The sequence below is a fragment of the Pseudomonas sp. FW305-E2 genome, from assembly GCF_058782925.1.
Genome location: NZ_JBYSYE010000001.1, coordinates 1 through 57,671, shown reverse-complemented (window position 1 = coordinate 57,671; position 57,671 = coordinate 1). Strand labels below are relative to the sequence as shown.

At 63.1% G+C, this 57,671-nt stretch carries 46 protein-coding genes (1 of these 46 running past the window's edge); 35 read left to right on the top strand and 11 right to left on the bottom strand.

The genetic code is table 11. The annotated features are described in order from the left end of the window. On the bottom strand, positions 1 to 431 hold the start of the coding sequence (locus AC3WLP_RS00230; protein ID WP_088512336.1) for a PDR/VanB family oxidoreductase. 520 nt of this gene lie to the left of the window's left edge; only the first 431 of its 951 coding nucleotides appear in the window; it begins with the start codon at positions 429 to 431; the stop codon falls past the left edge of the window. Positions 432 to 443: 12 nt separating this feature from the next. After that, complete coding sequence (locus AC3WLP_RS00225; RefSeq protein WP_012051966.1) at positions 444 to 1,511, bottom strand: Rieske 2Fe-2S domain-containing protein; 1,068 nt, start codon at positions 1,509 to 1,511, stop codon at positions 444 to 446. Positions 1,512 to 1,792: 281 nt separating this feature from the next. On the opposite strand from AC3WLP_RS00225, the gene AC3WLP_RS00220 reads away from it, so the two are divergent. The 3 genes from AC3WLP_RS00220 to AC3WLP_RS00210 are packed head-to-tail and all read left to right on the top strand — an operon-like array spanning position 1,793 to position 5,962. Beyond that, entirely contained in the window at positions 1,793 to 2,458 is a 666-nt protein-coding gene (locus tag AC3WLP_RS00220) for an ABC transporter ATP-binding protein (RefSeq protein WP_012051967.1), read from the top strand. Next, a complete protein-coding gene (locus tag AC3WLP_RS00215) occupies positions 2,458 to 4,917 on the top strand; it encodes an ABC transporter permease (protein WP_088512335.1) in 2,460 nt (819 codons plus the stop codon). The genes AC3WLP_RS00220 and AC3WLP_RS00215 overlap by 1 nt, the downstream gene beginning before the upstream one ends. Beyond that, positions 4,907 to 5,962 (top strand): lipocalin-like domain-containing protein, encoded by a 1,056-nt coding sequence (locus AC3WLP_RS00210; RefSeq protein WP_088512334.1) that lies wholly within the window; start codon positions 4,907 to 4,909, stop codon positions 5,960 to 5,962. Before AC3WLP_RS00215 ends, AC3WLP_RS00210 begins: the two co-directional genes overlap by 11 nt. 53 nt (positions 5,963 to 6,015) lie before the next feature. Here the strand turns inward: AC3WLP_RS00210 and AC3WLP_RS00205 are convergent, their stop codons facing one another. Beyond that, a complete protein-coding gene (locus AC3WLP_RS00205; RefSeq protein ID WP_003256141.1) occupies positions 6,016 to 6,762 on the bottom strand; it encodes an enoyl-CoA hydratase-related protein in 747 nt (248 codons plus the stop codon). A gap of 116 nt (positions 6,763 to 6,878) precedes the next feature. Between AC3WLP_RS00205 and AC3WLP_RS00200 the strand changes: the two genes are divergently transcribed. From AC3WLP_RS00200 to AC3WLP_RS00125, 16 genes are all read left to right on the top strand, one after another. Further along, positions 6,879 to 7,523 (top strand): TetR family transcriptional regulator C-terminal domain-containing protein, encoded by a 645-nt coding sequence (locus tag AC3WLP_RS00200; RefSeq protein ID WP_088512333.1) that lies wholly within the window; start codon positions 6,879 to 6,881, stop codon positions 7,521 to 7,523. A 74-nt stretch (positions 7,524 to 7,597) separates the two neighbouring features. Beyond that, positions 7,598 to 8,314: a response regulator gene (locus AC3WLP_RS00195; protein ID WP_003256139.1), complete on the top strand. Its 717-nt coding sequence runs from the start codon at positions 7,598 to 7,600 to the stop codon at positions 8,312 to 8,314. Then, complete coding sequence (locus AC3WLP_RS00190) at positions 8,311 to 9,093, top strand: substrate-binding periplasmic protein (RefSeq protein WP_088512332.1); 783 nt, start codon at positions 8,311 to 8,313, stop codon at positions 9,091 to 9,093. Before AC3WLP_RS00195 ends, AC3WLP_RS00190 begins: the two co-directional genes overlap by 4 nt. Further along, positions 9,090 to 11,342: an ATP-binding protein gene (locus tag AC3WLP_RS00185; protein ID WP_088512331.1), complete on the top strand. Its 2,253-nt coding sequence runs from the start codon at positions 9,090 to 9,092 to the stop codon at positions 11,340 to 11,342. Before AC3WLP_RS00190 ends, AC3WLP_RS00185 begins: the two co-directional genes overlap by 4 nt. A 196-nt stretch (positions 11,343 to 11,538) precedes the next feature. Then, complete coding sequence (locus AC3WLP_RS00180) at positions 11,539 to 12,945, top strand: amino acid permease (RefSeq protein WP_003256132.1); 1,407 nt, start codon at positions 11,539 to 11,541, stop codon at positions 12,943 to 12,945. 238 nt (positions 12,946 to 13,183) lie between these two features. Beyond that, complete coding sequence (locus AC3WLP_RS00175) at positions 13,184 to 13,978, top strand: enoyl-CoA hydratase/isomerase family protein (protein ID WP_004576437.1); 795 nt, start codon at positions 13,184 to 13,186, stop codon at positions 13,976 to 13,978. 33 nt (positions 13,979 to 14,011) lie between these two features. Continuing rightward, positions 14,012 to 15,172 (top strand): acyl-CoA dehydrogenase family protein, encoded by a 1,161-nt coding sequence (locus tag AC3WLP_RS00170; RefSeq protein ID WP_003256129.1) that lies wholly within the window; start codon positions 14,012 to 14,014, stop codon positions 15,170 to 15,172. 17 nt (positions 15,173 to 15,189) lie between these two features. Then, positions 15,190 to 17,307, top strand: coding sequence for an acetate--CoA ligase family protein (locus tag AC3WLP_RS00165; RefSeq protein WP_088512330.1), 2,118 nt, complete (start codon positions 15,190 to 15,192; stop codon positions 17,305 to 17,307). After that, a complete protein-coding gene (locus tag AC3WLP_RS00160; protein ID WP_012051975.1) occupies positions 17,300 to 18,907 on the top strand; it encodes a 5-guanidino-2-oxopentanoate decarboxylase in 1,608 nt (535 codons plus the stop codon). The genes AC3WLP_RS00165 and AC3WLP_RS00160 overlap by 8 nt, the downstream gene beginning before the upstream one ends. A gap of 34 nt (positions 18,908 to 18,941) precedes the next feature. Then, positions 18,942 to 20,171 carry an alanine racemase gene (alr, locus tag AC3WLP_RS00155; RefSeq protein ID WP_088512329.1) on the top strand — a complete coding sequence of 410 codons (1,230 nt, stop codon included), beginning with the start codon at positions 18,942 to 18,944 and terminating at the stop codon, positions 20,169 to 20,171. Between the two features lie 24 nt (positions 20,172 to 20,195). Further along, on the top strand, positions 20,196 to 21,386 hold the full coding sequence (locus tag AC3WLP_RS00150; RefSeq protein ID WP_014756241.1) for a pyridoxal phosphate-dependent aminotransferase: 1,191 nt from the start codon (positions 20,196 to 20,198) through the stop codon (positions 21,384 to 21,386). Next, positions 21,379 to 22,791, top strand: a complete 1,413-nt coding sequence (locus AC3WLP_RS00145; protein WP_088512328.1) for an aldehyde dehydrogenase family protein — start codon at positions 21,379 to 21,381, stop codon at positions 22,789 to 22,791. Before AC3WLP_RS00150 ends, AC3WLP_RS00145 begins: the two co-directional genes overlap by 8 nt. Before the next feature lie 43 nt (positions 22,792 to 22,834). Beyond that, entirely contained in the window at positions 22,835 to 23,536 is a 702-nt protein-coding gene (locus AC3WLP_RS00140; RefSeq protein WP_017148265.1) for an NAD(P)H-dependent oxidoreductase, read from the top strand. A 416-nt stretch (positions 23,537 to 23,952) separates the two neighbouring features. Further along, positions 23,953 to 25,056 carry a polyamine ABC transporter substrate-binding protein gene (locus AC3WLP_RS00135; RefSeq protein ID WP_088512327.1) on the top strand — a complete coding sequence of 368 codons (1,104 nt, stop codon included), beginning with the start codon at positions 23,953 to 23,955 and terminating at the stop codon, positions 25,054 to 25,056. A 34-nt stretch (positions 25,057 to 25,090) separates the two neighbouring features. Next, a complete protein-coding gene (locus AC3WLP_RS00130) occupies positions 25,091 to 26,503 on the top strand; it encodes an aminotransferase (protein ID WP_012051980.1) in 1,413 nt (470 codons plus the stop codon). 53 nt (positions 26,504 to 26,556) lie between these two features. After that, a complete protein-coding gene (locus tag AC3WLP_RS00125) occupies positions 26,557 to 27,399 on the top strand; it encodes a helix-turn-helix domain-containing protein (RefSeq protein WP_003256114.1) in 843 nt (280 codons plus the stop codon). A gap of 132 nt (positions 27,400 to 27,531) precedes the next feature. Here AC3WLP_RS00125 and catR read toward each other — a convergent pair whose 3' ends face one another. Next, positions 27,532 to 28,404, bottom strand: coding sequence for an HTH-type transcriptional regulator CatR (gene catR / locus AC3WLP_RS00120; protein WP_003256113.1), 873 nt, complete (start codon positions 28,402 to 28,404; stop codon positions 27,532 to 27,534). Between the two features lie 135 nt (positions 28,405 to 28,539). Between catR and AC3WLP_RS00115 the strand changes: the two genes are divergently transcribed. From AC3WLP_RS00115 to AC3WLP_RS00095, 5 genes are all read left to right on the top strand, one after another. Then, entirely contained in the window at positions 28,540 to 29,661 is a 1,122-nt protein-coding gene (locus AC3WLP_RS00115; protein ID WP_003256112.1) for a muconate cycloisomerase family protein, read from the top strand. 17 nt (positions 29,662 to 29,678) lie between these two features. Next, positions 29,679 to 29,969 (top strand): muconolactone Delta-isomerase, encoded by a 291-nt coding sequence (gene catC / locus AC3WLP_RS00110; RefSeq protein ID WP_088512326.1) that lies wholly within the window; start codon positions 29,679 to 29,681, stop codon positions 29,967 to 29,969. Positions 29,970 to 30,012: 43 nt separating this feature from the next. Then, positions 30,013 to 30,948, top strand: coding sequence for a catechol 1,2-dioxygenase (catA, locus tag AC3WLP_RS00105; protein ID WP_014756247.1), 936 nt, complete (start codon positions 30,013 to 30,015; stop codon positions 30,946 to 30,948). A 117-nt stretch (positions 30,949 to 31,065) separates the two neighbouring features. Further along, the gene (locus AC3WLP_RS00100; RefSeq protein ID WP_014756248.1) at positions 31,066 to 31,560 is read left to right on the top strand and encodes a GNAT family N-acetyltransferase; all 495 of its coding nucleotides are present in this window, start codon (positions 31,066 to 31,068) and stop codon (positions 31,558 to 31,560) included. A gap of 160 nt (positions 31,561 to 31,720) precedes the next feature. Continuing rightward, entirely contained in the window at positions 31,721 to 33,820 is a 2,100-nt protein-coding gene (locus tag AC3WLP_RS00095) for a putative bifunctional diguanylate cyclase/phosphodiesterase (RefSeq protein WP_088512325.1), read from the top strand. 14 nt (positions 33,821 to 33,834) lie between these two features. Here AC3WLP_RS00095 and AC3WLP_RS00090 read toward each other — a convergent pair whose 3' ends face one another. Then, entirely contained in the window at positions 33,835 to 34,659 is an 825-nt protein-coding gene (locus tag AC3WLP_RS00090) for an aldo/keto reductase (protein ID WP_088512324.1), read from the bottom strand. Positions 34,660 to 34,904: 245 nt separating this feature from the next. Here AC3WLP_RS00090 and AC3WLP_RS00085 point away from each other — a divergent pair, with 245 nt between their 5' ends. After that, positions 34,905 to 35,783, top strand: coding sequence for a DMT family transporter (locus tag AC3WLP_RS00085; protein ID WP_003256106.1), 879 nt, complete (start codon positions 34,905 to 34,907; stop codon positions 35,781 to 35,783). Between the two features lie 59 nt (positions 35,784 to 35,842). Here the strand turns inward: AC3WLP_RS00085 and AC3WLP_RS00080 are convergent, their stop codons facing one another. After that, positions 35,843 to 36,748, bottom strand: coding sequence for a LysR family transcriptional regulator (locus tag AC3WLP_RS00080; protein ID WP_012051988.1), 906 nt, complete (start codon positions 36,746 to 36,748; stop codon positions 35,843 to 35,845). 386 nt (positions 36,749 to 37,134) lie between these two features. Between AC3WLP_RS00080 and katG the strand changes: the two genes are divergently transcribed. The 3 genes from katG (at position 37,135) to AC3WLP_RS00065 (ending at position 42,258) form a co-directional block, all read left to right on the top strand. Next, positions 37,135 to 39,390: a catalase/peroxidase HPI gene (gene katG, locus AC3WLP_RS00075; RefSeq protein ID WP_014756253.1), complete on the top strand. Its 2,256-nt coding sequence runs from the start codon at positions 37,135 to 37,137 to the stop codon at positions 39,388 to 39,390. A 159-nt stretch (positions 39,391 to 39,549) separates the two neighbouring features. Continuing rightward, positions 39,550 to 40,761 (top strand): creatinase, encoded by a 1,212-nt coding sequence (creA, locus tag AC3WLP_RS00070; RefSeq protein WP_014756254.1) that lies wholly within the window; start codon positions 39,550 to 39,552, stop codon positions 40,759 to 40,761. Positions 40,762 to 40,923: 162 nt separating this feature from the next. After that, complete coding sequence (locus AC3WLP_RS00065; RefSeq protein ID WP_012051991.1) at positions 40,924 to 42,258, top strand: MFS transporter; 1,335 nt, start codon at positions 40,924 to 40,926, stop codon at positions 42,256 to 42,258. 124 nt (positions 42,259 to 42,382) lie between these two features. Here AC3WLP_RS00065 and cahR read toward each other — a convergent pair whose 3' ends face one another. Then, positions 42,383 to 43,390, bottom strand: coding sequence for a transcriptional regulator CahA (cahR, locus tag AC3WLP_RS00060; protein WP_012051992.1), 1,008 nt, complete (start codon positions 43,388 to 43,390; stop codon positions 42,383 to 42,385). 181 nt (positions 43,391 to 43,571) lie between these two features. Between cahR and pssA the strand changes: the two genes are divergently transcribed. Continuing rightward, positions 43,572 to 44,900, top strand: a complete 1,329-nt coding sequence (pssA, locus tag AC3WLP_RS00055; RefSeq protein WP_014756256.1) for a CDP-diacylglycerol--serine O-phosphatidyltransferase — start codon at positions 43,572 to 43,574, stop codon at positions 44,898 to 44,900. A 233-nt stretch (positions 44,901 to 45,133) separates the two neighbouring features. Further along, a complete protein-coding gene (locus tag AC3WLP_RS00050; RefSeq protein ID WP_003256096.1) occupies positions 45,134 to 46,279 on the top strand; it encodes a GGDEF domain-containing protein in 1,146 nt (381 codons plus the stop codon). 121 nt (positions 46,280 to 46,400) lie between these two features. Here the strand turns inward: AC3WLP_RS00050 and ppnN are convergent, their stop codons facing one another. Together ppnN and AC3WLP_RS00040 are read right to left on the bottom strand one after the other, a co-directional pair. Continuing rightward, entirely contained in the window at positions 46,401 to 47,774 is a 1,374-nt protein-coding gene (gene ppnN / locus AC3WLP_RS00045) for a nucleotide 5'-monophosphate nucleosidase PpnN (RefSeq protein WP_003256095.1), read from the bottom strand. Positions 47,775 to 47,987: 213 nt separating this feature from the next. Beyond that, complete coding sequence (locus AC3WLP_RS00040) at positions 47,988 to 49,049, bottom strand: YeiH family protein (RefSeq protein ID WP_003256093.1); 1,062 nt, start codon at positions 49,047 to 49,049, stop codon at positions 47,988 to 47,990. A 112-nt stretch (positions 49,050 to 49,161) separates the two neighbouring features. On the opposite strand from AC3WLP_RS00040, the gene AC3WLP_RS00035 reads away from it, so the two are divergent. Next, on the top strand, positions 49,162 to 50,049 hold the full coding sequence (locus tag AC3WLP_RS00035; protein WP_003256092.1) for a LysR family transcriptional regulator: 888 nt from the start codon (positions 49,162 to 49,164) through the stop codon (positions 50,047 to 50,049). Between the two features lie 217 nt (positions 50,050 to 50,266). On the opposite strand, the gene AC3WLP_RS00030 is transcribed toward AC3WLP_RS00035, so the two are convergent. Continuing rightward, positions 50,267 to 50,722: a MaoC family dehydratase gene (locus AC3WLP_RS00030; RefSeq protein ID WP_004577493.1), complete on the bottom strand. Its 456-nt coding sequence runs from the start codon at positions 50,720 to 50,722 to the stop codon at positions 50,267 to 50,269. Positions 50,723 to 50,953: 231 nt separating this feature from the next. Here AC3WLP_RS00030 and AC3WLP_RS00025 point away from each other — a divergent pair, with 231 nt between their 5' ends. The 4 genes from AC3WLP_RS00025 (at position 50,954) to AC3WLP_RS00010 (ending at position 55,783) form a co-directional block, all read left to right on the top strand. Continuing rightward, positions 50,954 to 51,979: an AraC family transcriptional regulator gene (locus tag AC3WLP_RS00025; protein ID WP_004577492.1), complete on the top strand. Its 1,026-nt coding sequence runs from the start codon at positions 50,954 to 50,956 to the stop codon at positions 51,977 to 51,979. A 270-nt stretch (positions 51,980 to 52,249) separates the two neighbouring features. Next, positions 52,250 to 53,602 (top strand): MFS transporter, encoded by a 1,353-nt coding sequence (locus AC3WLP_RS00020; protein ID WP_014756263.1) that lies wholly within the window; start codon positions 52,250 to 52,252, stop codon positions 53,600 to 53,602. 28 nt (positions 53,603 to 53,630) lie between these two features. Then, entirely contained in the window at positions 53,631 to 54,359 is a 729-nt protein-coding gene (locus tag AC3WLP_RS00015) for a nitroreductase (protein WP_012051997.1), read from the top strand. A 104-nt stretch (positions 54,360 to 54,463) separates the two neighbouring features. Further along, complete coding sequence (locus AC3WLP_RS00010; RefSeq protein WP_003256081.1) at positions 54,464 to 55,783, top strand: OprD family porin; 1,320 nt, start codon at positions 54,464 to 54,466, stop codon at positions 55,781 to 55,783. A 150-nt stretch (positions 55,784 to 55,933) separates the two neighbouring features. Here the strand turns inward: AC3WLP_RS00010 and AC3WLP_RS00005 are convergent, their stop codons facing one another. Next, on the bottom strand, positions 55,934 to 57,346 hold the full coding sequence (locus tag AC3WLP_RS00005; protein WP_012051999.1) for a purine-cytosine permease family protein: 1,413 nt from the start codon (positions 57,344 to 57,346) through the stop codon (positions 55,934 to 55,936). Positions 57,347 to 57,671: the final 325 nt, after the last annotated feature.

Sequence of the window (57,671 nt, the reverse complement as noted above, 5' to 3'; positions counted from 1 at the left end):
CGCTCGCTGGAGCGGGCACAGTAGTGCAACTCGAAGGCCTGGCCGCAGTGGGACAGCTGCTCGGCCATGCACAGGATTGGGGTAATGCCGATGCCGCCGGCAAACAGCACACTGCGCTGCGCCCCCTCGGCCAGCGGGAACAGGTTGCGCGGCGCACTGATACGCAGCCGGGCACCGGCCTGCACCTGCTCGTGCAGGCTACGTGAGCCGCCCCGCGAAGCCGGGTCGTTGAGCACGCCTATCAGATAGCGATGGCGTTCTTCGGGGTGGTTGCACAGCGAATACTGGCGCACCAGCCCGTCGGGCAGGTGCACGTCGATATGGGCGCCGGCGCTGAACGCCGGCAGCAGGCTGCCATCTGCCGCTGCCAGCTCGAAGCTGCAGATACCCTGCGCTTCATCGTTACGGGATACCACTACGGCATCGATCATGTCGGCTGTTCCTCAGGCAGGAGTGGCGCTGGTGGCGATCAGTTGCGGCTGCGGCGCCCGCTCTTTGGCGATGATCCGCTCCAGCACTTTGCGTGACTGCACGCCGCCGGCATCGATGTTCAGCTTCAGCAAGTTGCGCTCGGGGTAGGCCAGCAGGTTTTGCTGCTGACGTTCGAGCATTTCCAGGTCTTCGCTGAAAATCTTGCCCTGGCCCTCACGAATGTTGTCGGTCAGGGTCTGGTCGTGCGCAGCGAAATTGCGTGCCATGCCCCAGAAGTACCAGATAGAGGTATCGCTTTCCGGAGTGATGAAGTCGACCACGATGCTCGATGCCTTGTGCTGTGCCTCGGCGTGGTAGCCGCCCTTGCCGGCATGCGCTACACCCACTTCGATCAGCACATGGCTAGGTGGGGTGAAACGGCAGATCTGCCAGCGGTCCACCGGTACATCGTCGGCCAGGCCGTTGCCACGCAAGGCCATGCGCCAGAACGGCGGCGCCATGATGTTTTCCATGTGCCGGGCGGTGACCACTTCGTCGCCGGTGACGGTGGTGACCGGCGGTGCCTCGTCGATCTCCTTCTGGCCGATGCTGGACGCGTGCACATAGGTTTCATGGGTGAGGTCCATGAGGTTGTCGATCATCAGGCGGTAGTCGCAACCGATGTGGAACAGCCCGCCGCCGTAGGCCCACTCATCATTCACCGCCCATTCCAGATGCGGAATCAGCGCCGGGTCGGCCTGCGCCTGGTCACCGGGCCAGACCCAGATGAAGCCATAGCGCTCGACGGCCGCAAAGGTCTTGTTGCAGGGGAAGCCACGCACCCGTTGGCCCGGCATCGACACGGTCTTGCCGTCGCAACCCATCACCAGGCCGTGGTAGCCGCACACCAGGTTGCCGTCCTCGACATAGCCCAACGACAACGGTGCGCCGCGGTGCGGGCAGAAGTCCTCGACGGCGGCGACTTGGTTCTCTCGGGCGCGGTAGAACACGATTTTTTCCCCGCAGATCTGCCGGCCCAGGGGTTTGGTGGCGATTTCGTCGGGGGTGCAGGCGACGTACCAGGTGTTTTTAGGGTACATGGGAGGCTCTCCGGGGTTTTGTTTTTATTTAATGGATCCATTAAGGCTGCGACTGGCGGGAATGGTCAATGCATTTTGCTTTGTGAATGCGGATTCTGTGCGATTATCGGTTTTTAGTGGATCCATTGAATGGGCGCCCCTGCGATTCGAGGGGGCGGCCGCAGCAGCACGTCGTCTGAACAGGAAGGCACCGGCGAGATCGATCAAAGCGGCCAGTGCAGGAGCAGGCTTGGCCGAACCTGCTATGCCTAAAGGGACACCCCACCCATCAAGGCCACTCGATGCTAGCCATCGAACAACTCTACAAATCATTCCCCACCCCCCAAGGCCCGCTTCCCATATTGCAGGGGGTGGACATGCGCCTGGCGCGGGGCAGCAGCCTGGCGCTGATGGGCGAGTCGGGCAGCGGCAAGAGCACTTTGCTGCACCTGGTGGCTGGCCTGGACCGAGCGGACAGCGGCCGTATTCTGATCGACGATGTGCCGCTCGATGGCCGTTCGGAAGCGTCGCTGGCGCAGTGGCGGCGGGAGGGGATTGGCCTGGTGTTTCAGCAGTACAACCTGATCAGCAGCCTGGACGTGGGCCTGAACCTTACGTTCCAGGCCCGTCTCGCCGGGCGGCATGACCCGCAGTGGGCGGCTTACCTGGCGCAGCGCCTGGGCCTGGCGGACCTGCTTGAGCGTTACCCGGAACAACTGTCTGGCGGCCAGCAGCAGCGGGTCGCCATCGGCCGTGCGCTTGCCGGGCGCCCGGCCTGGCTGTTGGCTGACGAACCGACCGGCAGCCTCGATGAAGCCAGCAGTGACGAGGTGCTGAGTTTGTTGCTGCAGTTGGTCGCTGAAGCCGGCAGCGGGGTACTGATGGTGACCCACAGCCCGCGGCTGGCGGCACGTTTGCAGCACCGTTGCTACCTGCAGGCCGGCCGTGTGCGGCCCGAGCAGGGCTGATGAAGCTTTTGTCGCTGGCCCTGTTGGCGCTGCTCAGCCACTGGCGGCGCCATCGTGTGCAGTGCTTCAGCATCTTCACTGGCCTGTGGCTGGCCACGGCGCTGTGGACCGGTGTGCAGGCATTGAACAGCCAGGCACGCAGCGACTATGCCCGGGCCAGCGCGGTATTGACCGGGCCGCTGCAGGCGCAACTGATCGCGCGCAATGGCGAGCGCTTCGATCAGGCGTTGTACGTGCAACTGCGCAGGCAGGGCTGGGCTGTTTCGCCGGTGCTGGAAGGGCGCTTGCGCTTGCCGGGCGAGCCCGCACGCAGTGTGCGACTGATCGGCATCGAGCCGTTGAGCCTGCCGCCTGCCAGCAGCATTGCCGGGGTGCAGGTGCAGGCATTCGACCTGCAAGCGTTCATCGGCTCGCCCGGGCAAGCCTGGGTTGGGCCAGACACCTTGCGTCAACTGAACACAAGCCCCGGGCAGCCGACCCGCGACAGTGAAGGGCAGTTGCTGCCGCCTATGGTTTTGCAGCCTGCGTTGGCACCCGGGGTCATCGTGGTGGACATCGGCCACGCGCAGGCGTTGCTGAACGCACCGGGGCAGTTGTCTCGTCTGCTGCTGGCTGATACGCCCGGGCCGTTGCCTGCGGATATTGCCCGCCACCTTGAACTGCAGCCGCGGCAGGACGATGGCGGCTTGCAGCGCCTCACCGACAGTTTCCACCTCAACCTGACCGCCCTCGGCCTGCTGGCGTTCGTTGTCGGCTTGTTCATCGCCCACGCCGCGATCGGTCTGGCGCTGGAGCAGCGCCGTGGGCTGATCCGCAACCTGCGCGCGTGCGGCATCAGCCTGAAGACCCTGCTGGGTGCCCTGGTGCTGGAGCTGGGCCTGTTCGCGGCAGTGGGTGGGCTGGCCGGGGTGGCCAGTGGTTACGCATTGGCCGCGTGGCTGTTGCCCGACGTGGCCGCCAGCCTGCGTGGTCTGTATGGCGCCCAGGTCGCCGGCACGTTGAGCCTGCCGGCGGGGTGGTGGCTGCTGGGTGTGCTGGTAAGTGTACTCGGGGCATTGCTGGCCGGGCTGGAGAGTGTAATGCGTGCTGCCCGGTTGCCTTTGCTGGCGCTGGCGCAACCCCAGGCCTGGCGACTGGCGCAGGGGCCATGGTTGCAACGGCAGGCTTTGCTAGCGGGCCTGCTGCTGTTGCTGGCCTTGGGCTGTGGTGTCTTCGGGGCTGGCCTGCTTAGCGCGTTCGGCATGCTGGCAGGGTTGTTGCTGGCGGCGGCGCTGCTGTTGCCGGCCTTGCTCGATCGGGTACTGGCGTGGCTGGCGTGTCGTTGCCACCGGCCATTGGCGCAATGGTTCGTGGCTGACAGCCGCCAGCAGCTGCCAGCCTTGAGCCTGGCGTTGGTCGCCCTCTTGCTGGCGCTGGCTGCCAGTGTTGGCGTGGGCAGCATGACCGAGGGTTTTCGCAAGACGTTTGTCGGTTGGCTTGACCTGCGCCTCTCTGCCGACCTGTATGTCACCCCGCAGGACACGGCCCAAGGCTTGCAGATAGTCGAGTGGCTCAAGCAGCAACCTGTGGCCAGCGTGGTCCTGCCCGGCTGGCGTGCAGACATGCAGCTGCAAGGTTGGCCGGTGCAAGTGCAGGGCATTGTCGATCACCCCGCCTATGGAGCGCGCTGGCCATTACTGGAACAGCATTCGCGCGCCTGGCAGCGACTGGCCAGTGGACAAGCCGTGATGCTCAGTGAGCAGTTGGCCAGGCGCCTGAACCTGCAACTGGGCGACAGCCTGCAGCTGCCCGCAGACACGCCAGCCTTGCCCGTGGTCGGGATCTACGCCGATTACGGCAACCCCAAGGGGCATGTATTGGTCAATGCCGGCTGGTTGCGCGCCCACTGGCCACAGGCAACCCTGGCCGGCTTGAGTGTCGACCTGAGCGCTGAAGGGGTGGCATCGCTCAAGGCCGCGCTGCAACAGCACTTTGCCCTGGATGACAGCCGGGTGGTCGAGCAGGCGCGCCTGAAACGCTGGTCAACCGACGTCTTCAACCGCACCTTTGCCGCCACCGCAGCCCTCAACAGCCTTACCCTTGGCGTGGCTGGTGTGGCGTTGTTCATCAACCTGCTGACCCTGGGCCAGGCCCGGCTGGGCCAGTTGGCACCGCTGTGGGCGCTGGGGGTGCGGCGCATGCAACTGGTCTGGCTGAGCCTGGGGCAGACACTCATGCTAAGCAGCTTCACCGTGCTGCTGGCAATCCCGCTTGGGTTGCTGCTGGCCTGGTGTCTGGTCGCGGTGGTGAACGTGCAGGCATTCGGCTGGCGTTTACCGCTGTATGTGTTCCCCATGCAACTGCTGCAGCTGACCGTGCTGGGCATGCTCACCAGCCTGATCGCCTGTGCCTGGCCGCTGTGGCAGCTGGCGCGCCGCCAGCCGCGCGAACTGTTGAGGCCGTTGGCCGATGAAGCTTAATGCGTTGCTGTTGCTGAGCGGGTTGTTGTGCGGCTGTGATCAGCCAGCACCGCAGAGCTATGCCGGGCTCGGGCAGCAGGCTGGCGAGTTTAGCCAGGTGACCCGCGATCATCGTCTGGTCTTCCCGCATGACCACGGTCCCCACGACGGCTTTCGTATCGAGTGGTGGTATGTCACCGCTAACCTCAAGGACACCCAGGGCCGAGATTGGGGCGCCCAGTGGACACTGTTCCGCTCGGCCCTGCGCCCCGGCCCGGAGACCACCGGCTGGAACAGCCCGAACCTGTGGATGGGGCATGCAGCACTGACCGGGCCGGGTGGCCATCAGTCTGCTGAAACCCTGGCGCGGGGTGGTGTCGGCCAGGCCGGCGCGCAGGCCCAGCCGTTTCGCGCATGGATCAATGACTGGGTGTTACAGGGCCGGGGCGGCATTGAAGACCTGCAGATGGTCGCAAGTGGCGAAGGTTTTCGCTATGACTTGCAGTTGCACAGCGATCTTCCCTTGGTGCTGCATGGTGAGCAGGGCTACAGCGAAAAATCAGGCAAGGGCCAGGCTTCGTACTATTACAGCCAGCCGTTCTACCAGGTCCAGGGGCAGGTCCAGCGTGGCAGCCTGTGCATCGCGGTTACCGGGCAGGCCTGGCTGGACCGGGAATGGAGCAGTCAGCCGCTGGCGCCCGGGCAGACCGGCTGGGACTGGTTTTCCCTGCACCTGGACAGTGGCGCCAAGCTGATGCTGTTCCAGGTACGGGAGGCCCACGGGGAACCGTATCGCGCCGGGACCTGGGTAGGGCCACAGGGGGAGGTGGTGGCGCTGGACGCCGCACAGATCCGCCTGCAGGCGCTGGCCTGGTCTGCGCAGAAAAACGGCAAGCAGGTGCCCACGCGTTGGCGGGTGCAAGTGCCGGAGCATGGGGTGGATGTGCAGGTCGATGCCGTTGAGCCGCAGGCGTGGATGCAGACACGGTTCCCGTATTGGGAAGGGCCGGTACGCTTGAACGGGAGTGCGGGCGGGCGCGGGTATCTGGAGATGACCGGGTACTAGTGCAGCAACGTTTGCGCAAGACAGTTGCGCCCATGAAGATCGCGCCAGCCCCTTCAACCCTTGATCAGCCCTCGCAGCACTGCCCGCGCTTCTTCAGTACGCAAGCACTCGATGAACAGTCGGCTTTCCCGCGCCACCGTGGCCTCCAGCTCCGCCCGCTGGCTGTCCTTGAGCAGCCGCTTGCTGATCCGCAGTGCAGCCTGCGGGTAGCCTTGCAGCTGCCGCGCCAGCGTGCGGGCAGCGTCCAGGCACTGTTCGCCGTTTTCATGCAGCTCATTGGCCAGCCCCCAGGCCAGCATCTGTTCGCCATCCAGCAATGCATTGGTCAGCAGCAAGCGTGCCGCCCGGGCCTGGCCAAGCACACGCGGCAACAGCAGGCTGGAACCAAACTCCGGGCACACACCCAGCGGCGCGAAAGGCATGCGCAGCTTGGTCGAGCGGCTGACCAGCACCTGGTCGCAGTGCAGCAACAGGGTGGCCCCGATGCCGATCGCCGCACCACTGACCGCTGCGATCAGCGGCTTGTCCAGGCCCATGACCACCCGCATCAGGCGGAACACCGGGCTGTCCAGGTCGCTGGGCGGGTTGTCGAGGAAGTCGCGAAGGTCGTTGCCAGCGCTGAAGCAGTGCGGCCCACCGGTGATGATGATGGCATCGACAGCGGGGTCTTCACCTGCCGCCAGCAACAGGTCGCCCAGCAGCTGGTACATGGCAGTGTTCAGGGCATTGAGCTTGTCGGGGCGGTTGAAGGCCAGGGTCAGCAGGCCCTGGTCCAGCTCGCGTGTGATCAGGTCGTTCATGGCAGCCGCTTTTGTTGTTGTGAGGGGGCCCTGCCGGGCAGTGGCGCTTAGGGTTTATCACGCAGTCCGGCTTGTTGTACAGTCGTTCAGTCCAGCCCCTAACCAGAGACCCACCGATGACTCAGGAAGCCCGCTACCACCGCATGCTGCCGGAACTGCGCAAAGCCAACCTGGTCGAGGCGACCCTGGTGTGCCTCAAACGCCATGGTTTCCAAGGGGCTTCGATCCGCAAGATCTCGGCTGAGGCCGGGGTCTCGGTCGGGCTGATCAGCCACCATTACGCGGGCAAGGACGAACTGGTGGCAGAGGCTTACATGGCCGTCACCGGTCGGGTGATGGGTTTGTTGCGCGAGGCCATGGCCCAAGCTGCGCCCAATGCCCGCGAGCGGTTGTCGGCGTTCTTCCGTGCCTCGTTCTGCGCCGAGCTGCTCGACCCGCAATTGCTCGATGCCTGGCTGGCCTTCTGGGGCGCGGTGAAGACCGCCGACGCGATCAACCAGGTGCACGACCACTCCTACGGCGAGTACCGCAACGAACTTGGCCAGCTGCTGGCCAGACTGGCCGAAGAGAAGGGCTGGCAGGGCTTCGATGCCGACCTGGCGGCCATCAGCCTGAGCGCCTTGCTCGACGGCCTGTGGCTGGAGTCGGGCCTGAACCCCGGCACCTTCACCCCCGAGCAGGGCGTGATCATCTGCGAGGCCTGGGTCGATGGCCTGCAGGCCGGTGGCCGGAGGCGCTTCAGCCTGTCCGCGGGCTGTTGATCACCTGTTCAGTAACGAGTACGCTGCTGTCGCGAGTGTGTAGAACAACACCAATAAAAAAGAGACAACACGCAATGACGCCTCGGGTATTGATCGTCGATGACGATCCGCTTATTCGTGACTTGCTGCAGGCCTACCTGTCCCAGGAGGGCTACGACGTACACTGCGCCGACACCGCGGAAAGGGCCGAAGCCCTGCTCGCCAGCCAGGATGTCGACCTGGTGCTGCTGGACATCCGCCTGCCCGGCAAGGACGGTCTCACCCTGACCCGCGAACTGCGGGTGCGCTCGGAGGTTGGCATCATCCTCGTCACCGGGCGCAATGACGACATAGACCGCATCGTTGGCCTGGAGTGCGGTGCAGATGACTACGTGATCAAACCACTCAACCCCCGCGAGCTGGTGTCCCGGGCGAAAAACCTGATCCGCCGCGTGCGCCATGCCCGCGAGGCGCACCCCGCCCCGGCCTGCGCGCAATCGCTGAAGCAGTTCGCCGACTGGGCGCTGGATACCGACCGCCGGCGCCTGATCGACGCCCGTGGCGGGCAAACCCTGTTGACCCACGGCGAGTTCCAGTTGCTCAGCGTGTTCCTGCGCAACAGCGGCCACACCCTCAGCCGCGACCAGTTGATGGACCAGATTCGCAACCGCGAGTGGGTGCCCAACGACCGCTCCATCGACGTGCTGGTCGGCCGCCTGCGGCGCAAGCTGCATGACGACCCGGCCGAACCGCAGTTGATCATCACCATTCACGGCACCGGCTACCTGTTCACCGCCAGCGTGGCAGCATGATTCCTCGCGCCTGGCGATTGGCGCTGGCCTTGACGTGGCCCACCCTGCACGCCAGTGCCGGTGAACCCGTGCGTTACTGTGACTACCCCGTGTACCCGCCCATTTCCTGGAGCGACGGCCACCAGGTGCGCGGCCTGGCCCCAACCGTGGTGCGCGAACTGTTCGCGCGCATGGGCTACGAGGTGCAAACCGTGGTGCTGGGCAACTGGAAGCGCTGCCTGATGGACGCCGCCGCCGGGCGGGTGGACGTGGTCCTGGCCTACAACAGCGACCAGCGTGACCAGCGCATGCGTTTTTCCACGGAGCCGGTGGTGCGCGAGGAAGTGGCCGTGTTCTACAACCGCAAGCGACCGGTGCAGTTCCAGCAGCTGGAGGACCTGGCGGTTTACCGCGGCGGCCTGTTGTACGGCGAAAGCTACGGCGCCGAGTTCGACCGCTTCGTCGCCCGCCACCAGAACATCGAGCGGGTGTCTTCCAGCCAGCAGAATTTCGGCAAGCTGATCCGCGGGCGCATCGACTATGTGATCCAGGAGCGGCGCACCGGCCAACTGTTCATCGAGCACCTGCCCGGCGCGCAGGACATCCGCGTATTGCCCAGCGCGCTGAGCGTGGACTACCTGCGGGTAGCCGTATCGCGGCAATCACCCCTGAGCCAGCACATGGACGAAATCGACGCGCAGTTGCGGCGCATGAACCAGGCTGGCGAGATCGCGCGCTGGCTGGAGCAGAGCGAGGTCACCTACCGCGACATGATCAACCTGCCGGCAGATGCCCGATGATTCGCCTGCACACCGATGGCCTGCTGCGCCGCCTGCTGCGGTTCATCCTGTTGTTCAGCCTGTGCTTTACCGTACTGGCCAGTAGCGTGCAGCTGTATTTCGAATACCGCCGCGAGATGCGCGACATCGAGGCGCGCATGGTGTTGATCCGCGCAGGCTACCTCGCCAGCCTGGAGCGCAGCCTGTGGGACTTGGACGAGGCGCAGCTGGATACGCAATTGCGCGGCCTGGTGGATTTTTCCGACGTGGCCCGGGTGCGCTTGGTTAGCGACGACTTTCAACTGCTGCGAGGGGAGGCCGAACCCAAGGGGCCGCTGCGCATCGAGCGCTTCCCTTTGGATTATCAGCCCCCCTCGGGCCCCGCCAGGCACCTGGGTGAGCTTGAAGTGAGTATCGACTTGGGTGCGGTGCACCATCGGTTGTATGCCACCGGCCTTGCCAGCCTGCTGTGGATGGGCGTGTTCTTGTGTGGCCTGGCAGTGGCGCTGTCGGGGCTGTTCTATCGCCTGGTCACCCGCCATCTGCAAGTGATGGCCGAGTTCGCCCGGCGTATTGGCGCCGGCCAATGGCAGGAACCGTTGCGCCTGGGGCGCCGCCGTTCATCGCGCCCTGACGAGATCGACACGGTGGCCAATGCCCTGGACGATATGCGCCGCGCCATCCTCAGCGACATTGAACGCCGCGAGCGTGACCGCCTGGCGTTGCAAGACAAGCGCGACGAACTGCAGGCCATGGTCGAACGACGTACCGCCAGCCTGGCCCGGGCCAAGGATGACGCCGAGGCCGCCAACCTGGCCAAGTCACGCTTCCTGGCGACCATGAGCCACGAACTGCGCACCCCGCTCAACGGCATCCTGGGTATGGCCGAGCTGCTACGCGGTGGCCGGCTGGAAGCGGCCGACCGTCAGCGCCTGGAAGCCTTGTACAAGGCCGGCGAGGGGCTGTTGGCGATTCTCAACGAAGTGCTGTATTTCGCCCGGCTCGAAGAAGGTGAGAGCCGCGCCGAGCTGGTCGGCTTTTCGCTGCGCCAGTTGTGCCAGGAAGTGCTGGCGCTGCTCGAACCCACGGCCGCGGACAACGGCGACACACTGCATCTGGAGATTGATGAGCAATTAGCCGGTTACCAGCACGGCGCCGAGCAGTACCTGCGTCAGGTGCTCAGCAACCTGCTGGCCAATGCCATCAAATTCACCGAGCACGGCCAGGTGCGGCTCAAGGTGCAGGTGCTGGTCAGCGAGGCGACCACGCAGCGCCTGCGGGTGTCGGTCAGTGACAATGGCATCGGCATCGAGCCGGCCGTACAGGCAAAAATCTTCGACCGCTTCGTCCAGGCCAGCGAGGCCGTGGCACGCCGCTACGGCGGCACCGGTCTGGGACTGGCGATCTGCAAGCACCTGGTGGAAAAGCTGGGGGGCTGCATTGGCCTGGACAGTGTACAAGGGCAGGGCAGCTGCTTCTGGTTCGAACTCGACATCGCCCTTGGGCAGCCGGTTGCGGCCAATACCCCGGCCCAGTCGGTCAGCGCCAGCCTGGATATCCTGGTGGTCGAGGACGTCGCGCTGAACCGTGAGGTGGCGAGCGGCCTGCTGGTGCGCGATGGCCACCGGGTGAGCTTTGCCGAGGATGCCGGGCAGGCCCTGCAGTTGTGCGCACAGCGGCGCTTCGACCTGATCCTGCTGGACGTTCACCTGCCCGGCATGAGCGGGGTGGAACTGTGCCGGCAGCTTCGCGCCACCCCCGGGCCTAACCACCACAGCCGGATAGTGGCGCTGACCGCTGGCGTGCAACCGGGGCAACTGTCGGATTACCTGGAAGCCGGCATGCAAGGTGTGCTGGCCAAGCCCCTGCGACTGGCCAACCTGCGCCAGGCGCTGGCCGACGCAACGCCGACCGAAGAGGCCGGTATTGACGCAAACATGGACTGGTCGCTGCTGGCCACCCACCGCTCGCTGCTGGGCGAGCAGAAGCTGCAGGGCCTGCTGAATGTGTTGCGCCAGTCACTGGAGCAGCACGCCACGGCGTTGGCCGAGGCGCTGCCGGCCCAGGACTTTACCGAGGTGCTGCACCTGGCCCATCGCCTGGCCGGCAGTTGCGACTCCCTGGGTTTTTCTGGCCTGGCTGCGCTGTTGCGACGCCTGGAAGACGCAGCCCGCCAGCATGATGGGCAGGCGCTGAATGCACTGGCCGAGCCACTGGCAAGCCAGCTCGGCCAGGCCCGTGCGACCCTGGAACAGCTGATTCAGAGCTGACGTACAAAAAGCTTACGACTTTTTACATCTTCGATCCGTTCGTACAACGGCGCCTTACATCCGTTTCCAATAATCCATGGCAACCGTGTTGCACACGGTCCATGAGGCTTATTGGAGACAAGAATAATGACATGCCGTAGCGCTCAGCCCCTCGTTCGCATCGCCAAACGTACCTGCCGCAATGGTGAGGTGCGCCATGACTGACAACGTTGAAAAGATCCAGCTCACCCGCGCCCTGAAAAGCCGACACATCTTCATGCTGTCGCTGGGTGGGGTTATTGGAACCGGCCTGTTCATGGGCTCGGGCGTAACCATCAATCAGGGTGGGCCGGTGGGCGCGATCCTGGCTTACCTGGTCGCGGGCTTGCTGATGTACCTGGTGATGGTCTGCCTGGGCGAGCTGTCGGTGCAGATGCCGGTGTCCGGTTCGTTCCAGGCCCACGCCACCAAGTACATTGGCCCGGCCACCGGGTTCATGATCGGCTGGGTGTACTGGATGAGCTGGGCCACCACCGTAGGCCTGGAGTTCACCGCTGCCGGCATGTTGATGACCCGCTGGTTCCCGGAGGTGCCGATCTGGTACTGGTCGGCGCTGTTCGTGGTGGTGCTGTTCGGCCTCAACGCCCTGGCCACGCGTGCCTTTGGCGAGGCCGAGTACTGGTTCTCGGGCATCAAGGTGGCAACCATCCTCGGCTTCATCGTCATTGGCCTGCTGGTGATCTTCGGTGCCATCCCCCTGAGCAGCGGGGCACCCGCACCGATGCTGAACAACCTGGTGGGCGAGTCGCTGTTCCCCCACGGCCTGTCGGCAGTGTTCGCGGTGATGATGACCGTGGTCTATGCCTTCCAGGGTTGCGAAATCATGGGGGTGGCGGCTGGTGAGACCGAGCACCCGGAAAAAAGCATCCCGCGGGCGGTGCGCAATGTGGTGTTCCGCGTGCTGATCTTCTATGTGCTGGCGATTGCCGTGCTGTCGGCCATTGTGCCGCACGAGCAGGCCGGGCTGATGGAAAGCCCGTTCGTGCAGGTGTTCGACATGGTCGGCATCCCTTACGCCGCCGACTTGATGAACTTCGTCATCCTCACGGCCATCCTCTCGGTGGGTAACTCTGGGTTGTATGCCTCCACGCGCATCCTCTGGGCCATGTCCAAGACTGGCATGGCACCGAAAAGCCTGTCGCCGCTGAGCAAGCGTGGCGTGCCGCTGCGGGCGCTGAGCATCACCCTGTGCTTTGCGCTGATTTCGCTGATGACCAGCTTCGTTGCGGCTGACACGCTGTTCATGGTGCTGATGGCGGTAAGCGGTATGTCCGGCACCGTGACCTGGATCGTCATCGCCCTGGCGCAGTACCGCTTCCGCAAGGCCTGGCTGCGCGACGGCGGGCAACTGCAGGACCTGAAGTACAAGGCGCCGCTGTACCCGCTGGTGCCGCTGCTGTGCATCACCCTGTGCAGCTCGCTGTTCGTGTTCCTGGCGCTGGATGAAACCCAACGACCGTCGCTGTACTGGGGCTTTGGCTTCATTGCCCTGTGCTATGCGGCGTACTTCTTCGTCAACCGCCGCCGGCAGGGGGCCTTCGCACCCAGCGCACCAGGGGTTTGACACCGCAGCTCGTCGCCGGCGGGTGTCAATCGCTGCATGTTCAGCACCTGTGAGATCGAGCACCGCCCGCGCGGCGCGCGATCTCACAGGCCATAAAGCCGTCACGACGAACGCCCTTGTGTAACGCCAAACACCGAGTTGTGCGAAGTTGTAACAGCCCATCCCGTCTTGTTGAACACTCGTTTAGTATCTTCCTCGTCAAGCCCTCCAAAACCATCACAACAACACCGAGGCCCCCATGACTACCCCGTCGTCGCCACTGTTGAGCAAGGTCGAAGCTGGCGTTGCCTGGATCACCCTCAACCGCCCCGAGCAGCGCAACGCGCTGGACATTCCCACCCTCAAGCAACTGCACGCCTTGCTCGACAGCCATGCCGACGACCCCGCCGTACGCGTGGTGGTGCTGACCGGCAGCGGCCGCAGCTTCTGCGCTGGCGCCGACCTGGCCGAATGGGCTGCCGCCGAAGCTGCCGGCACCCTGGAAAGCTATGGCTGGACCGAAACTGCCCATGCCCTGATGTTGCGCCTGCACAGCCTCGACAAACCCACCATCGCCGCCATCAACGGCACCGCCGTGGGCGGTGGCATGGACCTTAGCCTGTGCTGCGATCTGCGCATCGCCGCCGCCTCGGCGCGCTTCAAGGCCGGCTACACCAGCATGGGCTACAGCCCCGATGCCGGCGCCAGCTGGCACCTGCCACGGCTGATCGGCAGCGAGCAGGCCAAGCGCTTGTTGTTCCTCGATGAACTGTGGGGCGCCGAGCGTGCCCTGGCGGCTGGGCTGGTCAGCGAAGTCTGCGCCGACGAGCAACTGCCCGCCGTGGCGGCCGAGTTGGCCGGGCGCCTGGCCAATGGCCCGACGTTCGCCTATGCGCAGACCAAGCAGCTGATCCGCGACGGCGCCCGGCGCACCCTCGCCGAGCAGCTGGAGGCCGAGCGCCACGCCGGCCTGCTGTGCGGCCGCAGCCAGGATGGCGCCGAGGCCCTGCAAGCCTCGGTTGAACGCCGCGCCCCCCGTTTTACCGGCCAGTAATCCGATACCCGACCCTCATCAGGACCTTCGCAGATGAATTTCCAACTGACCCAAGAACAAGAAATGTTGGTGGAAGCGGTACGTAGCTTTGTTGCCAAGGAGCTGCTGCCCCATGAGGAAGCGGTGGACCGCGCCGACGCTGTGTCACCCGAACTGGCCGCGCAGATCCGTGGCAAAGCCATCGCTGCCGGCTTCTATGCCTTCAACATGCCCGAGGAAGTGGGAGGGGGCGGCCTGGACTACCTGTCCCAGGCGCTGATCGAACGTGAGCTGTCCAAGGTGTCCTGGGCGCTGCATGTCTTCGTTGCACGGCCGTCGAAAATCCTCATGGCCTGCAAGGACGAGCAGATCAACGACTACTTGCTGCCTTGTGTGCAGGGCGAGAAAACCGACTGCTTTGCCCTCACCGAACCGGGTGCCGGTTCCGATGCCAACGCCATCAAGACCCGCGCCGTGCGCCAGGGCGATGACTTTGTCATCAACGGCAGCAAGCACTTCATCAGCCACGCCGGCCACGCCGATTTTGCCATCGTCTTCGCGGTCACCGACACCTACGAGCACAACGGGCGCAAGCGCAATGCGGTCACCGCCTTGCTGGTCGACCGGGGTACGCCGGGCATGACCATCCGCCGTGGTCCCAAGTGCGTGAGCAACCGTGGTTATCACACCTACGAGCTGTTCTTCGACGACTGCCGGGTGCCGGCCAGCAAGGTGCTGGGCGAAGTGGGCAAAGGTTGGGAAGTGGCCAATGCCTGGCTTACCGCCGGCCGGGTGATGGTCGCCGCCAACTGCGTGGGCCAGGCCCAGCGCGCCCTCGACCTGTCACTGCAATGGGCCGCCGACCGCAAGCAGTTCGGCCAGGCCATCGGCAGTTACCAGGGGGTGTCGTTCAAGCTGGCCGACATGGCCACGCAGATCCGCGCCGCGGAGATGCTCACCCTGCACACCGCCTGGAAGATGGACCAGGGCAACATGACCGACGGTGAAGCCGGCATGGCCAAGCTGTTTGCCAGCGAAGTGCTGGGCAAGGTCGCCGACGAAGCCGTTCAGATCTTCGGTGGCATGGGCCTGATGGATGAAGGGCCGGTTGAGCGCATTTGGCGCAACGCGCGTATCGAGCGCATCTGGGAGGGTACTTCGGAAATCCAGCGGCACATCATCGCCCGCGAACTGCTGCGCCCGCTGCTGCGCTGAGCGCCAGGAGAACACCCATGTCGCAATCGATTCGTGACAACCTCAAGCGCCTGCTGGCGCCCCGGCACCTGGCCTTCGTTGGCGGGCGCAGCATGGCGCGGGCGCTCAAGCGCTGCGCCGAAGGCGGCTTTGGCGGTGAGCTGTGGCTGGTCAACCCGCAGCATGAAAGCCTGGAAGGCATCCCTTGCGTGGCCCGCGTGGCCGACTTGCCTTACGCCCCGGACGCGGTGTTCATCGCCACCAACCGTGAGCTGACGTTGCAGTGCGTTGCCGAGCTGGCCGCGCGTGGCGCCGGGGGTGCCATCTGCTATGCCTCCGGCTTTGCCGAAAGCGGCGAAGAGGGCTGCCAGTTGCAGCAGCGCCTGCTCGCTGCGGCCGGCAACATGGCCCTGCTCGGCCCCAACTGCTATGGCCTGCTCGACTACCTGCACGGTGCAGCCCTTTGGCCGGTGGCCCATGGCGGCCAGCAGGTGGAGAAGGGCGTGGCGATCCTCACCCAGAGCGGCAACTTTGCCTACAACCTGTCCATGAGCGACCGCTCGCTGCCGGTGGCCTACATGGCCTCGGTCGGCAACCAGGCGCAACTGGGTGTGGCCGAGCTGATGGATGTGCTGCTCGACGACCCACGGGTAACGGCCATCGGGTTGCACCTGGAAGGCTTGAAGAACGTGCCGGGCTTTGCACGCGCCGCCTACAAGGCATTGCAGCAGGGTACGCCGATCATTGCATTGAAGACGGGCGTTTCGCAGATCGGCGCTGAACTGGCGCTCAGCCACACCAGCTCGTTGTCCGGCTCCGATGCGTTGTACGACAGCCTGTTCCAGCGCCTGGGCGTGATCCGCGTCAGCGGCCCGGTGAGCTTTGTCGAAACGCTCAAGGCCGCAGCCTGCGGACGCTTGCCGGCAGATGGCGAGCTGATTGCGCTGGCCTGCTCAGGCGGCGATGCCGGCCTGATTGCCGACTATGCCGAACGCCACCATCTGCAACTGCCGAAGCTCGAGCAAGGGCAGGTGGCGGCACTGGCCGAGGTGTTGCCGGGCTATGCCAACCTGGTCAACCCACTGGACTTCACCACTGCCATCTGGGGCGATGAGGCCGTCCTGCAACGCATGCTCGACAGTACCCTGAGCGGCGCCGCGGGCGCGGCGATGCTGGTGCTGGACTACCCGGCGGCGTTCACCGGCGAGCGCAAGGAATGTGACCTGCTGCTGGGGCTATACTGCGATGCCGTTGAACGCCACGGCAAGATCGGCTTCGTCACCTCGGCTTTCCCGGAACTGTTGCCTGCCAGTGCGCGTGAGCGCCTGCATGCGCGGGGCATCGCAGCCCTGCAGGGCGTGGAAGATGGCCTGGCGGCCTGGGGGCGCATCGTCGCTTACCAAAGGAACCGCCAGCGGTTGCTGGACCAGGGCGAGGCTGCGCGGGTACCGCTGTGCCCGCAGGCCCTCACGGGCGAAAGCCGACTGTTGGACGAATGGCAATCCAAGCAGGCCCTGCGCGCCTTCGGTCTGCCGGTGCCGGCAGGTGTGCTGAGTACGCCCGAGCGCGCTGTGGCAGACGCTGCCCGCGTGGGTTACCCGCTGGTACTGAAGGCGGTCAGCGCACAGCTGCCGCACAAGACCGAAGCCGGTGCGGTGGCGCTGAACCTGCGTGATGCCGCCGCCCTGGAAGCTGCACTGTTGCAGATGCGCCAGCGCATCGCTGCCTACGCCCCGCACGTCGCGTTCGACCAGGTACTGCTCGAACCCATGGCCGAGCCGCCGCTGGCCGAGCTGATAGTGGGCATCAAACGTGAACACGACTTTGCCCTGGCCTTGGTGATCGGTGCCGGCGGCGTGCTGGTCGAACTGCTCAAGGACAGTGTCAGCCTGTTGTTGCCCACCACCGACAGCGCCATCCGCGCCGCACTGCTGAACCTGCGCAGTGCCAGCCTGCTGCAAGGCTTCCGTGGCCGCCCGGCTGCCGACCTCGACGCCTTGGTCGCAGCTATCCGTGCGGTGGCCGACTACGCCTGCGAAAACGCCGGGCAGCTGTTGGAGCTGGATGTGAACCCATTGATGGTCGGTGCCCACGGCACCACCGCGGTCGACGCGCTGATCCGCCTCGGCCAGGCGCAAGGAGAACGACATGAATGACCTTACCCTGACGGCCGGCCAGGCGCTGGTGCGGTTGTTGGCCAACTACGGTGTGGAGACCGTGTTCGGCATCCCTGGGGTGCACACCCTGGAGCTTTACCGCGGCCTGCCGGGCAGTGGCATTCGCCATGTACTGACCCGCCACGAGCAGGGCGCCGGCTTCATGGCCGACGGCTATGCGCGGGTCAGTGGCAAGCCGGGGGTGTGCTTCGTCATTACCGGCCCAGGCGTGACCAACGTCGCCACCCCCATCGGCCAAGCCTATGCCGACTCGGTGCCGATGCTGGTGATTTCCAGCGTCAACCACACCGCCAGCCTGGGCAAGGGCTGGGGCTGCCTGCATGAAACCCAGGACCAGCGCGCCATGACTGCGCCGATCACCGCGTTCTCGGCCGTGGCGTTGCGTGGCGATGACCTGCCCGAGCTGATCGCCCGCGCCTGGGCCGTGTTCGACAGCGAACGGCCGCGCCCGGTGCACATTTCGGTGCCGCTGGACGTGCTGGCCGCACCCGTCAGCCGTGACTGGAGCGATGAGGTGGTGCGCCGCCCCGAGCGTGGCCAGCCGTGCCGCGAAAGCCTCGACCAGGCTGCCCTGAAGCTGGCAGCGGCCGAGCGGCCGATGATCATCGCGGGTGGTGGTGCGCTGCATGCGGCCGAACAACTTGCGCAGTTGAGCGCCCGGCTGGCGGCACCGGTATTCACCAGCGTGGCCGGCAAGGGCCTGCTGCCGCCGCAGGCGCCCCTGAATGCCGGTTCCAGCCTGTGCGTGGAACCCGGCTGGCAGCTGATCAGCCAGGCTGATGTGGTGCTTGCCGTGGGCACCGAAATGGCCGACACCGACTTCTGGCGCGAGCGCCTGCCGATCACTGGCGAGCTGCTGCGCGTGGACATCGACCCGCGCAAGTTCAACGACTTCTACCCCTGTGCCATTGCCTTGCAAGGTGATGCCCGGCAAACCCTGGCCGGCTTGCTCGAACACCTGCCAGCACTCGACCGAGACCCTGCTCAGGCCAGCGAAGCGGTGAGCGACCTGCGCCAGGCCATTCGTCATGGGCATGCACCGTTGCAGGCCATCCATCAGGCGATTCTTGACCGCATTGCCGCCGTGCTGCCCGACGATGCGTTCATCAGCAGCGACATGACCCAACTGGCCTACACCGGCAACTACGCCTTCGCCAGCCGGGCGCCGCGCAGCTGGCTGCATCCTACCGGCTACGGCACACTCGGCTACGGCCTGCCGGCCGGTATTGGCGGCATGCTTGCCACCGACCATCGCCCAGGCCTGGTGCTGGTGGGCGACGGCGGTTTCCTTTATACCGCCCAGGAGCTGGCCACGGCTGTAGAGGAACTGGACCGGCCGTTGGTGGTGCTGCTGTGGAACAACGACGCCCTCGGGCAGATCCGCGATGACATGCTCGGCCTGAACATCGAGCCGGTCGGCGTGCTGCCGCGTAATCCGGACTTCATCGGCCTGGCCCGTGCCTTTGGTTGCGCGGTGCGCCAGCCGCGTGATCTGGACGCGCTGCAGGCCGACCTGGCCAGCGGTTTCGCCACACCCGGCGTGACCTTCATCGAACTCAAACACACCTGCGTCTGTTAAGCCGCGAACAACCAAAAGAACAAGAGAAACCCACATGCCATTTCGCCGTACACTTCTGGCCGCATCCCTGGCCCTGCTGATCACCGGCCAAGCCCCACTGTATGCCGCCCCCCCGTTGTCGATGGACAACGGTACCAACGCCCTGACCGTGCAAAACAGCAATGCCTGGGTCGAAGTCAGCGCCAGCGCCCTGCAGCACAACATCCGCACGCTGCAGGCCGAGCTGGCCGGCAAGTCCAAGCTGTGCGCCGTGCTCAAGGCCGATGCCTATGGCCACGGTATCGGCCTGGTAATGCCATCGATCATCGCCCAGGGCGTGCCCTGCGTGGCGGTGGCCAGCAACGAGGAGGCCCGCGTGGTCCGCGCCAGTGGCTTCACCGGGCAACTGGTGCGGGTACGCCTGGCCAGCCTAAGCGAGCTGGAAGATGGCTTGCAGTACGACATGGAAGAGCTGGTGGGCAGCGCGGAATTTGCCCGCCAGGCCGATGCCATCGCCGCGCGCCATGGCAAGACCTTGCGCATTCACATGGCGCTCAACTCCAGCGGCATGAGCCGCAACGGGGTGGAGATGGCCACCTGGTCCGGCCGTGGCGAATCGCTGCAGATCACCGACCAGAAGCACCTCAAGCTGGTCGCGCTGATGACCCACTTCGCCGTGGAAGACAAGGACGATGTCCGCAAGGGCCTGGCGGCCTTCAACGAGCAGACCGACTGGTTGATCAAGCACGCGAAGCTCGACCGCAGCAAGCTCACCCTGCACGCCGCCAACTCGTTCGCTACGCTGGAGGTGCCGGAAGCGCGCCTGGACATGGTACGAACGGGGGGCGCGCTGTTCGGCGACACCGTGCCGGCGCGCACCGAGTACAAGCGTGCGATGCAGTTCAAATCGCACGTGGCTGCGGTGCACAGCTATCCGGCTGGCAACACCGTGGGCTATGACCGCACCTTCACCCTGGCCCGTGATTCGCGCCTGGCCAACATTACGGTCGGGTACTCCGACGGCTACCGCCGGGTATTCACCAACAAGGGCCATGTGCTGATCAACGGCCACCGTGTGCCGGTGGTGGGCAAGGTGTCGATGAACACGCTGATGGTCGATGTCACCGACTTCCCTGATGTGAAGGGGGGCAACGAAGTGGTGCTGTTTGGCAAGCAGGCCGGGGGCGAAATCACCCAGGCCGAGATGGAAGAAATCAACGGCGCGTTGCTCGCCGATCTGTACACCGTATGGGGCAGTTCCAACCCGAAGATCCTCGTCGACTGAAACCGCCATTGAAAGGAGATTGCCATGCGCTACGCCAAGCTCACCCAACGCATCGCCGGCGACGGCGCCGCGGCCTGGGACATCCACTACCGCGCCCTTGCGCTGCAGGCCGAGGGCAAGGACATCCTGCTGCTGTCGGTGGGTGACCCGGACTTCGACACCCCCGCGCCTATCGTCGAGGCGGCCATCGACAGCCTGCGCGCTGGCCATACCCATTACGCCGATGTACGCGGCAAGCTGGCGCTGCGCCAGGCCATCGCCAACCGTCACCGGCAGCGCAGTGGCCAGGCGGTGAGCGTCGACCAGGTGACCGTGCTGGCGGGTGCCCAGTGCGCGCTGTTCTGCGTGGCCCAGTGCATACTCGACCCAGGCGATGAGGTGATCGTTGCCGAACCGATGTATGTCACTTACGAGGCCGTGTTCGGCGCCTGTGGCGCCAAGGTGGTACCGGTACCGGTCAAGCCCGAGAATGGCTTTCGCGTGTGCCCGCGTGACGTCGCCGAGCGCATTACCCCGCGCACCCGCGCCTTGGCGCTGAACAGCCCGCACAACCCTTCGGGGGCGAGCCTGCCGCGCGCCACCTGGGAGGCGCTGGCCGAACTGTGCATTGCCCATGATCTGTGGCTGATCTCTGACGAGGTCTACAGCGAGCTGCTGTATGAAGGCGAGCATGTCAGCCCCGGCAGCCTGCCGGGCATGGCCGAGCGCACTGCAACGTTGAACAGCCTGTCCAAGTCGCATGCCATGACCGGCTGGCGCATGGGGTGGGTGGTCAGCTCGACAGCACTGGCCACGCATCTGGAAAACCTCGCCCTGTGCATGCTCTACGGCTTGCCGGACTTCGTCCAGGATGCCGCCGTGGTGGCGCTGGAGCAGCCGTTGCCCGAGCTGGACGCCATGCGCGAAGCCTACCGCGAGCGGCGCGATCTAGTGTGCGAGCAGCTGGCCGGCTGCCCGGGCCTCAAGGCATTGAAGCCCGATGGTGGCATGTTCGTGATGGTCGACATCCGTGAAACCGGCCTTAGCGCCCAGGCTTTCGCCGACTACCTGTTGGACAGCCAAGGCGTGTCGGTGCTCGCCGGCGAGGCATTCGGCCCGAGCGCTGCCGGGCATATCCGCCTGGGCCTGGTGCTGGGCAATGAGGCGCTGGCCGATGCCTGCCAGCGCATTGCCCGCTGCGCCGGCGAGCTGATGCAGGGGCAGACCGATGCGTGAGTATGCACGGCTGTACATCGACGGGGCCTGGCAGGTGCCGAGCGGGCAGGGCATGGCCGAGGTGATCGACCCCGCCAGCGAGCAGGTCATCGGCCGTGTGCCGCTGGGGGACGAGGCCGATGTCGAACGGGCGGTGATGGCGGCGCGCAGGGCCTTTCATAGCTGGTCGCGCGCACCTTCCAGCGTACGCGCAGGGTACATCCGGGCATTGGCCACGCAGCTGAAAAACCGTGTGGCGGAAATGGCAGCGGTCATCACCGACGAGTTGGGCATGCCGGTGCAGTGGTGCCAGGCGGTGCAAGTCGAAGGCCCGATTGCCGGGTTGGAGCAATACGCCGAACTGGCCGGGCTGATGGACGAGGTGCGCGAAGTCGGCAACTCGTTGGTGTACCGCGATGCTGTTGGCGTGTGCGCATTCATCAACCCGTGGAACTACCCGCTGCACCAGATGATCGGCAAGCTGGGGCCAGCCCTGGCCGCGGGTTGTACGGTGGTGGTCAAGCCCAGCCAGGAAACACCGCTGCACGCGTTCCTGCTGGCCGATATGATCGAGGCCATTGGCCTGCCGGCGGGTGTGTTCAACCTGGTCAGCGGCCCGGGGGCCAAGGTCGGCGAGGCGCTGGCCCGGCACCCGCAGGTGGACATGGTGTCGTTTACCGGCTCCACCGGCGCCGGGGTCAGGGTGTCGCAGGCAGCAGCACCGACGGTAAAGCGGGTATGCCTGGAACTGGGCGGCAAGTCGCCGCTGCTGATTACCGCCGACGCTGACCTGCAGGCTGCGGTGCGCCATGGCGTGCAGGACGTGATGATCAACTCGGGGCAGACCTGCACGGCGCTGACCCGCATGCTGCTGCCGGCCAGCCGCTATGCCGAGGCGCTGGACATTGCCCAGGCCGAGACCCGTGCATTGGTCATGGGCGACCCGCGTGACCCGGCCAGCTTCCTTGGGCCGATGTGTTCTGCAGGCCAGCGGCGCACGGTGCTTGACTATATCCGCCTGGGCCAGGAGGAAGGCGCGCGGTTGTTGTGCGGCGGTGATCACGGCGGCATCGAGCGCGGGTTCTACGTGGCGCCGACATTGTTCGCCGACGTCGACAACCGCATGCGCATCGCCCAGGAGGAAATCTTTGGCCCGGTCCTGTGCCTGATCCCGTATGCCGATGAAGCCCAGGCACTGGCCCTGGCCAATGACTCGCCATTCGGCTTGTCCAGTGCAGTGTGGGCCGGCAGCCGCGAGCAGGGCCTGGCTCTGGCGCGGGAGATACGGGCCGGGCAGTGCTTCATCAACGGTGGCGCGTTCAACTACCAGGCACCGTTCGGGGGCTACAAGCAGTCGGGCAACGGCCGTGAGTGGGGCGAGGAGGGCCTGGCGGAGTTCGTCGAGGTCAAAGCGGTGCAGTGCTGAACCACTGCGGCAAGATAACCTGTTTTGTGTGAGGAGAATGCTTGTGAATGTACTGATCGTCCACGCTCACCCCGAACCGCAATCGTTCACGGCAGCCCTGCGTGACCAGGCTGTGGAAACCTTCCGTGCCCAAGGTCATCAGGTGCAGGTCAGTGACTTGTACGCCATGGGCTGGAACCCGGTGGCCAGTGCCGATGACTTTACCCAGCGCGAGAACCCCGAGTACCTCGTGTATGCGCTGGAGCAGCGTCAGGGCGTCAAGCGCGGTGCCATTGCCGCAGATATCCAGCAGGAGCTGGACAAGCTGTTGTGGGCCGATCTGCTGGTGTTGAACTTCCCGATCTTCTGGTTCTCGGCCCCGGCCATGCTCAAGGGCTGGATCGACCGTGTGCTGGTGTCGGGGGTGTGCTATGGCGGCAAGCGCTTCTACGACCAGGGCGGCTTGGCCGGCAAGAGGGCGCTGGTGACCGTGACCCTGGGCGGGCGCGAGCACATGTTTGGCGATGGCGCGATTCACGGGCCGCTGGAAGACATGCTGCGGCCGATCCTGCGGGGCACGCTGGCCTATGTCGGGTTCGAAGTGCTGCCGCCGTTCGTGGCTTGGCATGTGCCTTACATCAGTGCTGCTGCGCGGCAGGACTTTCTGCAGCAATACCGGCAGCGTCTGGAGCAGCTCTCGGACGACCAGCCACTGGTGTTCCCGCGCCTGGCGCAGTTCGATGAAGCGTTGTACCCGCTGACGTGACCTTTCTCCTGTACTGAACACTGGGGCCGCGTTGCGGCCCTTTCGCGACACAAGGCCGCTCCCACAGGATTACCGCCAGCTTCGAAGGCTGCGCCGTCCTCCCACAGGATTACCGCCAGCTTCGAAGGCTGCGCCGTCCTCCCACAGGATTACCACCAGCTTCGAAGGCTGCGCCGTCCTCCCACAGGATTACCGCCAGCTTCGAAGGCTGCGCCGTCCTTGTGGGAGCGGCCTTGTGTCGCGAAAGGGCTGCAAAGCAGCCCCAACATTTTGTCAGCATACGATGTTCTGCAAACCTTCCAGCGCCACCTGCCAAAAAACGACCACCCACACATTCGGGGTATGTCACCCCTGGACGAATCCACCGATAGTGAACCCATCGGCTCGATCCGGAGCACTCACACGATGGAGTTGCCATGCGCAAGGTACTGAAGGTGATTGGCGGTCTGCTGCTGGCGTCTGGCGCCAGCCTGGCCCAGGCGGCAGAGGTGGGCAGTAGTAACACGTTACGGTTGTACAACTGGACCGACTACATCGGTGAAACCACCCTGGCCGACTTCGAGAAGGCCACCGGCATCAAGGTCATCTACGACACCTTCGATGGCTACGAAACCGTGCAGACCAAGCTGCTCACCGGCCGTTCCGGCTACGATCTGGTCATGCTCAACGCCTCGCTGGTCCCCCCGCTGATCAGCGCCGGCGTGTTCCAGGCACTGGACAAGGAGCAACTGCCTAGCTGGCAAAACCTCGATCAGCAGGTGGTCAACAACCTGCAGGGCTACGACCCTGGCCTGAAGTACTCGGCGCCCTATACCTGGGGCAGCTCGGGGGTAACCTACAACGTCGACAAGATCACCGCGCGCATGCCCGACGCGCCGATCGGTTCGCTGGCCATGCTGTTCGACCCCAAGATCGTCTCGCGCTTCGCCGACTGCGGCGTCACCCTGATGGACGCGCCCACCGAGGTCATTCCGCTGGCCCTGCAGTACCTGGGCAAGGACCCGCGCAGCGCGTCGCCTGCCGACCTCAAGGCGGCCGAGCAACTGCTGCTGGGCATCCGCCCCTACATTCGCAAGTTCGATTCGGTGAATTACCTCACCAGCCTGCCCAATGGTGATGTCTGTCTGGCGCTGACCTGGTCCGGTGACTATGCCACCGCCCAGGCCCGCGCGGTGGAAGCGAAGAAGGACATCAAACTGTCGTTCTTCATCCCCCAGGAAGGTTCGCTGATCTGGTTCGACAACCTGTACATCCCCAAGGATGCGCCGCACGCGGCCAACGCCCACCGCTTCATCGAGTTTCTGCTGCAGCCGCAGACCATGGCCAAGGTCACTGACTACATCCACTACGCCAACAGCAACGCCGCCGCCACCGCGCTGGTGCGTGACGACATCCGCCAGGACCCGGCCATCTACCCCGACGCACAAACCCGTGAGCGCCTGTTCGCGCAGAAAACCCAGAGCCCCAAGGACATGCGCGCCATCACCCGGGTCTGGAGCACGGTCAAGACCGGTTTCTGAACACTGCCCAAACATTCTCGCCAAGGAGCTGCCCATGGCCACCCCAAGCACAGCATTCGCTATCGCCCACGACCCGCTGGTGGAGGCCGACAAGGCCCACTACATGCACGGCTACCATGTGTTCGACGAGCACCGCGAGCAAGGCGCGCTGAACATCGTCGCCGGCGAGGGCGCCTACATTCGTGACACCCACGGCAACCGCTTCCTCGATGCCGTCGGCGGCATGTGGTGCACCAACATCGGCCTGGGCCGCGAGGAAATGGCCCTGGCCATCGCAGACCAGGTGCGCCAGCTGGCGTATTCCAACCCGTTCTCCGACATGGCCAACGACGTGGCCATCGAACTGTGCCAGAAGCTTGCGCAGCTGGCGCCGGGCGACTTGAACCATGTGTTCCTCACTACCGGCGGCTCGACCGCTGTCGACACCGCCTACCGGCTGATCCAGTACTACCAGAACTGCCGCGGCAAGCCACACAAGAAGCACATCATCGCCCGCTACAACGCCTACCACGGCTCCACCACCCTGACCATGTCGATCGGCAACAAGGCCGCCGACCGGGTGCCGGAGTTCGACTATCACCACGACCTGATCCACCACGTCTCCAACCCCAACCCGTACCGTGCCCCGCACGACATGGACGAGGCCGAATTCCTCGACTACCTGGTGGCCGAGTTCGAGGACAAGATCCTGTCGCTGGGTGCCGACAACGTGGCGGCGTTCTTCGCCGAGCCGATCATGGGCTCGGGCGGGGTGATCATTCCGCCCGAGGGCTACTTCCAGCGCATGTGGCAGCTGTGCCAGACCTACGACATCCTGTTCGTCGCCGACGAAGTGGTGACCTCGTTCGGGCGCCTGGGCACCTTCTTCGCCAGCGAGGAACTGTTTGGCGTCACCCCAGACATCATCACCACCGCCAAAGGCCTGACCTCGGCGTACCTGCCGCTGGGCGCGTGTATTTTTTCCGAGCGCATCTGGCAAGTGATTGCCGAGCCAGGCAAGGGTCGTTGCTTTACCCACGGGTTTACCTACAGCGGCCACCCGGTGTGCTGCACGGCGGCGCTGAAGAACATCGAGATCATCGAGCGCGAGCAACTGCTCGATCATGTCAACGATGTGGGGGGTTACCTTGAGCAACGCTTGCAGAGCCTGCGCGATCTGCCGCTGGTGGGGGATGTGCGCTGCATGAAGCTGATGGCCTGTGTCGAGTTCGTCGCCAACAAGGCCAGCAAGGCACTGTTCGCCGATGAGGTGAACATCGGCGAACGCATCCACAGCAAGGCGCAGGAAAAAGGGTTGCTGGTGCGCCCGATCATGCACCTGAACGTGATGTCGCCACCGTTGATCATCACCCATGCGCAGGTGGACGAGATCGTCGAGACCCTGCGCCAGTGTATCCTCGAAACCGCGCGTGAACTCACGGCGCTTGGCCTGTACCAAGGCCGATGAACCTGGCGCAAAGGGCTGTGCGCGGGCGTGCCTGGCAGGCTAGACTGCCGGGCATGACCCAAGCCTCCCCCGATACCCCGCTTACCCTCACAATGGGCGCGCTGCAGCAGTGGCACGTGGCATTGCAGCGCGCCCTGGCCCATGGCGAAACCCCCGAGGCGCTGGAGTATGTGGCCGCTGCCATCGGCCAGTTGGTGCAGGTGGAGTCGATGATGATCAGCCTTGAGTGCCAGGGGCGGGCACCGCAGTTGCTGTACCAGCAAGGCATTCCTGAACTGCACCGGGCTGCCGTGCTGGAGCGCTATTTCAGCGCCGGCTACCTGCTGGACCCTTTCTGCCTTGCCGTGCAAAGCGGCCTGGCCGAAGGCTTCTACCACCTGCAGGAAATCGCCCCCGACAACTTCTTCGACAGCGACTACTACAAGGCTTATTACCTGGGTACAGGTTGCAGTGAAGACAGCTACTACATCGTCGACCTCAGCGCAGGCCGCAAGCTGTCGCTGAGCCTGTTCCAGGGCTGCAGCGGCACGCGCCTGAATGCCGGGCAGGTCGACCTGTTGCGTGCGTTGGAGCCGATGGTGCGCGAACTGCTGGGGCGCTATGCCCGGCACAACCTGGAACCGGGCGCTGCATCAACCGAGCGCGGCAGCCTGCAGGCAGCGTTCGACAGCTTTGGCTGCCAGGTGCTGACCGACCGCGAGCGGGAAGTGGCGCACATGATCCTGCGCGGGCACTCGGTGAAATCTACTGCGCAGGAGCTGGGTATCTCGCCGGAGACCGTGCGCATGCACCGCAAGAACCTGTACATGAAGCTCGGGATCAACTCGCAATCGGAGTTGTTTGCACGGTTTATCGACTGGTTACGCGGTGATCATTTGCCGATGATTTCTGATTGACTGTCTTGAGCCCTGGCGATTCACGTGTCGCAGCATGAAACAGCTCAATGGGAACATCCCTATACCGATGGGTATACGGGGCAGGTATAGGCAATAGGGCAGGGCTATACAGCCCCTGTGGGCATGGTGTGTTCAGATTGCCTGTTGCTCGATCAACGCCAGGCACCGCTTCACGATCGGGCTTACATCACCCTTGCGCCGGCTGAGGATGATGGGGCTGACGGCGCCGCTATCAAGCAGGCCGACATACTCTATATCGGGACGGTGCTGCTGCTGTACCGATGCTGGCACCAGGGTCACCCCGACGCCAACCGCTACCAGGCCGATGGCGGTCTGCAGTTCGTTGGCCCACTGGCTGACACGAATGCTCATGCCGTGGTGGGCGAACAGCGCCAGCACGTGGTCGGCATAGCTGGGCCGGGGATTGGCCGGGTAGAGGATGAACGCTTCGCCAGCCAGCTGGGCCAGACTGAGCGGGCTGCCCGCCAGGGGGTGGCCCTTGGGCAGCACGGCCACCAGCGGGTCCTCGCACAGCACCTGCTGGTGAATCACCGGGTCGTCGATGCGAATGCGGCCGAAGCCAATGTCGATACGCCCGCTTTTCAGCGCCTCCACCTGTTGCAGTGTGGTCATCTCGTTCAGGCCCAGTTCCAGCTCGCTGTCCTGGCGAAGTTCGCGGATCAGCTCCGGCAGCACGGTGTACAGGGTAGAGGGCGCAAAACCGATGCCCAGCCACTGGCGCTGGCCCTGGCCGATGCGGCGGGTGTTGTCGCTGATGTTCTGCAACTGCTGCAGCACGGTGCAGGTCTGTTCGTAGAAGAAACGGCCGGCCTCGGTCAGCCGCAGCGGACGTTCGCGCACCACCAGCAGGGTGCCGAGCTGGTCCTCCAGCTGGCTGATCTGCCGGCTCAGGGGTGGCTGGGCGATGTGCAGCAGCTCGGCGGCGCGGGTGAAGTTCAGGGTCTCGGCCAAGACTTTGAAGTAACGCAGGTGGCGCAGCTCCATCAGACCTCCAGGGTATGGTGGGAGATTCATTTGATATTGGACGGTCGTCAGGGTCTCGCGCAATCCTTCAACAATCAAGTAAACGCATCACTCGGGCCTACGACTGTAAGCCCGACCTGACGGGACCTGGCAACAATGACAAGCGCGCTGATTGAACACATAGATGCAATTATCGTCGATCTCCCGACCATTCGCCCGCACAAGCTGGCGATGCACACCATGCAGCAGCAGACCCTGGTGGTATTGCGACTGCGCTGCAGTGATGGCGTGGAAGGCATCGGTGAAGCCACCACCATCGGTGGCCTGGCGTATGGCTACGAAAGCCCCGAGGGCATCAAGGCGAACATCGACGCGTACCTCGCCCCGGCGCTGATCGGCCTACCGGCAGACAACATCAATGCCGCCATGCTCAAGCTGGACAAGCTGGCCAAGGGCAACACCTTCGCCAAGTCCGGCATCGAAAGCGCCTTGCTCGACGCCCAGGGCAAACGCCTGGGCCTGCCGGTCAGCGAACTGCTGGGGGGCCGCGTGCGTGACAGCCTGGAGGTGGCCTGGACCCTGGCCAGCGGCGACACCGCCCGCGACATCGCCGAAGCTCAGCACATGCTGGACATTCGCCGGCATCGGGTGTTCAAACTGAAAATCGGCGCCAACCCGGTGGCGCAGGACCTCAAGCACGTGGTCGCGATCAAGCGCGAGCTGGGTGACAGCGCCAGCGTGCGGGTCGACGTCAACCAGTACTGGGACGAGTCCCAGGCCCTCCGCGCCTGCCAGGTATTGGGCGACAACGGCATCGACCTGATCGAGCAGCCGATCTCGCGCATCAACCGCGGTGGCCAGGTGCGCCTGAACCAGCGCAGCCCGGCACCGATCATGGCCGATGAGTCGATCGAAAGCGTCGAGGACGCCTTCAGCCTGGCCGCCGACGGCGCCGCCAGCATCTTCGCCCTGAAAATCGCCAAGAATGGTGGCCCGCGCGCGGTGCTGCGCACTGCACAGATCGCCGAGGCCGCTGGCATTGCCTTGTACGGCGGCACCATGCTCGAAGGTTCGATCGGCACCCTGGCTTCGGCCCACGCATTCCTCACCCTGCGCCAGCTCACCTGGGGTACAGAGCTGTTCGGGCCGCTGCTGCTGACCGAGGAGATCGTCAACGAGCCGCCGCAATACCGCGACTTCCAGCTGCACATCCCCCATACCCCAGGCCTGGGCCTGACGTTGGACGAACAGCGCCTGGCGCGCTTCGCTCGTCGCTGACAAGCAAGGAGATAACCATGTTGTTCCACGTGAAGATGACCGTGAAGCTGCCGGTCGACATGGACCCGGCCAAGGCCGCCCAGCTCAAGGCCGATGAAAAGGAACTGGCCCAGCGCCTGCAGCGCGAAGGCACCTGGCGCCACCTGTGGCGCATTGCCGGGCATTACGCCAACTACAGCGTGTTCGATGTGCCCAGCGTCGAGACGTTGCATGACACGCTGATGCAGCTGCCGCTGTTCCCGTACATGGACATCGAGGTCGACGGCCTGTGTCGGCATCCCTCGTCTATTCACAGCGACGATCGCTGATTCGCACCTGTATGCCTGACAAGAACAATACGAGGTAAGCACGATGACCGTGAAAATTTCCCACACTGCCGACATTCAAGCCTTCTTCAACCGGGTGGCTGGCCTGGACCATGCCGAAGGAAACCCGCGCTTCAAGCAGATCATTCTGCGTGTGCTGCAAGACACCGCTCGCCTGGTCGAAGACCTGGACATCACCGAGGACGAGTTCTGGCACGCCGTGGACTACCTCAACCGCCTGGGCGGCCGTAACGAGGCAGGCCTGCTGGCTGCTGGCCTGGGCATCGAGCACTTCCTCGACCTGCTGCAGGATGCCAAGGATGCCGAAGCCGGCCTTGGCGGCGGCACCCCGCGCACCATCGAAGGCCCGTTGTACGTTGCCGGGGCGCCGCTGGCAGAGGGCGAAGTGCGCATGGACGACGGCACTGACCCAGGCGTGGTGATGTTCCTTCAGGGCCGGGTGTTCGATGCCGACGGCAAACCGTTGGCCGGTGCCACCGTCGACCTGTGGCACGCCAACACCCAGGGCACCTATTCGTACTTCGATTCGACACAGTCCGAGTTCAACCTGCGTCGGCGTATCATTACCGATGCCGAGGGCCGTTATCGCGCTCGCTCGATCGTGCCGTCGGGATATGGCTGCGACCCGCAGGGGCCAACCCAGGAATGCCTGGACCTGCTCGGCCGCCATGGCCAGCGCCCGGCGCACGTGCACTTCTTCATCTCGGCACCGGGGCACCGCCACCTGACTACGCAGATCAACTTTGCGGGCGACAAGTACCTGTGGGACGACTTTGCCTATGCCACCCGTGACGGGCTGATCGGCGAACTGCGTTTTGTCGAGGATGCGGCGGCGGCGCGCGACCGCGGCGTGCAAGCAGAGCGCTTTGCCGAGTTGTCATTCGACTTCCGCTTACAGGGTGCCAAGTCGCCTGACGCCGAGGCGCGAAGCCATCGGCCGCGGGCGTTGCAGGAGGGCTGAGTTCAAGGTTATGTCACTGTGATTTTGCCTGGGGCTTTCCGTGCGGGGAGGTCCCGGGCTTTTTGTCGCCAGGGGCGGGTGATCTAGAATCGTCTTTTTGTTCAGGCCTCCCACACCATGCTCCCCATCGCGCTGCTGCCAACCACCCTCGACCAGGCTTCGCTGATCCGCAATCTCTACCAGTTCTATTGCTACGAGTCCTCCGACTGGGAGCAGGAAGACGTCGAGACGGATGGCCGTTTCTACATCCACGAGGAGCACCTGCAACGCTACTGGCAGGACGACGGCTGGGGCGCGTATCTGGTGCTGGTGGACGGATTCATCGCCGGCTTCGTCCTGGTCGAGCGCAGCGAACTGCCTGGCATCGATGCGCAGGAACTTGCCGACCTGTTTATTTTGAAGAAGTACCGTCGCCAGGGCATCGGCCAAGCGGTGGCGTTGCAGTTGCTGAGTGGCGAGGGTGACTGGCTGCTGCGTTGCTACGCACAGGATCTGCCCGCCGTGGCTTTCTGCAATGCCGTGCTGGCGAGCCTGCCGCGGCCGGCGCAGGCTATCGCCTTGGGGGATGAGCCGGACTTGCTCAATTTCCTGGTGACCGGCACCCGCCATTGAGGGGGCGCCTTTTCGTTGGTGCGGATAAGGGATAGCGCCATTTTTGTGATGTGCTTCACAAAATGCTCGCGAGCGGCATAATGCCACCATTGCTTTCCAAGACCCGGTCGCCGCTTGCCGGGGTCCCTTTTCATGCGCTTCGAAGGTTCAGGTAAAGTTCATGTCGCTCGCAGCAAACCCCGACATCATGTACCGGCTGTTGATCCAGAGCGTGGTGGATTATGCCATCTACCTGCTCACCCCTGAAGGTATCGTCGCCAACTGGAACCCCGGCGCCCAGCGCGCCAAGGGGTACCGTGCCGAGGAAATCGTCGGCCAGCATTACTCGTTGTTCTACACCGATGCCGAGCGCGTAGCCGGGTTGCCGGCGCTAAACCTGGAGCAGGCGCGCAGCACCGGACGCTTTGAAGAAACGGGCGCACGCCTGCGCAAGGACGGGACGGTCTTCCACGCCCATGTGGTCATCGAAGCGGTGTACGACGATACCGGGCAACTGGTGGGTTTCGCCAAGGTCACCCGCGACATTTCCGAACGCCACCGCCAGGAGCTCGAACTGCTGCAGGCCAAAGAGCTGGCCGAGCAGTACAGCCAGGAAATGGCCAAGCTTTCGCAGTTTCTCGATTCGGTGATTGCCAACATTCCCGCGAGCGTCATCGTCCAGGACCTGGAAAGCCAGCGCATCCTGTTGGCCAACCAGCAGGCCGAACGCCTGTTCGGCGGGCCGCAGCGCAGCATGATCGGCCAGTTGCCCAAGGAATGCCTGGCGCCGGCTGCCGGTGACTACCTGGAGCAGCAATTCGTGCGGGGTGCCCGCAGCACCAAGGGACACGCCGCCGAAACGCGCGTCGAGACCGCCCGTGGCCCTCGCACCCTGCGCAGCCGTACCCTGCTCAGCCAGAGCCGCGAGGCGCAGGCCGATTACGTGTTGTTCGTGGCTGAAGACGCCACCGAAGAGCTGGCCGCCCATGCGCAGATCCATCACATGGCGCACCATGACGCGCTCACCGGGCTGCCCAACCGTACGCTGTTCCACGAACGGCTACGCCAGGCCCTGTTGCGCGGCAGCGAAAACGCCAAGCTGACGGCTGCCCTGTGCCTGGACCTGGACAACTTCAAGAACATCAATGACTCCCTTGGCCATGCGTTTGGTGACAAGTTGCTACGCGAGTTGGGCAAGCGTCTGCGCCGCGAACTGCGTGAGCACGACACCTTGGCCCGCCTGGGGGGCGACGAGTTTGCCGTGGTGCTGACGGGCCTGGAGGGGCGGGATGCCGCGTGTAATACCGCGCAGCGCCTGATCAAGGCCATCAGCCCGCCATTCCAGATCGAAGGGCATCAGTTCGTGGTGGGGGTGAGCATCGGCATCGCCATCGCGCCTGATGACAATGACCAGGCAGAGCAACTGTTGGGTTACGCCGACATGGCCCTGTACCAAGCCAAGCGTAACGGCCGTAATCGTTATGAATGCTTTGATGTCGAACTGGACGTTGCCGCCCGTCAGCGCCGCCTGGTGGAAACCGACCTGCGCACAGCGCTGCACCTGGGGCAGTTGCAGCTGCACTACCAGCCGGTAGTCGATCATCAGACCAGCAGCGTTACCGGTTATGAGGCGCTGCTGCGCTGGGAACACCCGACCCGTGGCATGGTCATGCCGATGGACTTCATCCCCATTGCCGAAGAAACCGGGTTGATCCACGAGCTGGGCAACCGTGCGCTGAATCTGGCTTGCCAGGAGGCGGCCAGTTGGGACAGTGAGCAGACGGTGTCGGTCAACCTGTCGGCGGTGCAGTTCAAGAACGGCGATCTGGTGCATACCGTCGCCCTCGCGCTGGCCGACTCGGGCCTGCCGCCGCAGCGGCTGGAGCTGGAAATTACCGAGTCGGTACTGCTGGGCAACAGCGAGGAAAACGTGCGCACCTTGCGCGCGCTGAAAGACCTGGGCGTGTCCATTTCACTGGATGACTTTGGTACCGGCTACTCATCGTTGGGTTACCTGCGTTCGTTCCCGTTCGACCGGATCAAGATCGACAAGTCGTTCGTGCATGACATGTGCGACAGCCGCGAGGCCATGTCGATCATTCGCGCCATTACCGAGCTGTCCAACAGCCTGATGATCAAGACCACGGCCGAAGGCGTGGAGTCGGAGGAGCAGATGCGCCGGCTCGCAGCGGAAGGCTGTTCGCACTTCCAGGGCTTCTTTTACGGGCGGCCGGCACCGGCGAGCGAGCGGTTGAAGCAGGTCATCACGCAAGAACAATGACTTGCGCGGCGGCCTCAGCTGTTCCAGTCCGGGGCAAACGGCGGGCTAACCACGCGCTGGTCTTTCGGCAGCCCGGCAATGGCTGCGCGGTCTTCGTCATCCAGCTGCACGGTCAACGCAGCCAGGTTGGCCAGCTGATTTTCGCGGCTGCTGGCTTTGGGGATCGCCGCCACGCCGTCCTGGTCCAGCAGCCATTTCAGCGCGACCTGGCTGGGCAGTACGCCATGCTTGCGGGCAATCGCCTGGATCACTGGCTGCGCCGCTGCCTGGCCGCGCGCCAGCGGGGTGTAGGCGGTGAGCAATAGGTCATGGCGGCGAGCGAAGTCGAGTAGCGGTTGCTGGCTGAGCAGAACATGGTATTCCACCTGGATCGCCGACAACGGCGCGCCCAGGGTTTCCACCACCTGGTGCAGTAACCCCAACGGGAAGTTGGCCACGCCAATGTGGCGCGCCTTGCCTTCGTCACGCAGGGCTACCAAGGTGTCGATGCTGCGGGCCAGGTCCCAGTCTTTGCCTGGCCAGTGGATGTGGAACAGGTCGACCTGTTCGGTACCCAGCGCACGCAGGCTGTCTTCCAGCGACTGACGCATGGCGTTGGGCTCCAGGCGGTCCCACCAGACCTTCGTGGTCAGGTGGATCTGCTCGCGTGGCACGTCGCTGTCGCGCAGCGCCTGGCCAACGGCTGCTTCGTTTTCGTAGGCGGTGGCAGTGTCGATATGCCGGTAACCCACGTCCAGTGCCTGGCGCACGGCCTGGGTGCATTCACTGCCGGTCATTGGCCAGGTGCCCAGGCCGATGGCGGGCAGGTCCAGGCCGGTGCGGGTGCTGAGCCTTTGCATGTAAATTCCTTGTAGGGTGGGCAGGGGTCGGTCGATGGTCGGCGATCGACAGTGCACGGGCCATGCTTACAAGGTGAAAAGTGGTCGATCACCGAACAGAAATTGCACTTGGCCGGGGCAAGCGGCAAATGAACTTCCTTATGCTGCGGCATCTCTTCTAGAATCCCAGCTGTTACATCCGCTAGGCAATGCCTGCGCGGTCTTCCTTGGGCGGGGCATGTTGCCGCGCCGTCATCGAGAGAGCCATGAGTTCCAGCACACCGCTGTCCGGCGTCAACCAACCCCTGCGCGGCATCGCTTTGGTGGTGGTGGCGACGTTCCTGTTTGCCAGCCACGATGCCTTGTCCAAATTCCTGGGTGGCCTGTACCCGATAGTCATGGTGGTGTGGGCGCGTTATGTGGTGCACACGCTGCTGATGGCCGGTATCTTCCTGCCCAAGTCTGGGCTCAATGTATTGCGCACACGTCGGCCGGTACTGCAGACCCTGCGGGCCCTGAGCCTGCTGAGCACCAGCCTGCTGTTCACGACCGGTTTGCAATACCTGCCACTGGCCGAGGCCACGGCCGTCAACTTCCTTGCCCCGGTGCTGGTCACCGCGCTGTCGGCGCCGCTGCTCAAAGAGCGAGTGACAGTGGGGCAGTGGGTGGCGGTGGTCATGGGCTTTATCGGCGTGCTGGTGGTGGTGCACCCGGGTGGGGCGATGTTTACCCCGGCCATTCTGTATCCGTTCGGTTCGGCGTTGGGCTTCTGCTTCTATCAGTTGCTGACGCGCATTCTGGCGGCGCATGACAGCCCGACCACCAGCAACTTCTATGCGGGGCTGTGCAACACCTTGGCAATGAGTGCGCTGGTGCCGTTCTTCTGGGAAGTGCCGCGCTGGGACCATGCCCTGTTGATGCTGGCACTGGGGGGCTTTGGCATGACTGCGCACCTGCTGCTGACCCAGGCCTTCCGCCATGCAGCGCCGGCGTTGCTGGCGCCGTTCAGCTATTGCCAGATCGTGTTTGCCGGGTTGCTTGGCTTCGTGGTGTACAGCCAGGTGCCAGATACCCTGAGCCTGGTGGGGATTTTGGTGATCTGCCTCAGTGGGCTTGGCGCAGCGTGGATGCAGCGCAGCAAATAGCAGCTGCGTACTTCAGGCTTTACGGCCGGTAGCAACAGCGTTGTGCTGCGAAGCGGGCATCACGGCGTGGCCATGAACTGCAGGATGCGGTCGCGCAGCCAGCGCTCGGCGGGGTCGTTGTCCTGGGCGCCGCTCCAGACCATCGACAGCTCGGCCTCGGTGATGTCGAACGGCGCTGGGTCGGCGCGCAGGCTGCCGTCGTCGGCGAGGGCACAAGCGGCATAGTCCGGCACCGTGGCGATCAGCTCGGTGTTGCGCAGCAGGGCGCGCAGGCTACCGAACTGCGGCACCGCCAGCACCACCTTGCGGCAACGACCGATGCGTGCCAGGTCGAGGTCGATGTTGCCGCTCATGTCACCGGAAAACGACACCATCACGTGCGGGCGGGCGCAGTATTCGTCGAGGGTTAGCGGCCCCGGGCGGTCGTCGGCGCGCAGCACCCGTACACCGATGTCGCGCAGCTTGCGGCGCTTGGCGGTGGCCGGCAGGTCGGTGGTATAGCTCACACCTACCGAGATCTCGCCGCTGGCCAGAAGGCCCGGCATCAGCAGGAAATTGGCCCGCCGCACTACCACGCTAATGGCGGGGGCTTCTTCACGCAGGGCCTGCAGCAGGGCCGGAAACAGGCCGAACTCGGCATCGTCAGAAAGGCCCAGGCGGAACACGTTGCAGCTGTTGGCCGGGTCGAACTCGCGGGCGCGGCTGATGGCGGCGGAAATCACGTCCATGGCCGGGCCCAGTTCAGCAAAGATCTGCATGGCCCGTGGGGTGGGTTCCATGGCCCGGCCGCTGCGGATCAGCAGCGGGTCGTCGAACAGCTCGCGCAGGCGGGCGAGGGCGGCGCTGACGGTGGATTGGGTGATAAACAGCTTTTCACCCACGCGGGTCAGGTTGCGTTCGATCATCAGGGCTTCGAACAGTACCAGCAGGTTCATGTCGACGCGGCGCAGGTCATTGCGGTTCATGAGGGCTCGGCGTCCTGGGCAAAGGGTATGGCTGTGTATTGAAGCAGGGTGCAGGGCCCTGTGCCTTGTATGGATGTGCCGGCCTCATCGCGGGCTTGACCGCGATGAGGCCGATACAGGCCTGCGCCTGACAGAGCCAGCCTATCAGGCTCCAACAGCCACTCTATTAGAACTCTGCCCAAGCTCGGCTAGTCTTTCTCGTGGCCCCGCGAATTCCGCGACAGGGCAGCGCGTCAGCACCTGCGTGCAAGACCGTGCCCCCCCGCCGTGACAGCTTCGCAAGCCCCGTGTACACCTGATGAGGGGTAGTACGAGTCCACCCGCTCGGCTGAAAGAACACTGGCATAGACCGGAAATCTGGATAACCGACCCAAAGGTACCCGCAGATGTCGAACGAATCGAAATGCCCGTTCCATCAAACCGCAGGTGGCGGCACCACCAACCGTGACTGGTGGCCTGACCAGCTCAACCTGAGAATTCTTCACCAGCATTCCTCCAAGTCCAGCCCCGACCCGGACTTCGACTATGCCAAGGCGTTCAAGAGCCTCGACTTCCAGGCCCTGAAGAAAGACCTGACTGCCCTGATGACCGACTCGCAGGATTGGTGGCCGGCCGACTTTGGCCACTACGGCCCGCTGTTCATCCGCATGGCCTGGCACAGCGCGGGCACCTACCGCATTGGTGATGGCCGCGGTGGTGCGGGCTCTGGCCAGCAACGCTTCGCCCCGCTCAACAGCTGGCCGGACAACGTCAGCCTGGACAAGGCTCGGCGCCTGCTGTGGCCGATCAAGCAGAAGTACGGCAACAAGATTTCCTGGGCCGACCTGATCGTACTCACCGGTAATGTTGCCCTCGAGTCCATGGGCTTCAAGACCTTCGGCTTCTCCGGCGGGCGTGCCGATGTGTGGGAGCCGGACGAAGACGTGTACTGGGGGTCGGAAAAGGTCTGGCTGGGCGGCGATACCCGTTACGGCAAGGATCAGGTCAAGGCGCAGCCGCCGGGGCAGGGTGACCTGGTGGCCGAGCCGGCCAAGCATGGTGAAGAGCAGAATCGCGACCTGTCGGCCGAGCGTAACCTGGAAAACCCGCTGGCCGCCGTGCAGATGGGCCTGATCTACGTGAACCCGGAAGGCCCGGAAGGTAACCCCGACCCCGTGGCCTCGGGCAAGGACATCCGTGAAACCTTTGGCCGCATGGCCATGAACGATGAAGAAACCGTGGCCTTGATCGCCGGTGGTCACGCGTTCGGCAAGACCCATGGTGCCGGCCCCGCCGACAACGTCGGCCCCGAGCCGGAAGCGGCAGGCCTGGAGATGCAGGGCCTGGGCTGGCACAACACGTTTGGCTCCGGCAAAGGCGGGGATACCATCACCAGCGGCCTGGAAGTGACCTGGACCTCCACCCCGACCCGGTGGGGCAACGAGTACCTGAATAACCTGTTCGACTTTGAGTGGGAGCTGACCAAAAGCCCGGCCGGCGCGCACCAGTGGCGGCCGAAAGACGGCAAAGGCGCAGGCACGGTGCCCGATGCACACGATCCCGGTAAAAAGCACGCACCGTCGATGTTGACCTCCGACCTGGCATTGCGTTTCGACCCCATTTACGAGCCAATCGCTCGCCGCTTCAAAGAAAACCCTGACCAGCTGGCGGATGCTTTTGCCCGTGCATGGTACAAGCTGATCCACCGCGACATGGGCCCGCTGGCGCGCTATCTGGGCCCGGAAATGCCCAATGAAGAGTTGCTGTGGCAAGACCCGTTGCCCAAAGCTGACCCATCCACGATCAGCGAGCAAGACATCGCGACCCTCAAGTCCAGGATCCTGGCCTCGGGTTTGAGCGTGGGCGAACTGGTCTCCACCGCCTGGGCATCCGCGTCGACCTTCCGCGGCTCCGACAAGCGCGGTGGTGCCAACGGCGCACGTTTGCGCTTGGCGCCACAGAAGGACTGGGCTGCAAACCAGGGCGTGGACAAGGTGCTGGCGGCATTGGAGAAAATCCGGGGCGAGTTCAACAACGGCGGCAAAAAGGTTTCCCTGGCCGACCTGATCGTGCTGGCCGGTACCGCGGCAGTCGAAAAAGCTGCCAAGGATGCGGGTTACAGCGGCAGCGTAGGGTTCCGCCCGGGCCGAGTCGATGCGTCCCAGGAGCAGACCGACGTCGAGTCGTTCGCCGTGCTGGAACCGCTGGCCGACGGCTTCCGCAACTTCACCAAGGCACGCTACAGCGTCAAGGCCGAGAAACTGTTGCTGGACAAGGCGCAGTTGCTGACCCTGACCGCGCCGGAGCTGACCGTGCTGATCGGTGGCCTGCGGGTGCTCGGTGCCAACCATGGTGGCAGCAACCTCGGCGTGTTCACCGACAAGCCGGGGACGCTGAGCAACGACTTCTTCCGCAACTTGCTGGATATGAGCGTGGAGTGGAAACCGACCTCAGCGGACAACGAAACCTTCGAAGGCCGCGACCGCAAGACCGGGCAGGTGAAGTGGAGCGGTAGCCGGGTCGATCTGGTGTTCGGTTCGCATGCCCAGTTGCGGGCGTTGAGCGAGGTGTATGGCAGCAGTGATGGGGGTGACAAGTTTGTCCGCGACTTTGTGGCCGCCTGGCAGAAGGTCATGGAGCTGGACCGCTTTGATTTGAAATAGCGTTGCCTGGCGGGGGGCGCGCTCAGCGCCCCCTTGGCCAGTGGTTATCCCGCCAATTCCAGGTCGGATAGATACAAAAGTGTCCTCGTCGGTTCTGTTGCAATGCTTCTCAGGCGGCCGGCCTGAACAGCGTGCTCACAACGACAAGGAACCCCGACCATGCAAATGCCCAAGACCCTGAAAATTCGCAATGGCGACAAGGTACAACCAACCTTCTCCGCTCAGGAATACGCTGCTCGCCACGCCCGGCTGCGGGCCTATATGGCCGAGCAGGACATTGAGGCGGCAATCTTCACCTCGTACCACAACGTCAACTACTACAGCGATTTCCTCTACTGCTCGTTCGGCCGCCCCTATGCGCTGGTGATCACCCAGGACAAGGTGGTCTCGATCAGTGCCAACATCGACGGCGGGCAACCTTGGCGGCGCACGGTCGGCACTGACAACATTGTCTACACCGACTGGCAGCGCGACAACTATTTCGTCGCCATCCAGCAGGCGTTGCCGCTGGCCTCGCGCATCGGCGTGGAGTACGACCACCTGAACCTGCAGAACCACGGCAAACTCGCCGCCTGCTACCCCAAGGCCGAGCTGGTGGACATCGCTGCGCCGTGCATGCGTATGCGCATGATCAAGTCGGCCGAGGAGCAGGCACTTATCCGTCACGGTGCACAGGTGGCCGACATCGGCGGGGCGGCAGTGGTCGAGGCCCTGCGTGAGCAGGTGCCCGAGTACGAGGTGGCACTGCATGCCACCCAGGCGATGGTGCGCGAAATTGCCAAACGCTTCCCCGACGCCGAGCTGATGGACACCTGGACCTGGTTCCAGTCCGGGCTCAACACCGATGGCGCACACAATCCGGTCACCAGCCGCCGTGTGGGCAAGGGCGAGATCCTCAGCCTCAACTGTTTCCCCATGATCGCCGGCTACTACACCGCGCTGGAGCGCACCCTGTTCCTTGACCACTGCCCGGACGAGTACCTGCGCCTGTGGCAGGCCAACGTCGAAGTGCACGAAGCCGGGCTGAAACTGGTGCGCCCGGGCATGCGCTGCAGCGATATCGCCCGCGAACTGAACGAGATCTTCCTGCGCCACGACCTGCTGCAGTACCGCACCTTCGGGTATGGCCATTCGTTCGGCACGCTCAGCCATTACTACGGCCGCGAGGCTGGGCTGGAGCTGCGCGAGGACATCGATACCGTGCTGGAGCCGGGCATGGTGGTGTCGATCGAGCCGATGATCATGCTGCCTGAAGGGCGGCCGGGGGCGGGCGGTTATCGCGAGCACGACATCCTGATCGTCAACGACAGCGGCGCCGAGAACATCACCAGGTTCCCGTATGGGCCGGAGCACAACATCATTCACAAATAAGCATCGGCGTCGGCTGCTTCGCGGGCAAGCCCGCTCCTACAAAGATTTCACCGTTGTCGTAGGCGCGGGTTCACCCGCGAAAAGGCCGGCCCAGACAACAACAAGATCCCCGTATGACCACCAGACCCTGCCTCCAATTAAAAGAACCAGAGGGTACCCGTCATGTCCAGCACCACCCTAGACCCATCCGCCATCGCCGGCCCCGCGCACAACGCCGAACGCCAGGCGCTGCGCAAGGCCGCCCGGGCCAGCTTCATGGGCAACTTCGTCGAGTGGTTCGACTACGCCGCCTACGGCTATCTGGCCACCATCATCGCCGCCACCTTCTTCCCGCAAACTGACAAGACCACCGGCCTGCTGGCTACCTTCGCGGTATTCGCGTTGTCTTTCCTGGTACGCCCGCTGGGCGGCATTGTCTGGGGCCATTTCGGCGACCGACACGGTCGGCGCAACGCGTTGTCGTGGTCGATCCTGATCATGTCGGTATCCACCTTCTGCATCGGCTTGTTGCCGGGCTATGCGCAGATCGGGCTGTGGGCACCGGCCTTGCTATTGCTGATCCGCCTGGTACAGGGGTTTTCCGCCTCGGGTGAGTACGCCGGGGCCGCTGCGTTCCTGGCCGAGTACGCGCCGCCTGGGCGGCGTGGCTTGTACACCAGCATCGTGCCGGCCAGCACAGCGGCGGGGTTGTTGTTCGGTGCGGCGTTCGTTGCGGTGCTGCATGAGCTGCTCAGCAGTGAAGCCCTGCATGAATGGGGCTGGCGCCTGCCGTTCCTGCTGGCGGCGCCGTTCGGCCTGGTAGGGCGCTATATCCGCATGAGCTTGCAGGACACGCCCAAGTTCCTGGAGATGGAGCAGCGCCTGGAAACCAAGGCCGGCATGGCCACGACGCCGCTGCGCGAACTGCTGGGCCAGCACCGGCGCAGTCTGGCGATCGGCATGGGTGTCACCTGCCTGAATGCGGTTGCGTTCTACCTGTTGCTCAGTTACATGCCGACCTACCTGTCCAGTGAAATGGGCATGAGCGAGCGGGATTCGTTCATCGCCTCGACGGTGTCGCTGGCCACCTATATCGGCTTGATCTTCCTGATGGGGCGGCTGTCAGACCAGTTTGGTCGCAAGACCATGCTGGTGGTGGCCTCGCTGTTGTTCCTGGGGTTGACCGTGCCGTTGTTTCGCCTGCTGGACGGCCAGCCGCTGCTGGTGATTCTGGCCATCCAGATCCTTTTTGGTGCGATGCTGGCGATGAACGACGGGACCTTGCCGTGCCTGCTGGCCGAAATCTTTCCGACCCGGGTGCGCTTCAGCGGGTTTGCCCTGAGCTTCAATGTGGCCAATTCGCTGTTTGGCGGGACTGCGCCGTTCATTGCCACCTGGCTGATTCAGGTGACGGGCAGCAAGCTGGCCCCGGCAGGATACTTGCTGGCGGCAGCACTGGTGGCGCTGGTGGCCATGCTGATGTGTCGGGAGACGGCGCACGCGGCCCTTGAAGATTAGTTGACCTGCACTGGCCTCTTCGCGGGCAAGCCCGCTCCTACAACGGCCTGTGGCGGACCACCGATGTGCGTGTAGGCGCGGGCTTGCCCGCGAAGAGGCCAGCAATGCCAATACCTGACCCCCGTCAGTGGAGAGAGGCCTGCCGCCGCTCCCCTAAAGGCGACAGCCCGAAGAACCGGCTATAACTCTTGGAAAAATGCGCAGGCGAACTGAAGCCGCAGGCCAGCGCTACCTCACGCACTTGCACGTCGCTGCGCAGCAGTAACTCCCGCGCCCGTGATAGCCGCAGCTCCAGGTAATACTGGCTGGGCGTGCGCTGCAGGTACTTGTGGAACAGCCGCTCCAATTGGCGCACGGTCACGTCGTTGAGGCTGGCCAGTTCCTCCAGCCCCAGCGGCTCCTCGAGATTGGCCTCCATGATCGCCACCACCTGGCTCAGTTTGGGCTGGGCGCTGCCGAGCAGGGTACGCAGCGGCACACGCTGCCGCTCACGCTCACCGCGTACGCGGTCGCACAGCAACAGCTCGGCGGCCTTGGCCGCGATGTCCTGGCCGCCCGTGTCGCGGGCCACCAGTTGCAACATCATGTCCATGGCTGCCACGCCGCCTGAGCAGGTGTAACGGTCGCGGTCCAGTTCGAACAGCTGGCTGGAGATCACGATACCGGGGAAGTGTGCCTGCAACGTCGGCAGGTCTTCCCAGTGGATGGTGCAGCGGTAACCCTTGAGCAATTCGGCCTTGGCCAGCAGGTAGCTACCGGTGCAGATACCGCCCAGTGGCAAGCGCTGGCGGGCCAGTTGGCGCAACCAGTCGATCAATGGGCGGTTGCTACGGCTTCGGTCGATCGGGTTGGCGCCGACCACCAGCAAGGCATCCAGCGCGGGGGCGTTGGTAATGTTGTAGTCGGGCAGTACGCGCATGCCGTTGCTGGCCACCACCGGCGCGTCGTCTGCGGCGATCAGCACACTGCGATACAGTGGCTTGCGCGCGGCCAGGTTGGCCATGCGCAGGGTCTCTACCGCCGACGCAAGGCCGATGGTGGTGAAACTGGGCAAAATCAGGAAGCCAAAGGTCTTTGCCGAACAATTCTTTACACTAGACGGCGATAGGTTTGCAGAAGCGGGGTGGACCATTGCGCTGTTCCTGTGCAAGCTGAGGCCTGGTTGGGCAGGGGCAGTGAGAAAGCAGAGCCTCGCGTGGTTCTTGTTGTTATGGGTCGTTGCCGGGTCGATCATACACCCCGGATGCAGCGGCCAGGAATGGCCCCGCCGGCTGGCTGGGCCGACAGTGATTGCACAGAGAAGGTGAGCGTCAGTGAACCCCGAAACCATGCTGGCGGGCTTGCCAGGCTACGCCATGGCCCCCGAAGCGATCCAGGTGCTGCCCGATGCCAGGGCTTACCGCGCCTGCCTGTTCGAGCGCATCCGTACGGCGACTCGGCGCATCGTTATCGTCGCGCTGTACCTGCAGGAGGATGAGGCTGGCCAGGAAGTCCTGGATGCCTTGTACCAGGCCAAGGCCGAGCGGCCAGGCCTGGAGATCACCATCGTGGTCGACTGGTTCCGCGCCAGGCGCGGGCTGCTGGGGGCCGGGCGTCAGCCGGGCAATGCCGCCTGGTATCAGGCCCAGCGTCAGTTGCGCGGGCTGGACATCGCGATTCATGGCGTGCCAGTGCAGACCCGCGAACTGTTCGGGGTGCTGCACCTCAAAGGCAGCATCATCGACGATTGCGTGATCTACACCGGCGCCAGTCTGAACAACGTCTACCTGCATCGTTTCGACCGCTATCGCCTGGATCGCTACCACCTGTTCCAGTCACCGGCACTGGCTGATGCCATGGTCGGCCTGGTTCAGCGTTTGCTGCACCATACCGCCACACCGCGCCTCGACCTGCCGGCGCCACCTTCTACCCGCAGTTTGCGCGGTGACATTCGGCGTTTGCGCGCACGGCTGCGGCGCATGGCCTACGAGGTACCGGCCAGCGTGACGGGGCAGGGCCTGCAGGTGATCCCGCTGCTGGGTGTGGGCCGTGGCAATCCACTGAACCGGGCGCTGTGCGCCTTGCTGGCAGTGGCGCGCACGCAGATCATCATCAGTACGCCGTATTTCAACCCGCCACAGGTCGTGATGCGCGAACTTGACCATGCGCTGGCACGGGGGGTTGGGGTGGAACTGATTGTCGGTGACCGCACCGCCAACGACTTCTACATCGCCCCTGGCGAGCCGTTCAGTGCCAGTGGTGCATTGCCCTATCTGTATGAGGACAACCTGCGCGCCTTTGCCCGCCGCCGCCACGCCGCGATTGCCAGTGGCCAGCTGCAAGTACGCATCTGGAACGACCCGGGGCATACCTTCCATGCCAAGGGTGTGTGGATCGATCAGCGTTATTCGCTGCTGACCGGCAACAACCTGAACCCGCGCGGGTTCAACCTGGACCTTGAGAACGGCCTGCTGATCGACGACCCGCAGGGGCAATGGCTGGCGCCACGGGAAGCGGAGTTGAGCGAACTGCGGCGCTTTGCGCCGAGAATCGGTTCGGCAGAGGCGCTGGGGGAGAAGGCCGAACATCCCAAGCAAGTGCGCAAGTTTCTGCGTCGGTTGCGCTATAGCCGGTTGGAACCGTTGATCAAGCGGGTGCTCTGACATCGCCTGTACGGGCCCTGTCGCCAGCAAGCCAGCGACAGGGTCAGAGTGGTGCGCACCGCGCATTGATGTCATTATGATATTGCTGCCCACGGCCCTTTGTCAGGGGCTGGATTACAATGTGCAGGCAACACTGCAAGGCCCCTCTGAAACGTGATCACGGTCGCAGACAGTCGGGCCTTTTCCCGTTAACCAGACAGGCCAATGCGTATATGGCATTAGATCCACCCACGATGCTGACTATTTCAGTCGCTTTGGCCGCTGCGGCCGCCTTGTACCTGGCGATTGAATGGCGTAGTGTGCGCGAAACCTCATTACTGTACTGGAGTGCGGGTTTCGCCACGATTACGGTTGGTAGCACCCTGGCATTGTTGCGCGGGATCGGCTTGCTGTTCATCGGTATCTGGTTCGCCAATGGCTTGCTGGTGGTGGCCCACGTTTTTTTCCTGATCGGCGTGCTGCGCTTCACCCAGGAGCGCTTGTCACGTGCCTGGTTGATGATCGTGCTGGTCTGGTTCGCCTTGCTGCTGCTGCCCGTGGGCCCGCAGTGGTCGAAGGTGATGCTGATGGTCAACTCGTTGTTGGTGGCCTCGCTGACGCTCAAGGCCAGTTTCCTGCTGCGGCCACATGGTAAATCCCTGAGTGTCGGGGCCGTGCAGCTGCGCTATGTGTTGCTGATCCATGGGCTGTTCTATGTGGCCAAGGCGGCCATCGCGATCACGCCAGGCACGCTGATTGACCTGGCGACCTTTGGCGGGCTGATCATTCAGGTTTCGCTGGTGGAAGGCGCGATGGCGATCATGCTGATTGCCTTGTCGATGACCGGCACCGTACGTTACCGGCGTGAAGAGCGGATTGCCCGGCTGGCCGCCCGTGACCCGCTGACTGCGCTGTACAACCGGCGTGCACTGGAGGTACGGGCGGGGCATTTCTTCAAGGACGTGAGCCCGGCGCAACCTGGGGCATTGCTACTGATCGACATCGACAACTTCAAACTGGTCAACGACCTGCACGGGCATATCGCCGGCGACCGTTTGCTGATTGCCTTGAGCGAGATGATCCGGACGGCGCTGCCCGAGCGCTCGCTGGCGGCGCGATTGGGCGGGGATGAATTCGTCATCTTGCTCAGTGGCGCGAGCAGTGAACGGGTCATGGAACTGGGTAGTGGGCTGCGTGAGCAGTTCCAGCAGTACGCCGACAAGACGGTGCCTACGCCCCAGGCGGTGACCTTGAGCATTGGTGCCAACGTGTTCGACCAGCCGCCGGCGAGCCTGGCGGCGTTGATCGAGCAGGGGGATGTGGCGTTGTACCAGTCCAAACGTGGGGGGCGCGACAGCATTCGGTTTTTCGAGCGGACGGTGGTTGAACTCCGGCAGTGAGCGAATCACCTAGGTGGGTGAGCTCTCATGTAACCCATGTGGGTGATCCGTACAGACGCTCCCGTCACCCGGCCCCCGCGTTTGACGGGCATCCATGCCCGTCATCAGCAAAACAGCGTGGTCAGGTTGCCACCTGATAGCACGGTACATACGCCGCGCCGCCGGGCAGCTTCATCCGGTGCTGGTCGACAAATGCCTGCAGCAGCCGGCCCAGCGGGTCCAGTACGGCGCTGTCACCGTGGATCTGATACGGCCCGTGTTCCTCGATCAGGCGGATGCCTTTGTCCTTGACGTTGCCTGCGACAATCCCGGAAAACGCCCGGCGCAGGTTGGCCGCCAGTTCATGGGGCGGCAGCTCACGACGCAAGTCCAGGTCGGCCATGGCCTGGTGGGTCGGGTCGAACGGTCGCTGGAAGCTCTCCTCGATCTTCAGCAGCCAGTTGAAGTGGAAGGCATCGTTGCGCTCGCGGCGGAACTGCTTGACCGCTTTGAGGCCTTCGACCATGTGCCGGGCGACTTCCGCCGGGTCATCAATGATGATTTCGTACAGGCGATGTGCCGCTTCACCCAGCGTGGCGCCGACGAAAGCGTGCAACTGTTGCAGATAAGGCTCGGCGCTGCGCGGGCCGGTGAGCACCACCGGGAACGGCAGGTCGTGGTTGTCCGGGTGCATGAGGATGCCCAGCAGGTACAGGAACTCCTCCGCCGTGCCGGCACCGCCCGGGAAGATGATGATGCCGTGACCGACACGCACGAAGGCCTCCAGGCGCTTCTCGATGTCTGGCAGGATCACCAGTTCGTTGACGATCGGGTTGGGCGCCTCGGCGGCGATGATGCCAGGCTCGGTCAGGCCCAGGTAGCGGCTGCCATGCATGCGTTGCTTGGCGTGGGCGATGGTGGCGCCCTTCATCGGGCCTTTCATCACACCCGGGCCGCAGCCGGTGCAGACATCCAGCTTGCGCAGGCCCAGTTCGTGGCCGACCTTCTTGGTGTACTGGTATTCCTCGGTGCTGATCGAGTGGCCGCCCCAACACACCACCATCTTCGGCTCCACGCCCGGGCGCAAGGTACGCGCGTTGCGCAGCAGGTGGAAAACGTAGTCGGTGATGCCCTGGGAGCTTTCCAGGTCGATGCGCTGGCTGGCCAGCTCGCTTTCGGTGTAGACGATGTCGCGCAAGGCGCTGAACAGCATTTCACGGGTGCTGGCGATCATTTCGCCATCGACGAAGGCGTCGGCCGGCGCGTTCAGCAGCTCCAGGCGCACGCCGCGGTCCTGTTGGTGGATACGCACCTCGAAGTCTTTGTAGGCCTCAAGGATAGTCTTGGCATTGTCAACATGGGCGCCAGTGTTGAGGATTGCCAGGGCGCACTGGCGGAACAGTGTGTAAAGGCTACCGGTACCGACTTCACTCAGTTGCTGCACTTCACGTTGTGACAGCGTCTCCAGGCTGCCTTTGGGGCTGACGGATGCATTGATGACATGGCGTTGAGGCATCTAAGTCTTTCCTGTGCGGGTAAAACATCCTTCTTTGACACCACCATACCGAGAAATGTGGACGGCAACGAGGGGGGCTGTGAAAAACCTTGAGACCGGGCGGCCTGCTTCGCGAGTAAACCCGCTCCTATACAGGTACAGCGCAAGCCTTGATGGCGGTGCGGACCTGTGTAGGAGCGGGTTTACCCGCGAAGCAGCCAACCCGGTCTCCAGTCAGCCCAACAGCTTCTGCACCCCCAGGGTAATCGCCAACCCCCCGCCAACCAGCCACAGGTTGAGGATCGCCCCGGTCGCCAGCGCCCGTGGCCCGGCCTGGCGAATCTGGCTGAAGCGGGTCTCCATACCCAACGCCGTCATGGCCATGGTCAAGGCAAAGGTGTCCAGGCTGTTCACGGCCTGGGTCACGCTGCCAGGCAGCACTTGCAGCGAATTCACCAGTACCAGTGCCAGGAAGCCAAAAGCGAACCAGGGCATGGCAATGCGCCCGTTGCCCTGCGCCTGGCCAGCCTTGCGCGAACGGCTGATCCACAGGCCCACCACCAGCAGTACCGGCACCAGCAGCATGACCCGGGTCATCTTGACGATGGTGGCGATATGCGTGGCTTCGGGGCTGACATTACTGGCCGCGCCTACCACCTGCGCCACTTCGTGGACTGTGCCGCCCAGCAACAGCCCGGCGCCCATGGTATCCAGATGCAGCCAGCCGGCATTGATCGCCAGCGGGTAAAGGAACATCGACAAGGTACCGAACAGCACCACGCTTCCGACTGCCATGGCGCTTTTATGGGGGGCGCTGCGCAGCGCCGATTCAAATGCCAGCACGGCGGCAGCGCCGCAGATAGCGCTGCCGGCGGCGGTGAGCAAGGCGGTATCGCGGTCGAGCTTGAACACTTTCATGCCACACCACAGGCCGATCAGCAGGGTACTGGTGACTACCAGCACCGACACGATAAGCCCCGACCAGCCGACTTCGGCAATTTCCTGCAGGCTTACCCGCAGGCCAAAAAATGCCACAGCAATGCGTAACAGGCCGCGAGCGGAAAAATTGATGCCTGCCGCCCAGCTTGCCGGTACGCCGTCACGCAACGCGTTGCCATACAAGGCACCTGCGACGATACCCACGATCAGCGGGCTGATGCCCAGGTTGGCGATAGCGGGCAGGGCCGCCAGTTGAGTGACTGCGACCGCGAACAGCGCGACGAAAAGAATGCCATTGAGCCGCCCTCGGGTGGAGAGGGTAGGGGCAAAGGCAGGGTTGGACGGAACCGTGGCCATGTGAGTCCTCCGGAAAAGGTGTTTCGACAAGGCCTACGTTAATCTGGTTATAAGCTTATAAAAAATCGTAATTTAGGATGGCAAATATCCGAAAAGCTGATAATTTTCAAAAATGACCCCAGAACAGCTGATAACATTCGCCACGGTTGCCGAACACGGCAACATCAGCCATGCCGCTCAAGCCCTGCACCTGTCGCAGCCGGCGGTGTCCGGCCAGCTCAAGCTCTTGCAAGAGGCGTTTGGCGAACCCCTTTACCAACGTGCCGGCCGCGGCGTGCGGCTGACAGCGGCCGGTGAGCAGTTGCTGGCGCATGCCGAGCGCCTGCGCGAAACCTTCCGACAGGCGCAAGCATTGCGCGAGGCCATGCGCGGGCTGGAGCGCGGCACCTTGCGCATCGGCGCCAGTACCACGCCCGCCAGTTACCTGCTGCCTTACCTGATCGCCGATTTTCACGGGCGTCATCCGGATGTGCTGGTCAGCACCTCGCATGGCAACACGGCGGAGATCGTCGCCGCCCTGGACAGTGTTGATATTGCCCTGATCGAGGGGCCGCCCGGGCAGGAGTTGCCGTTGGGTACGCAAGTGACGCCGTGGCGCGAGGACGAGATCGTGGCGATTGTGCCCCGTGGGCATCCCCTGGCAAGCAGTGACCAGCAGACACTGGCGGCGCTCGGCACCTACCCCTTGGTACTGCGTGAAAGCGGCTCGGGTGTGCGGCAGATCGTCGAGCGGGCGTTTGCCCGTGATGGCGTGGCAATGCGAGTGGCGCTGGAGATCGCTGGCGTTGAAGGGGTAAAAGAGGCCGTCCGGGCCGGGATGGGGGTTGGCTTTGTGTCGGCGATGTCCATTCGTCATGAAGATGGGGCGCTGCACCGGCTGCAGGTTGCGCCGCAGGCGCTGGTGCGGCGTTTTTCCATTCTGTTGCCGCATGGGGCTACGCCTTCGCGGGCTGCCTCGCGGTTTCTTGAATTGTGTGTTGCCATGCAAGAGGTGGGTTGACTGTGCTGGCCTCTTCGCGGGCGTGCCCGCTCTCACAGGTTACAGCACAGATGTTGAAGACTGCGCTTCACCTGGACTGCCCCCCAAAATTTGAAAGCCTGCGCGCTCCGCTTGCTCAGCCGCTTCGCGCAATTGCGACCCTCTGACGGCGGTACTTGAGAGCGATGTTTGGGGGCTTCTGAGCAATGAGGATTGGCCAAATGGATCGGCGTCGGGGTCATTTTGCTCGTGCGATTAGCACGGTCAGGTCGTAGGTCAACACCGAACCGGTGCCGGCTACCTGCACAGCAATCGCGAGCGTGACCCAGCCGCAATCGTCTCGACGAGCGTGCTGTGAGACATTCATCACCTTTGCCGTCAGGCTGAGCCGATCTCTCGGCTTCACAGGTCGATGCATGATGAAGTTTTCAATGCGGTGCCCGGCCACGACATGCGTCACCGAAAACAGCGCATCACACAGCATTCGCTGAGCCAGTGCGAAGGTATGCACGCCGCTTGCACAATGTACGCCCAGGGGGCTGGAAAGCGCCTGAACAGGATCAGTGTGCATGTATAGCGGATCGTATTGCTTTGCGAAGGCGATGATTTCGTCTTGCGCCAACGCTTCATCTCGATGGTGTGTCCACGCCTGGCCGACAGAAAACTGCTCCCAGAACATTTCGCTGGCACTCATGGAAAGGGCCTTAAACAGGTGGGGTGACTATCCTGGATGCAGGGGCGAGAATGAAGCAATGCCCGCTTACCTCAGGTGTTGTGACCTCTCTGGGCGGTAATCCAAAACGTGTTGCAATAAAAAACAAGGGGCGTTGACACCTGGCACAGTGATATTGGTACGGTAGATCTTCTACGGGTGTGTCTGCTTTGCAAGGCAGCCTTTGGTATCGAGTTAGCAACGGAGCCCCAGATGGAGTTTTCTGCCCACAAAGGCACTACGTCGATCAGCCTCGTGCGGGACGCACTTCAAGGAGCAGAACTGCGTGGCCTGGATGTTGCTACTGTGCTCAGCCACGCGCATATTGATCCACGCCTGCTGGACCAGCGCTATGCCAGGGTACCTGCTGGTACGTTCTCCAGATTGTGGATTGCGTTAGCGGATTTGCTCGACGATGAGTTTTTTGCGGCAGACAGTCACCCTCTTCGCAGAGGTAGCTTCAAGCTGATGGCGCAGTTGGCCCTCGGCTGCGACACCATTGGACAGGCGCTCAAGCGGATTCTGGCGTTTCTCAGGACTGCCCTTGATGACATCTATGGGTCGGTGGAGTGCGATGGAGAGTATGCTGCAATTGTCATCCATGATCATGGTGAGTCGCGAAGGGCGTTTTGTTATGGTGCCTGGCTGGTCCTCGTGCACGGTCTGCTTTGTTGGCTGTGCGACAGGCGCATCCCTGTTTTGAAGTTATCGATGCGTCCTCCTCAGCCAGAGGACGACAGCGACTATCGAATGCGTTTTTGTGAGGAAATCGAGTGGCGGGCCGAGAGAACCTCCGCTGTTTTCGAGAAGAATGTTCTGGAGTACAAGGTTTGCCAAACGCTCAGCACACTGCCTTTGTTTTTGAAGGGAACGCCAAGTAACTTCCTTGTGAAATACCGTAACGACGACAGCACGAGCATTACGATCCGGCGGCGACTAAAACTGCTCTCTCCACACACATGGCCTGAACTCGATGAACTCGCACGCGACTTGAGCATGTCCAGTTCCACCCTACAGCGAAGGCTCTACGCTGAGGGTTTCACCTACCAACGGCTCAAAGATAATCTAAGGCGGGATATTTCCATCAGTCTGCTCTGCCGGGCAGGTATGACGGTGGATGGCGTTGCGTCAGAGGTTGGCTTCATTGAAACCAGTGCGTTCCACAGGGCATTCAAAAAATGGACGGGTATCACCCCTGGTGCTTACCGACGCTCGTTGCGTAGCCCTCGAGGGGACTAGTCCTCTGCGCTTGGGCTGATCACCCGCTGATTGAAGCCATCTGGTTTTCCAAAACTGCCCGTTCCGGTCAAGCAGAATGATGCCATTGGGCATGGTTGGCGCTTGCCATAAGGCCTACGATTTTTCTCGGGCGCCGTCTAGTTGGTGCCTCTCAACTCTCCCGACTCACACGCGGAACCATGCGTACCTGTGCGTGTGGTCGAGTTGTGCCAGATCGCTATACGTATGTGGACTTCAAAAACACAACAATAAGATTGAAGGAGACACGGTATGAGTGCTTTGAATATTTACACGTTGACCGAAGAGTCGAAGTTTAACCGCTTTCATGGAATTATTCTGTTCTGGTGCGTGTTAATTCTGATTATCGATGGCTACGACTTGGCAGTGGTGGGGGCTGCCTTACCGGCCATCATGGCCGATATGCAAATTGACGCAACCAGCGCCGGGGTAATGGCTGGCTCAGCATTGTTTGGGACAATGCTGGGCGCCATTTTTTTAGGCACATTGGCAGATCGAATTGGCCGGCCGAAAATGATCGCGATCTGTGTGGCGCTGTTCAGCGTTTTCACCGCTGCGGCAGGGTTCACTGACAGCCCGCTGACCTTCAGTATCATGCGCTTTATCGCCGGCTTGGGCATCGGCGGTGTGTTGCCCATCTGTACGGCGCAGATGGGTGAGTTCTCGCCCTTGAAAGTTCGCACCCGGCTGGTGACCATCGTTTTCGCAGGCTATTCGGTGGGCGGAATTCTGGTAGCCCTGACGGGTAAACAACTGATCGAAAGCTACGGTTGGCAATACGTGTTTTACGTGGCCGTCCTGCCAGTGGTTTTGATTCCTTTCATTCTCAAGTCAATGCCCGACTCTATCGGCTTTATGTTGAAGCAGGGTCGACAAGACGAGTTGAAAATCATCGCGCGTCGCCTTCGTCCTGACCTTGTGATCACGGATGACACGCAGCTCGTCGGCAATCCTCAGATTATCTCTGCTCAAGATAAGCCAGTACGAAGCCTTTTCCTGGAAGGCCGTGGATACAGCACGGTCATGATCTGGATGGCATTCATGACTGGGCTGTTCATGGTGTATGCGCTCAATTCGTGGCTCACCAAGTTGATGGCCATGGCGGGTTTCAGCCTCGGTTCAGCCCTGAATTTCGTCATCGTGTTCAACCTCGGTTCGATCTTCGGTGCAATTCTGGGTGGATGGCTTAGCGACAAATTCAGCATCAAACACGTCTTGGTGGTGTTCTATGTCGTGGGCGCGGTTGCACTCACGTTGCTGGGATATACCCGCTCCACCGAACTGCTCTTTGTCGTCGTGTTCATCGTGGGTGCCTCGACCCTTGGCACCCAGCTTCTGGCCTATGCATACGCCGGCGATTTCTATCCCTCCACCATCCGCTCGACTGGCGTCGGTTTTGCCTCGGGCGTCGGTCGCGTCGGGGCGATTGTCGCGCCTGTTTTGATTGGTGCCTTGGTGTCGATGGCGTTGCCGCTGGAGCAGAACTTCATGGCAATTGCGCTCGCCGGCCTGGTAGGGGCTGTTGCAGTGACCATGATCAACCAATCTCGCTCGGACTCGGCTGTAGTGAGGAAGAAGGCCACGGTTGCCCATGAGCTGACCTGACCATAATGCTGAGAGAAAGGTGCCAGGTATGCTTATTGATCGCTTGCGCAAATCACCGGTAGGTTCGGACGAAACTGCCCGTTTGATCGACTGGGCAATCGTCTCACGTCGGAGCATCAGGTCGTTCCTCCCAACCCCAGTTCCGCGGGAGGAAATTGAAGCGGTTCTGAACGTTGCTCGCTATAGCGCAACAGGCGTCAACCTGCAGCCCTGGAACGTGCATGTTGTTACCGGCGATATGAAGGCACGGTTGTCCGCAGCACTGACTGAGGTTGATGACCATCCGGCTGATGACCAACGCTTTTCTGATCCCTACGCGTATTACCCCAGGGAGTGGACATCTCCCTACATCGAACGGCGCAGGGAGGTAGGGTGGGGGCTCTATAGCTTGTTGGGCATCAGTCGAAGCGATAAACAAAGGATGCACGAGCAACACGGCCGGAATTATCGCTTCTTCGGGGCGCCTGTTGGCCTGTTCTTCACAATTGACCGCGTGCTTCAGGAAGGGAGCCTGCTGGACTATGGCATGTTCCTGCAAAGCCTCATGATTGCCGCACGGGGAAGAGGCTTGCACACCTGCCCGCAGGCAGCATTCCTTAAATATCACAGCATCATCACTGAAATGCTGGCAATACCGAAGAGCCAAATGCTCGTCTGTGGGATGAGCTTGGGTTATGCCGATGATGGCAGCATTGAGAACACGTTGGTTACTGGCCGTGAACCCGTGCGTGCATTCACGACCTTTCACTCAGAATAAAAAACCTGGCGTGCGCCCTGTCCAAGTTTAGCGCCGGGCAGGGTGATACTGTTTCGATCATTCCGCAAAAGCGGGCCTTCACCCATTTGTAGGATTGGCATTGCATGGGGCGCTTCGCTGCGCTCCATGTTCAAGCACACAACAAGAACAAGGTGCCTGTGATGTCTATTGCTTTAAAAAAATCGTTGGCTTGTTCAGCAGCATTGCTGGTCGCGCCTTATGCTTCTGCCGCGTTCGTGGAAGACTTCAAAGGCAGTCTCGAACTCCGTAACTTCTACTATAATCGCGATTTTCGCAATGATGGCGCCACTCAGTCCAAGCGCGATGAGTGGGCGCAAGGCTTTATTTTGAACTTGCAATCGGGTTTTACAGAAGGGCCCGTGGGCTTCGGTATTGATGCGATGGGCTTGCTGGGGGTGAAGCTTGATTCCAGCCCGGACAGAACGGGATCAGGGCTGCTGGCCTACGATTCCGACAGGCAGGTTGAGGATGAATACGGTAAGTTCGTGGCCACCGCCAAAGCAAGGATGGGTAAGACGGAGTTGAGGATAGGGGGGGTAAACCCTCTGATGCCTCTGCTCTGGAGTAATAACAGCCGCCTGCTGCCTCAGGTCTTTCGCGGTGGTTCGCTGACCGTCAACGACATCGATAAATTGACGGTAACGGCTATAAGGGTCAACGCCGTGAAGCAGCGTAATTCCACCGATTTCGAATCACTCACAGCCACGGGCTATGCCCCGGTTGAGGCGGATCACTACAACTACCTGGCATTTGACTTCAAGCCCACGAAGGACATGACCTTCAGCTTGCACGCCGCCGAGCTTGAAGACCTCTACACCTCCTACTTCGCCGGCATTAAAGTCATCAAACCGTTGGGGGAAGGCAATGTGATCGCGGATGTTCGCGTGTTCGATGCCAGCGAGACAGGCTCCAAAAAACTGGGTGAGGTGGACAACAGAACGCTGAGTAGCTACTTCGCCTACAGCATCAAGGGACACACCCTCGGTGGCGGTTACCAGAAGGCTTGGGGCGACACCTCGTTTGCGTTCGTGAACGGCACGGATACCTACCTGTTCGGCGAATCGCTGGTCAGTACATTCACTGCCCCTGAGGAGCGGGTGTGGTTCGCAAGGTACGACTTTGATTTCGCTGCGTTGGGTGTACCTGGCTTGCTGTTCACCACCCGGTACATGAAAGGTGATGATGTTGATCCTGATCTGCTGAAGAGCCGCCAAGCCGCTTCACTCCGCCTTAACGGGGAGGAGGGCAAAGAATGGGAGCGGGTCACTGATATCTCTTATGTCATTCAGAGTGGGCCGGCGAAGGGTGTTTCGTTCCAATGGCGAAACTCCACGAACCGCTCGACCTACGCTGACAGCGCTAATGAAAATCGCTTGATCATGCGTTACACCTTCAACTTCTGAATAGCGAAATGGGCCGGCCTTCTGGCGCCGGCCCACTTTTTGCCATTCACTCCCAATCGACGGGTTCGCTGTTTCCCGCCTGAATTGCACCAGGCGTTCGGACGCCTGCACCCCGCCGTTTCATCTTTTGCTGCGAAAGGCCAGTACCGATCAAGCCACTGCTGCCAGCTTGGCGCTGGTCTGCCGACGACGGTAGGCACTGTCTCGGCTCGCCAGCCACCAGTACAGCGGCGAGGTGATCGCCAACCCTACCAGCCACGACAGGTCAGCCCCGTTGATGTGCTCGGAAATCGGCCCGACGTACAGCGGGGTGTTCATGAACGGTATCTGCACCACGATACCCACAGCGTAGGCGATCAGGGCCTGCGGGTTGTAGCGCCCATAGATCCCACCATCGACCTGGAAGATCGACTGGATGTCGTAGTCACCTTTGTGAATGGCGTAGAAGTCGATCAGGTTGATCGCCGTCCACGGCACCAGCACCACCAGCAGTACCAGCACCATGTCAACGAAGTGGCCGATGAAGTCTGCCGAAGCGAACACCGCTACCACGCAGCAGGCCGACAGCACGATCAGCGACAGCACTGCACGGCTTTTGGCGGTGGGGATCCAGCGGTAGGCGAACGTTTGCACCAGGGTGATGATCGACAGCACCGCGCCATACAGGTTGAGGGCGTTATGGCTGATCACACTGAGCAGGAACAGCACCAGCATGATCGGGCCGAGCGTGCCGGTGGCCAGCTTGACCGCGTCCATGGTGTCCATGCCGGCCGGGATCGCCAGCACGGCCACGGCGCCGAAGATGAACGACAGGCTTGAACCCAGGGCCGAGCCCAGGTAGGTGGTCCAGAAGGTCGAGCTGACTTTGACATCTGCCGGCAGGTAGCGCGAGTAGTCCGACACATAGGGCGCAAAGGCGATTTGCCACAACGCCGCCAGCGACACGGTGGCCAGCCAGCCGGCCAGGTTGAAGCCGCCGCGGGTGAGGAAATCGTCGCTCTGCACATGGGTGAAGATGTAGCCGAAGCCAACCACGATACCGATACCCAGTACCCAGGTGCCAATGCGATTGAGCACGTGGATGAAGCGGTAGCCGATGATGCCGATGATGCCTGAACCCAACGCACCGATGACGATGCCCACCGGTACCGGAACGGCGTCGACCACGCCATGCAGTGACTTGCCGGCAAGGACGATGTTGGAAGCGAAGAAACCGATGTACATGACGCCGGCGATCACCACCACCAGCAGCGCGCCGAGGGTGCCGAACTGGGCGCGGCTCTGGATCATCTGCGGAATGCCCATTTGCGGGCCCTGGGCCGAGTGCAGGGCCATCAGCACCCCGCCGACCAGGTGACCGACGAGGATGGCGACGATGCCCCATACCAGGTTCAGGTGGAACAGCTGCACACCCAGCGCGCCGGTGACGATGGGCAACGGCGCGATGTTGCCGCCGAACCAGAGTGTGAACAGATCCCTTACCTTTCCATGGCGGTCTTGCGGGGGCACGTAGCCGATCGTGTGTTTTTCTATCAGGGGTGCCGAATTGGCTGCACTGGTCATGACTGACTCCAAGGCAAGGTAGGGCATTGGGAACTGCCCGGGGGCGTGCCGGCGGTGGGCGACGCGTTCTTGTTGGAGCGATGATGAGGGGCGCGGGGATAACGAGAAATTAGTAAATATGTGCCCATAAGCGTTAAAAAAACTAAGGCTGACAAAAGCTTAAGCGGGTGACGGTAGCAAGGAGAGTGCCAGCTGGCTGAAGGCCTTGGGGTAGAGGGGCGGCGGGGGTGGCAACCGGATCACGGTGGGCTGGGTTGGTGCGATGTGCGCGTTTTCAGGGCAGATGAAAGGTTGCCTGGGCCGGCCTCTTCGCGGGGTTAAAACC

Bases quoted from the DNA above. Each gene is read 5' to 3' on its own strand.
- cahR (WP_012051992.1), bottom strand. From the start codon at position 43,390: ATGGTCCACCCCGCTTCTGCAAACCTATCGCCGTCTAGTGTAAAGAAT.
- AC3WLP_RS00115 (WP_003256112.1), top strand. From the start codon at position 28,540: ATGACAAGCGCGCTGATTGAACACATAGATGCAATTATCGTCGATCTC.
- AC3WLP_RS00220 (WP_012051967.1), top strand. From the start codon at position 1,793: ATGCTAGCCATCGAACAACTCTACAAATCATTCCCCACCCCCCAAGGC.
- AC3WLP_RS00145 (WP_088512328.1), top strand. From the start codon at position 21,379: ATGCGTGAGTATGCACGGCTGTACATCGACGGGGCCTGGCAGGTGCCG.
- AC3WLP_RS00175 (WP_004576437.1), top strand. From the start codon at position 13,184: ATGACTACCCCGTCGTCGCCACTGTTGAGCAAGGTCGAAGCTGGCGTT.
- AC3WLP_RS00095 (WP_088512325.1), top strand. From the start codon at position 31,721: ATGTCGCTCGCAGCAAACCCCGACATCATGTACCGGCTGTTGATCCAG.
- AC3WLP_RS00215 (WP_088512335.1), top strand. From the start codon at position 2,458: ATGAAGCTTTTGTCGCTGGCCCTGTTGGCGCTGCTCAGCCACTGGCGG.
- AC3WLP_RS00150 (WP_014756241.1), top strand. From the start codon at position 20,196: ATGCGCTACGCCAAGCTCACCCAACGCATCGCCGGCGACGGCGCCGCG.
- AC3WLP_RS00065 (WP_012051991.1), top strand. From the start codon at position 40,924: ATGTCCAGCACCACCCTAGACCCATCCGCCATCGCCGGCCCCGCGCAC.
- katG (WP_014756253.1), top strand. From the start codon at position 37,135: ATGTCGAACGAATCGAAATGCCCGTTCCATCAAACCGCAGGTGGCGGC.
- AC3WLP_RS00210 (WP_088512334.1), top strand. From the start codon at position 4,907: ATGAAGCTTAATGCGTTGCTGTTGCTGAGCGGGTTGTTGTGCGGCTGT.
- AC3WLP_RS00185 (WP_088512331.1), top strand. From the start codon at position 9,090: ATGATTCGCCTGCACACCGATGGCCTGCTGCGCCGCCTGCTGCGGTTC.
- AC3WLP_RS00025 (WP_004577492.1), top strand. From the start codon at position 50,954: ATGGAGTTTTCTGCCCACAAAGGCACTACGTCGATCAGCCTCGTGCGG.
- AC3WLP_RS00165 (WP_088512330.1), top strand. From the start codon at position 15,190: ATGTCGCAATCGATTCGTGACAACCTCAAGCGCCTGCTGGCGCCCCGG.
- AC3WLP_RS00100 (WP_014756248.1), top strand. From the start codon at position 31,066: ATGCTCCCCATCGCGCTGCTGCCAACCACCCTCGACCAGGCTTCGCTG.
- AC3WLP_RS00020 (WP_014756263.1), top strand. From the start codon at position 52,250: ATGAGTGCTTTGAATATTTACACGTTGACCGAAGAGTCGAAGTTTAAC.
- AC3WLP_RS00170 (WP_003256129.1), top strand. From the start codon at position 14,012: ATGAATTTCCAACTGACCCAAGAACAAGAAATGTTGGTGGAAGCGGTA.
- AC3WLP_RS00225 (WP_012051966.1), bottom strand. From the start codon at position 1,511: ATGTACCCTAAAAACACCTGGTACGTCGCCTGCACCCCCGACGAAATC.
- AC3WLP_RS00085 (WP_003256106.1), top strand. From the start codon at position 34,905: ATGAGTTCCAGCACACCGCTGTCCGGCGTCAACCAACCCCTGCGCGGC.
- AC3WLP_RS00190 (WP_088512332.1), top strand. From the start codon at position 8,311: ATGATTCCTCGCGCCTGGCGATTGGCGCTGGCCTTGACGTGGCCCACC.
- AC3WLP_RS00200 (WP_088512333.1), top strand. From the start codon at position 6,879: ATGACTCAGGAAGCCCGCTACCACCGCATGCTGCCGGAACTGCGCAAA.
- AC3WLP_RS00160 (WP_012051975.1), top strand. From the start codon at position 17,300: ATGAATGACCTTACCCTGACGGCCGGCCAGGCGCTGGTGCGGTTGTTG.
- AC3WLP_RS00195 (WP_003256139.1), top strand. From the start codon at position 7,598: ATGACGCCTCGGGTATTGATCGTCGATGACGATCCGCTTATTCGTGAC.
- AC3WLP_RS00130 (WP_012051980.1), top strand. From the start codon at position 25,091: ATGGCCACCCCAAGCACAGCATTCGCTATCGCCCACGACCCGCTGGTG.
- catC (WP_088512326.1), top strand. From the start codon at position 29,679: ATGTTGTTCCACGTGAAGATGACCGTGAAGCTGCCGGTCGACATGGAC.
- catA (WP_014756247.1), top strand. From the start codon at position 30,013: ATGACCGTGAAAATTTCCCACACTGCCGACATTCAAGCCTTCTTCAAC.
- alr (WP_088512329.1), top strand. From the start codon at position 18,942: ATGCCATTTCGCCGTACACTTCTGGCCGCATCCCTGGCCCTGCTGATC.
- catR (WP_003256113.1), bottom strand. From the start codon at position 28,404: ATGGAGCTGCGCCACCTGCGTTACTTCAAAGTCTTGGCCGAGACCCTG.
- AC3WLP_RS00125 (WP_003256114.1), top strand. From the start codon at position 26,557: ATGACCCAAGCCTCCCCCGATACCCCGCTTACCCTCACAATGGGCGCG.
- AC3WLP_RS00135 (WP_088512327.1), top strand. From the start codon at position 23,953: ATGCGCAAGGTACTGAAGGTGATTGGCGGTCTGCTGCTGGCGTCTGGC.
- creA (WP_014756254.1), top strand. From the start codon at position 39,550: ATGCAAATGCCCAAGACCCTGAAAATTCGCAATGGCGACAAGGTACAA.
- AC3WLP_RS00010 (WP_003256081.1), top strand. From the start codon at position 54,464: ATGGGGCGCTTCGCTGCGCTCCATGTTCAAGCACACAACAAGAACAAG.
- AC3WLP_RS00030 (WP_004577493.1), bottom strand. From the start codon at position 50,722: ATGAGTGCCAGCGAAATGTTCTGGGAGCAGTTTTCTGTCGGCCAGGCG.
- AC3WLP_RS00080 (WP_012051988.1), bottom strand. From the start codon at position 36,748: ATGAACCGCAATGACCTGCGCCGCGTCGACATGAACCTGCTGGTACTG.
- ppnN (WP_003256095.1), bottom strand. From the start codon at position 47,774: ATGCCTCAACGCCATGTCATCAATGCATCCGTCAGCCCCAAAGGCAGC.
- AC3WLP_RS00205 (WP_003256141.1), bottom strand. From the start codon at position 6,762: ATGAACGACCTGATCACACGCGAGCTGGACCAGGGCCTGCTGACCCTG.
- AC3WLP_RS00180 (WP_003256132.1), top strand. From the start codon at position 11,539: ATGACTGACAACGTTGAAAAGATCCAGCTCACCCGCGCCCTGAAAAGC.
- AC3WLP_RS00090 (WP_088512324.1), bottom strand. From the start codon at position 34,659: ATGCAAAGGCTCAGCACCCGCACCGGCCTGGACCTGCCCGCCATCGGC.
- AC3WLP_RS00040 (WP_003256093.1), bottom strand. From the start codon at position 49,049: ATGGCCACGGTTCCGTCCAACCCTGCCTTTGCCCCTACCCTCTCCACC.
- AC3WLP_RS00035 (WP_003256092.1), top strand. From the start codon at position 49,162: ATGACCCCAGAACAGCTGATAACATTCGCCACGGTTGCCGAACACGGC.
- AC3WLP_RS00050 (WP_003256096.1), top strand. From the start codon at position 45,134: ATGCTGACTATTTCAGTCGCTTTGGCCGCTGCGGCCGCCTTGTACCTG.
- AC3WLP_RS00015 (WP_012051997.1), top strand. From the start codon at position 53,631: ATGCTTATTGATCGCTTGCGCAAATCACCGGTAGGTTCGGACGAAACT.
- AC3WLP_RS00005 (WP_012051999.1), bottom strand. From the start codon at position 57,346: ATGACCAGTGCAGCCAATTCGGCACCCCTGATAGAAAAACACACGATC.